This is a genomic window from Halobellus captivus, from assembly GCF_003697845.1.
Classification (GTDB): domain Archaea; phylum Halobacteriota; class Halobacteria; order Halobacteriales; family Haloferacaceae; genus Halorubrum; species Halorubrum glutamatedens.
The window spans coordinates 55,713-97,428 of record NZ_RDQE01000013.1 but is presented as its reverse complement, the minus strand read 5'-3'; the positions used below and the strand labels follow the sequence as shown (position 1 = coordinate 97,428).

Sequence of the window (41,716 nt, the reverse complement as noted above, 5' to 3'; positions counted from 1 at the left end):
AGGAGGTGCTCTTCTTCTATCTCGCTGTCTGCTTCGGTAGCTTCCACACCCTTCCCAAGCAGACACTTTCACTCAAACCCGATGTGATCGACTGAGAATCCCGTAGCGAATCACAAGCGCCTGATATGGTGAATCGTTAATCGCAGTCACCCGCGGCGGAGTGAAATCATTCAGTTCAGTCCTGAGACGTTCAGGGTCAGCAAGTGCCGGGACATACGTCTTTAGGTACTTCTCCCGGTCATCAAACCCGTCGTGCTTGAACGACTCCGGGTCAAAGTCGTCGGTTTTCGTCTTCGTGTCATCCTTCACGAAGCGCTTCCGTTCGTAACTATTCCAATCTCTATCGATGAGATCGATGAGTTCCATGGATGACGTTGCCATCACTACCGCTACACTTCAATCTGAGTGATCGTCCGGATTCACGAAATGTTGGTCTCTCCAAACACGACTCCTGATGTGGGATTTGCTCAAGACAGGCGAAGAAACGGGCGATCCGTTTTGCGGTGGCGCGCCTCCGAGTGCCCGGGAGGGCACGAGGAGCCCGCGAGGGACGTCGCGAACGAAGTGAGCGGCGAGGCTGGGGAGGCGTGAGGTGCGGGGTCGTGCGAGGTGGGACTCAAAGGGGCACTCGCGAGGGCGACGCTCGAGGAAGTAAGGACCGCAGGAGTGAACGAAGAGAGCGACGAGGACCGCAGCGAGTCGCGCGAGCCCTCGCGAGTGGGGCTTCAGAGACGGCCACCGCGCCAGCAACGATCCAGTCTCGATCAAACGATCCGTCCTACACGCAAGCGCGTTTTAATGAATAGTTCACTAGTATGTCCCAAACATTAAGTCGTTGATAAGGGCTCTACGACACCCTCTCACCCGCCTACTCGTCGACTTCCTCGACGGCCGCGCCCGGCGCGTTCGACTTCACGCTCCGGAGGCCGCCGACCGCGTTCCGCTTGGAGGCGTACCCCTGGCCGCCGTCGGCGATGATGTTGCCGTTGTCGTGGACGAGCCGCCAGCGCCGTTTCCCGTCCTTGCCCTCGAACAGCTCGAACGTGGCGTTGCTGCCGCCTTCCTCGGGCGGCTCCTCGTCGTTCTTCAGGTCGACGACGTGGCCGCCGGGCGCGTTTCGCTTCACCGACTCGATGCCGTTCTCGGCGTCCCGCCGGTCCGCGTATCCCTGGCTGCCGTCGGCGATCACGTTGCCGTTGTCGTGGACGAGCCGCCAGCGCCACTCGTCCGCGGCGTCGGCGTACACCTCGAAGGTCGCCTTGCTCGCGGCGGCGTCGAGGTCCACGTCGCCCTCCTCCTCCGTCCACTCCATCTCGAGGTCGAGACTGACCGTGTCGCCCTCGCGTTCGATCTCCACCTCCAGTTCCGGCTCGGCTGGCGGGTCGACGGTGACCGTCCCGGCGTCGTCGACGGGAACGGGTTCGCCGCGCCCCAACGCCTTCGCGATCCGTCGGAAGTAGGTTGCGAGCGCCTGTCGACTGCGTGACCGTTCGGACTCGTGGACCGTCTCTTCTGGCATACACGGTCCCGTCTCCGCGTGTACACAAAACGCTATGGCCGCGATCCGACGTGGATGCGGTGGACTCACCGTGTCATAGAACGGTTCGCATACACGCGTTGCTCCTTGAGAATCGCTCAATACAGGTGAAGCAACGATCGAGCGCGGTGGCGTCGCCAGCGTAAAGCGCCGGCCGTCGGAGGCGCGGAGCGCCTCGCTGCTGCGAGGGCGACCGGGGGGAACCCTCGACTGGCGAACGGCGAAGCCGTGAGCCGAGCGGTTGGGGCTTTGAGTCCACCCGAACCGCACTACCGGAAGACGTTCCTGCTCGCTCCGCTGCGCGGGCTGCGACTTCCGTACTCCCGCTCTCTCACGCTCGCGGGACCGCAACCGTACCTCACGCCTCCCCAGCCTCGCCGCTCGCTACGCTCGCGGCGTCCCTCGCGCGACGCTCCTCGCGCCCCTCGGGCGCTCGGAGGCGCGCGCCACCGCGAGACACGTGTCGTGCTATCGCACTGCTCGAGCCGCCGACTCGTCAGTCACGTCCGTTCCCCAATGTTCGTCCCTCACTCCCGTTCCGCGATGATCGTCTCGCCCGCGCGGACCGCGTCGCCCTCGCGCACGAGGAGGTCCTCGCGGTCGACGTCGGCCGGCAACACCACGTCGGCTCGCGAGCCGAACGAGACGTGGCCGACGCGGTCGCCCCGCTCGAGGAGGTCGCCGGCCTCGACCGCGGAATGGATCCGGCGGGCGAACCAGCCGGCGATGACGAGCAGCTCGTACTCGCCGAAGTCGATCGCGACCTGCTCGTTGCGCTCGGACTCCTTGTCGAACGCCGGGCGGTTCGCGCCGGGTCGGTGCCGGACCTCCCGCACTTCCCCGGCGATCGGCGCGCGGTTGACGTGGACGTCGGTCGCGCTCATGTACACTCCGACGCGGATCCGCGTCCCCTCCTCACGCACCACGCTCACGGTGCCGTCGGCGGGCGAGACGACCGCCCGCTCCGGGTCGGGCGGCGTCCGCTCCGGGTCGCGGTGAAACCAGAGAACGCCGAGCGCGAGCGCGACCAGCCCGAGTCCGACCGGCGGGAGGAACGGGAGGGCGACGGCCGCCGCGAGCGCCGGGACGAGCACCAGCCGCCAGGCGTCGTCGACCACGTCGAACGGGAGGACCCGAGCGAGCGGGGGGTTCCGGCTCACGCGTTCGCCTCCGCGGGGTCGGGTTCGTGGAACGCGGCGTGGAGCTCGGTCCGCCCCGCGGCCCACGCCGCGAGCAGATGGGTGAGGTGGAGCCGGTCGTCGAGCCCCTCGGTCAACGCCAGGTCCGCCTCGCCGGCGATCTTGTGGAGCCGGGCGAGGTCGTCGCCGCCGTACGCCGAGCCCGCCCGCGCGACCCGCAGCGTCTCGCGGAGCAGTCCCGGGCCGTCGTAGCCCCCCTCGTCGAGGAGGTCGTCGAGGGTGCTCCGGGCGTCCTTCAGGTCCCCCTCGCGGGCGGCCGCGAGCGCCTCGCGGATCGCGTCGTCGTCACCCACCTCGCCGAGCGTCTCGTAGGCGGTCGTCATGGTGATCTCCTCGCCCTCCACGGCGGTCGTCTGTGCCGCGAGGATCGCGCGTCTGAGGTCGCCGCCGGCCGCGCTGGCGACGAACTCCAGCCCGTCGGCGTCGTACTCGACCTCCTCCCGGTCGCAGACCGTCTCGAGCACGTCGATCGTCTCGTCGGTGGTCGGCGCGCGCAGCCGGATCGGGAAACACCGCGACCGGATCGGCGCGATGAGCTTCGAGGGCTGGCGGGTGGCGACCACGAACTGGGTCGTCCGGTGGTGTTTCTCCATCACCCGGCGCAGCGCCTGCTGGAAGTCCTCGCGGATGGACTCGGCGTTGTCGAGGAGCACCGTCTTGTACTCGCCCGACATCGGCGCGTAGGAGGCCGACTCGGTGAGGACGTGGTTTATCATGTCGCGTTTCGCCATCCGGCTCCTCCCCTGGAGGAAGCCCTCGAAGCGGGGATCGGTCCGGATCTCCTTTTTCGTCCGGCCGAAGAAGTCCGCGACGTTGATCTCGATCAGGTCGCTCTCGGGGTCGGCGTGTGACTCCCGCGCCAGCGCCCGCGTCGCGGCCGTCTTCCCGGCACCCGGCGGCCCCTGGACGACGAGGTTCATCGGCTCGTCGACCGCCCGGCGGAGCCGGTCGCGGGCATCGGTCTGACGGATCTCCGACAGCTCCGGCGCGTGCGTGTCGATCCACAGCGGTCCGTCCATTACCGTCCCCTCCGAGCCGCGCGCTCAAGAAACGGTCGGTCCGGGTGGTCTCCCGGGTTCAGATCCATCAGTTCCGCGATCGTCACTCCCGGACGCGCTCGAGTTCGCGCTCGACGGTCCCGCGGATCCGGGCGGCCACGTCGCGATCGCGGTCGGCGACCTCCGCGTCCTCGGTCTCGAGCAGGCGGTCGAGCTTCCGCTCGAACTCGCGTTCGTCGATCTCGCCGCGGGCGTAGCGCTCGCGCAACGCGTCGAGCGCGGGGTCGCCCTCGTGGCCGCGGTCGTTTCCGCTCCCGTCGTCGGGATCGGGAAGCGGCTTCGCGAGCGTGTGAAGCACGGGGAGGACGACGAACAGCCCGAGGAACCAGACGAGCGGGAGGCTCCACCAGAGGTTCGTGACGATCGGAGCGAGGACGCCGCCGCCGACGACACAGAGCGCGAACACCCGCCGCCAGCGGTACCGGAGGTTCCAGGCGGCGCGTCGGAGGGGACCGGTCATACGCGGTCGCACGCGAGGGAGGCGTGAAAGGGTTTCGTCGGGGAAGTCGGCGATTCAACGAAGGTCGAACTCGAGCGTGTCCCCGGGTTCGACGCCGTTGTCGGCGCTCCACCCTCTCGGCACTTCGAGGACGTACTGCCCCGTGCCCTCGTAGGTCGTGAGCGGGCGCGACTCGGGTTCCGCCTCCCGGATCGACGTTATCTCCCCGTCGGCATCGGCGAACACGATGTCGATGGCGAAGGCCATGTCGCGCATCACGTAGTCGTGCTCGCCGGATTCGGGATGGACGAACAACATCCCCTCGTCGGCGGCGAGTTCATCGGTCGTCGAGAGCCCGACGTAGCGTTTCATCGGGCCGTCCGCGATCCGGACCTCGGCGATCGCGAGCGTCTCGCCCGTCTCGGCGTCGGTCGCCTCCACCGTCGTCGTCTCGTAGCTCGAGATCAGGATCGACGGGGCGGTGCCGATCACGAGCGCGGCGAGGACGAAGACGACGATGAGAACGGTGAGCGGCGCGCGGAATCGGGGGTTCACGGCCGGGGTTCGCGGCCGAGACAGAAACCGTTTTCCCACGTATGAGTTTTTGTAAGAGGCCTCCATCCGGCCTGTATGACCCTGGATGACCCGGCTGGGTTTCAGGAGCGCTTCCGTCGCGAACTCGACCGCCTCGAGGAAGCCAGTGACGTCGCGGACGTAGACAGGCAGGCCATCCGCGGGTTCATCCGCGCTCGCGATGGCGGCCTCGCGATCTCCACGCTCGAGCAGTACTGTAAGCAGCTGCGGCTCGTCGCCGGCCTCTCCGAGAAGCCGATCTCCGAGATGGACATCGAGGATGCTCGCGACCTGCTGTTCCGCATCCGCCACGAGTCGGGGAACGCGAGCTCGACCCGTCGGAACAAGCAGCGCGTCTGCCGGATCTTCTGGGCGCACCACTGCGGTGAGTGGGCCGAGAACCTCGAGATCATGTCCGTCCAGAAGACGTCCATCAACCCGGACGACATGCTCTCGAGTGACGACATCGCGACGCTCGTCGACGCGGCGAGAAACCAACGCGACATCGCCCTGATCGAGTTCCTCGCGGACACCGGCGCACGACGCACCCTCACCGTCTCGCTCCGGGTCAAGGACGTCGACCTCGAGAGCGAGGCGGCGACCTATCGCCCCAACCCCGACGCGCTCGGGCTCAAGGGTGCGGACATCAAGGACTACCCGCTCGTCGACAGCGCGGCCGCACTCCGCGCCTACAAGCGATTCACTCATCCGTGTCCCAATGACCCGGAGGTGCCCTTTTTCCACAAGCTCGAGAACTACGGCGAGGGGGAGACGCGGTACATCGCTCCCGACCACCTCCACAACCATCTCCAGCGTATCTCGCGACGGACCGACCTCGAGAAGCCGTGTAACCCCCACAACTTCCGCCACTCCGCGGTCACCCGGATGGTCCGCGAGGGCTACACTCGCGAGGAGATCGAGCACCGCGTCCACTGGAAGCTCAACACCGACATGTGGGAGACGTACGTCCACATCGACGCCGAGCAGTTCAACGCGGACATCTTCCAGAAGGCCGGCGTCCTCGACGAGGAAGACGTCGACGAGCAGACACGGGATCGTCGGCCCTGTGGTATCTGCCGGGAGACGCTCGCCCCGCACCACGAGTACTGTCCCGTGTGCGGCAGCCCCGCGACTCGCGAAACGCGGGAGCTCCAGCGCTCCGCGACCCAGTCGATCGGGAAGAGCCTCGCCCAGCTCGACGACGCCGACCGCCGGGCGTTCATCTCCGAGATGCTCTCTCAGATCCAGACCGACGCGTCCCAGCTGGGTCGTCATGAATCACCCTCCTCGTCGTCTTCGTCGTCGCGCTCTTCCTGATCGGGGATCGACTCGAGGAACTGCTCGGCCACCCACGCGTGCGGCAGATCGCTGTTCGCCTCGCGCTCGAGCTCCTCTCGGTGACGCTCGGCCCAGCTCTGCGTTCCGTCCGCTGGCTCGCCGCCGTCGTCATTGTCGTCGATGTCCGAGGTCTGTATCGTGCTCATCGCTATATCAACTCCAGATTCCGCGGGTCGATCTCGGCGCAGTACTCAGTCTCGCACTGCTCGTCGACGGCCGCCGCGACCGCGACGCCGTGGATGCTGGTGATGTGCGCCGGCGAGAGGCCGTACACGGTCACGAGCATGCGCCCGCGCCGGAACACGACCGTGTCGGTCCACTCGTCGAAGACGGCTTCGTCGTGCGGCGGGACGGGCGCGCGCTGCGGGATGTCGACCGTCACACCGCGCTCGTAGGCGACGGCCGCCGAGACCAGCTCGCCACTCGTCCGGTCGACCATCCGACCGGCGCAGTGCGACGTGATCGCCTCGACCGGGTCGATGCTCACAGCGCCCCTCCGGACTCGAGCAGCATCCACGCGAGCGTGACGAGCCCGCCGACGAGCACCCACCGCGTCGCGAACGACACGGAGGATCTCACGGTCGCTCTTCCGCGGGTTCGACCCGCTCGAACACCCACTTGGTCCGGTTGTTGGTCGACCCCCATGTCGACACCACAACGTCCTCGAGGATGTCTTCGGATGTGTCTCCCGTTTGATGCGCGCCGAGCGTCTTGCCGATCTCCGTGGAGCTCGCGTCGGCGTCGACCGTAAACGCGATCGTCCGGGCCGTGGCGATCGTCCGCTCGTCGAGGCGCTCGGCGAGGTACTCCTCGAGCGCACGGAACGCGGCGTCCGTGCCGCCGTAGTGTGGGTCGCGACGCTCGCCTGCGTAGTTGACGTGGCGGGCTCCGAGCAGCTCCTCGGGGCTCTTCTCGCCGTCGCTACTCGACATCGTCCACCTCCTCGAGGACGTACGTCTCGTCGTCAGCGTGCGCGAGAATCGCATCGGTCTTCGCGAGCAGCTCGGCCGTCTCCCGCTCGACGCGGTCGACGACGCGGTACTGCGTGCTCATGCTTCCCCTCGCTTCTGGTACTTCCGCCAGGTGTCGTCGCCCTCGGGCCGGTCGTCGGACTGCTCCGCCTGCCCGACCAGCTGTGCGTACGCCGACGTCGACACACGTCCGACGACACCGACCGACTCGACAGACCAACCGGCCGCGTCGGGTTGGTGGCTCTCCACGCCGGGCGGATCGTCGATCCGGACGCCGTCGGCACCGACGACGAGGTCAAACTCGCGGGCACCTGGTCGCCGTGACGCTGACTCCGACAAACGGACACGACGCGTCCGCCAGGTGTCGCCGGCCGGCGTGTCCCACGCGGTCGGCTCCTCGGTCGCGACGACAACCCACGGCGTGGCCCATCCAGGGCGCGCCGCGAGCGTGATGCGGAGTTTCTCGCCGAGCGTCGCCTCGAGGACAGCCTCGCGTGAGCCCACGAGCGTTCGCGACTCGTCGACCTTCGTGCCCTGTCGAGAACCGGTGGTGTGGATCTCTGGGTCCTGGCACACACGGCATTCGGTGACGTCGCGATCGTCGACCCACGACCGATCGTGCTCAACGAGATGCTCGCCCTTGCCGATGACGACGGAACACGCGGTCGTGTGATAGACGTCGTTCGTCCCCGAGGCACCGCTTGTGGCCAGGACCGAGCTCCCGAACCGGACTGACAGCGGGATCGCGACGTCCACCACACTCTCGGTCGCCTCGAAGTCGACGTCGCGCGGCTCGGGCGTCGGCGTCGCGCCGCCGTCGACGGCTTCGAGGATCTCCACCGCCCGCTGGCCGCCGACGTAGGGCACCGCCTCGAGGTCGCTGACATCGGCGATCAGCAGGTCGGCCACCGTCTCGAACCCGTTATCGTCGAGCCGGTCGGCGATCGCCGTCGAGATCGCGTTCCGATCGGCGAGGTCGTGGACGTTGTCGGTCGCGCGGAGCTCCTCGTTAGACATCGGCCTCGCCCTCCGTCTCCTCGGGAACGTCCGCGAACGTGCCCTGGTACTCTTCGGGCAGGCTCGCGAACGGCAGGATCTCCGAGTTGATGAACTCCGCGTACGCCTTCGGCGCGTCCGGCCCGTCGAAGACGGCGACGTAGCCGCTCGCCGCGACCACGCCGCGGACGTACCGGTCGCCCCAGTGATACCGGAATCCGAGCATCGACGTGTCGGCCGCGTTCCGGACGTCGCCCAGCTGGGCGGCGTCGTGATAGTCGATCGTCGCCTCCTCGCTGTCGCCGTCCTGGTCGAACTCGCGCGACTGCGTCACGTTCCAGGCGTCGGCCGTCGGGTAGTCGGCGACGTACGCGCCGAACGCGTCGACGTCGATCCGGCTCCGGAGTATCTCGACGCCTTTCGCGCCGCCGAGCGCCTCGAACAGCCAGTCGCCATCCGAGGAGTCGACACCGAGCCACCCAGTATCGTCGTCAGTCGAGAGATCGCCGATCCACTCGGTGACGACCGTCTCGGTGATCAGCTCGGACTCGACGTCCTCCGTGTGGATGCCCGAGTCGGTCACGTACACCGCGGGGCGCTCGCGGTCGAGCTCCGCGGCGGCCGTGCCCGCGTAGATCGCGCCGCCGTCGAGCCCCTCGTACGCGGTCGCGTCGATCGCGGGGTACGTACTCGGTTCGAGACGCGACTCGATGTGCGGGTCCGCGACGTCGCCGTGGACGAGCGCGAGGATGGTCGCGCGCATCAGCCCGACACCTCCTGCTCGCTCACCTGGTCGATGTCGAGCACCGTGTGCGTCGACGTGATCCACGCGCCAGGGCTCGCGCTCGAGTTGATGACGTACTCGCCGCCGTAGCTATAGCCGATCGTCCGCTCTGTACTACCGTCGTCGTTGGGGCTATTACTAAGGCCCCGTTCGTCTGATTGATCCATGGGTCTTCCGTTAATCCCCTCGTGAGAGGGGCTCCAGGGGACCCGGCCGTCGGCGTCTCAGCGCCGGCGGGTTTTCCACCCGCGTAGGCCAGGTCAACTTAGGCTACTCACGCGGCCTACAAATAAGTTTCTGTGAATTCCACATACTACACAGCGAGATTGACCGGAGATTAAAGTAGTTACACATAGAACGCTTATACACCGATATTACTATGAGTTCCACAGCACGAGCCAGTACCGTGGTACGAAAGCGCGCCGATTGGATGCGGCCAATCGACGAGCGCATCCTCGAAACGATGCGCGACGAAGGGAACATGACACCGCAGGCGCTCGATGAATTCGATGTCGCCGCGGCCAACTACGCGCGCGACCGTCTCTCGGAGATGGCGAGGTACGGGCTCGTCGAGCGTCTTTCTCGCGGTCTTTACCGCCTTCGTCCCGAGGGCGAGGCCTTCCTCGACGAGGATCTCGACGCGGCCGAGCTCGACGCCACCGAGTAGCGTCACTCGAGGATCACCTGATCCCACGGGATCAACACTTCGTGTTTCTTATCGAGTATCTGGTAGTGCTCGGGTCGACGTCGTGGCCAGCCTCGGCCGCGCGTCGGCAGTTCGAGCACCACGCGTGATTATTCGTGCGGTCCCACACCGTATGGCCGAGTGGACAGGTGTAGCGCCAGCGGTCGGCCTCGCGAGAGCGGTCGATCTCGACGGTGTGGTCGTCGTCCACGACCGGGAGGTCCGACGGCGGCCTCGTGCGTGTCGCCATGCGAACCAACCCGATGCGCGAATCTGTAATAAAGGAGATTCTTGTCCGAACTGAAAGTGAAAGCGAACCGAGGGACGTCAGACGCCGGCGTAGTGGTCCATCCACCACGCGGACTTGACATCCCGCTGCGAGCACCCGCGCGAATGTGGTAGCTCGTCGACCGCAGTCTCGTGCCCGTCCGGGCCGTCGATCGGGACGGACGCCCCGCACTCGTCACACTCGAGCCGGGCGGGCTCACCCACTTGGTGGCCGTCGTGATCGCCTGGCTTCGAGACTTCGATCCGGAAGTGCGTCTCCGGAGCGGCGAACGACCGCATCTACGGCCCCTCCAGCGTGTCGACCAGCGACACGGCGGTCACCGGCTCGCCGTCGACGCGGAGCTCGCGCAGCTGCTCCGTGCCGACGTGGCGCATCCCGTCGTCGCCCGGGTGCTGCTCGCGCTCGACGAGGAGCGCGTTCCAGGGTGCGTGCGGGGCGCGCTGGAAGTCGAGCTCGCGACGGACACCGTCGACGCCGACGTACTCGAGCGTCGGGAGGTCACTCGGCATCGTCGCCCTCCTGGTCGCCGCCGGTCGCGTACTGCTCCTTGAGGAGCGCCGCGACCTCGCCGGCGACGTCCTCGTTGTCCGAGCCGATCGGCGTGATCGTCACCGACACCGCGGGCAGCCCCTCGTCGTCACGGACCATGACGTCCTGTCCGTCGCGACTACCGAACATCGTCGAGCACCTCCGTGCGGCCGTCGGCGGTCGCGATTCGCGGGCTCGCCGCGAGGTGCTGACCGAGCTGCGGGTCGATCGCCGACCGGTCGACCCAGCCCGGGATCGGAACGGCGCCGCGGGCGTAGTCGACACGCCGCTGGTGCTTACAGCGGACGCCACGGTGGAGCGCGTCCGGGCAGTCGCACGTCTCGGCGATCGCGTCGACGGTGTACGTCCCGGTCGGCGTCACGACCACGAACTCCTCGTCGCGAAGGTCGTGGTCGAGTCGGTTGTCGAGCACCGTCATCGACTCGGTGAGCGCCTTCGCCGCGCGCTCGTCGAATGTTCCCGGCCCGGTGGTCGCGTCGACGCTGTCGGCTGTACTCATAGGCCATCGACCTCGTCACCGCTCCACGCCTGCTCGACGCCGACCACCGCCAGCCGGCCTTGGGGGAAATCGTAGTCGTTCAGCTTGTGTATCTCGTCGAGGCTGTCGAGCGACAGGTCGTTGACGTAGTAGCACTCGTACGCGGCGTCGTCGACCGACACCGGTAGCCACGGATGGGGGCCGTACGTCGCGAGGTCGAACCCCTCCTGCTCGTAGTACTCGGCGAGCGTGTCGGCGACCTTCGACCGGACGAAGAGTAGCTGGCGAGTTACCAGGTCGATCGCGAGGCTGCCCGGGACGGGTTCGGTGCGGACGCCCTCGAGGGCGTCGGCGACGCGCTCTTCGTACGAGAGCTCGGCGTCGTCGAAGTCGGCGTCGATCGCGCCCTGCTCAGACATCGGCGGGCACCTCGGTGTCCGTGGCCGCCGCCGCATCGTCGCCGTCGACCAGCTGGTCGAGTATCTTGTCGCGCGCGCCGACATCGTACGTCTCGTCGACGTTGAGTGCCGCGTAGAGCGGCCGATCACTGTCAGCACGATCGTGGAGCTGGAGGAGGATGTTTATCCCGAGCTTAGCTCGAGAGCTCTCTCCGTTCTTCTTTTCTTTTGCCGCCAGCAGCGCGACCTTCTGCCAGTCATCAAGTGAGCCCGAGACGGTAATGTCCCACTCCCCTCTGTTGGCCAGCGTCCCACCGAGCTCAGTACAGACAACACAGGCGACATCCGATAGAGGGATCACCACCCCATTCGAGTGTGTCGTCGCGATGTCGCTGTTGTAGAGGCGGTCAGCGTCGAGGTCGATGTCGGCGGTCACCTCGCGGAGCTCTGACTGCTCGATTGTCATACCCTCGGTCTCGGTCGTGGTCACGACACGCATCGGGCCGCTCGCCGTTAGCCTGAGCTCGTACTCGGACATCACGCCGTCACCTCCTCGCCGCCATCCAGACTCGCCCGGCCGGCCGCCCCGACGACGTGCGTTCGGCGGACGTCGTGTTCACGACCCAGGTCCATGTCGACGATCGCGTCGTTGACCTCGAGCCGCTGGCGCACCTGGTCGTCCTCGTCGTAGTACGGCGTCCGGTCGAGTTGGTGCGTGAGCACGACCTCGCGAGCGCCCGGCCAGTGCCCCTCGAGGCGGACCATCGGGACGCGGACCTCCTCGTCGATGCGGTTGTCGCCCTTGACCCGCGTGCCGAGCTCGACGACGGTCAGCGGCCGGCGGCGCTCGTCGATGCGCACGCGGTCGCCGACGTCGAGGTCGGCGAGGTCGTCGATGGGCTGCGGTTCGTCTAGTTCGATCGCTTCAAGTTCGTGTAGGTTGATGTCGTTCATGCTCCTGTTAGTGAGGAGCGCGGTCGGGCGTGGTCCAAACACGCCCCGACCAGATCGTTTCTGACCGGAGTCCCGCGCTTCCTATCTACCCATACAACACCCTCTGATGTAAAGGTTACGGAGTAATTGTCTTTGTATATTCTTGGGTAAGATACTTGGTACTGGACGCAGTAGGAAGATTTGTGAGTGATGGATGAGTACGACACCACAACCGATGGACTACGAACCCGACGAGACCGAGCAGGCCGTCCTCGACGTCGTCCGCCAGGAAGGTCGCGTGAACCCGATGCGGGTGCGTGAACAAACCGAGATCAGGAAACAGTACGTCAACGACGCCCTCCGACAGCTCCAGAAGGCTGGTGTGATCCGGAAGGTCAATCGCGGGCTGTACGAGCACGTTCCTGAGAACGATGATGAGTACGGTGACGCCGCCGACCAGGACGTCGCCGCCCTCGAGGAGCGCGTCGCGGAGCTCGAGGCGCAACTGGAGTCGGCCCGCGAGTGGCTCGACGTCGCCGTCGAGGCGATCGACCGGGGCGACCCCGAGGAACTGAAGAAGAACACACTAGCGGCGCTCGCAGCGCTGGAGGGCGAGGATGACTGACAGCAGCCGCGAGGACGAGCGCAAACACAACGCGACGACCAGGGAGATCGTCTCCGACTGGCTCTGGGAGACGCACGGGATCGGCCTCGACGGGCTCGAGGAGGAACTTACAGACGATCCTGGTGAGTACTCGCCGCGAGTAGTACTACAGCACACGCGGGAGGCAGTCGAGTCGCGTCGCGATGCTGCTCAGACGATGGTCGGCACCGAAAGCCAGATGCCGAAAGCGGCTGAGCAGTACCTCCGTGGCTACGGAGACGCCCTCGATCTCGTCGTTGCCGAGATGCGTCAGGATGAGGATCGGAAGATTATGAGGGGTGAGGATGAGCGCACAGACTGAACTCGCGGACGGCGGCGAGACCTCTGACTCCACGGTCACGCTCGGCGACGCCGTCTTCGACCCGGTCGCGACGCAGGACTTCCGCCTGTCCGTCGAGGGGACCTCCGGAACCGGTAAGTCCAACACCCTTGCCGTCATCCTCGAGGACCTCGCCGATGTCGCCATCCCGACGCTGGTGATCGAACGCCTCGGCGCGCTGACGCCGGCGCGGCTCGTCGACGAGGACCTCGTCGTGGTCGGCGCTCGCGAAGAGGAGGGCGTCGACCTCGCAGTCGCGCTCGAGGACCTCGACCAACTCGGGAGCTGGGTCCTCGACCGCGGGATGAAGATCGTCCTCGACATCAGCACCTACGCCGACTACGAGGACGAGAAGAGCCGCGTCCACCTCGCGGCCGCGAAGGCACTCCGCTCGCTCAACGACCGCGCCCACGAGAAGTACCGCGCGGGCGACCGCACCAAGAGCCTGCTCGTCGTCGACGAGGCGCACATCCTCGCGCCAAAGGACTCCGCGCCCGAGCCCGAGCTCGACGAGTACGTCAAACGCTGCCGAGGGCAGCTGATCAAGGCCTCGACCGAGGGCGGCAACAAGGGGATCTCCATCGTCGTCGGCTACCAGCGTCGGGCGTTCCTCCACAACGGCGTCATCCAACTCGCCCAGGACTTCGTCGCGCACAAGCCCGGCGACGAGGACATCGGCCGAACGGCGGACGCGCTCCGCTGCTCGGAGGACCTGCTCGCCGACCTCACCACGGGCGAGATCGTGGCTCGCGGCGAGTCGATCACCGGCGGCGACCTCGTCGGTCCGACCACCGTCCGGAAGCGCCGGTCGCCCGACCCTCGCGAGGAGACGTTCGATCTCCCGGAGACGCCGGACGAACTGACGGACGTCCTCGACGAGCTCCAGGCGGAGGTCGCCGCGGAGCAGGAGCGTCGCGACGAACGCGAGGACGAACTGGAACGGCTCCGCGAGGAGAACGAGCGCCTCCAGGACCGCGTCGACGAACTGAATCAGGAGCTCGCCGACACCGACCGGCTCGCGAGCGCGCTCGACAACCTCGGTTCGAACGGCGGTGGGGCTGCGAAGGACGTCGGCGAAGGGGTCGCGGACCTCCGGGAGCGCGTCGACGAGCTAAAGGCCGAACGGGACTCCGCCCTCGAGGACGTCGAGTCAGCGGAGTCGGAGATCGAGGACCTCCGCGCCTCGCGGGACGCGCTCGAGGAGGATGTCGCCGACCTGGAGGCGGAGGTCCAAGAGCTCCGGTCGGCGTTTGAGCAGGCAGCCGACACGGTCGACACGCTCGCCGGCGTGTTCGAGACTGATGTCGACATCGCCCCGGTCGCGAACGAGAGCCACGCAGCCGAAGTCGAGTCCCTCCAGGAGCGCATCGACGAGCTCGAAGCAGAGAACGAGCGGCTGCGCGACCGAGCCGCCGGCGATGAATCACTCCAGCCGCTAGAGGGCTACGAGGCGTTCCTCAACGACGACGCCGTTCGCGAGGCCATCGAGGAGGCGAAGCAGGTGGATCGCACCTCGCCACGGTACGTAAAAGGTGTCGTCGCGTCGATCGTCGATGAGGGTGGTGCCGTCCACTACGAGGATGTCGCCCAGCGGCTCGACCTCTCGACGACGGGCGAGGTATCGAAGGCGGCGAGCGTCCTCGAGGCGCGGAAGATCATCGAGAAGGACCAGCGCGACGACGGCATGTACGTTGACCTGAATACTGACGGACTCAACGAAGTTCGTGAAGCGGCCGCGCGACGAGAGATGACCGAGCAGCTGATGGACGAATTGTAGCCATGTCAGAGTGTAGTGACTGCGGCGTCGGCTCGAACGGCGCCGTTCTCGTCGACGTCGACGAGACGCTGTGTACGAGCTGCGCCGATGGCCACTGTGAGCGTTGCGGGACGGCGACCGAGCACACGACGATCGCCGGCGACTTCCTCTGCGAGAGCTGTCAGGAACTCCGCCGCGGGCAGGACACCACGCGGGGCGAGGGGCAGGGCGCGCTCGGCGACTTCGCGTAGCTGTGTTGTTGTATATTGTACCACTAAATAAAGAGGTTGTTTGAGTTATCGGTCTGCGACACCACGCCGGACGTTTCGAGCCACTGTTGACCTATCCCTTCCTGTGAGGTCGGCCCAGCCCGCGGCGGAGATGCCACACTTCTCGACGGCGAACACGTCGACGCCACGGGCAGCAGTCGTCTGCTTAACTAACATCGCAAGCTCTCGATGTCGATATCGTTGGTTGCGTCGTTGTTTGACACAGTGTCGTAATGTTCTCGGTTGTGACACGCTCCGCACAGCAATTCCAAGTTGTCAAGATCTGAGTTGCTGCTGTCACCGTCCTTGTGGTGAATCTCCAATCCATTTTCCTGCCCACACTCTTCACACCTCTCACCGAGAGCCTCCTGAAGTGGTTTTCTATACCGTTCTGACGGGGTCGGCTGCTCAGACATCGTAGCCCCCTTCTTTGCACATATGCCGGATGGCCTCACCAATTGATGGATACCCGTACTCCTGCTTGACTTCGTTGGCGCTCTGGTACACGCTGCGCGGGACTCGGACGTGTTCTGTATCCCCCATGCGACACCATACACAATCCGGAAACAAATAGTTTACTCTTTGTTAACACAACGTTAACTATAAGTATATGGGGTACATTGTACCACATAGAGGGAGATACGATATGTCCGACACAATCACCGCGGCAGAACTGACGACAGGCGACACGTTCCGCGACGTTGAGGGCCACGGTCAGACGAACTCACACGGCCCGTCCGTCACTGACGAGGTCGTGGTGAAGAAGCCGTGGAGCGGAGATTCATGGCTGCTCGCGCCGGTGCTCGAAAATGGACGAACTGCCAAGGGTACGAGTTTTGCGCTCTCTCACGAAGAGATTGATGCGCGCTTCGAGGCTGGTCGCTACCTCCCCACCGATCTCGAAGTCAACCGCACGCTCGATGCTGATGCGCTCCCGGTCGACACCAGTACGGACGTATACATCCGCTTCGGCGACATCCCAGACGACGAGCGGTCCTACAACCATACTGACGACTGCTACGAAGACGGCGTCAGCGTCTACGCTGCCGAGATCGAGTCAGTCCCGCCGGCGTCCGAAGCGCCTGCGATGTTCGTTCCTATCGGATCCAAAACCCTCCAGATCCTGATGCTCGCCCAGCGTGACACATACCTCGTCACTGGCGAGCGCGTCGGGACTGGCGTCGACGGTGAACCACTTCTCCGCAATGTCGAGATCGTGTCCGAACTCGGACGTGGTGACGAGGCGAGCGGCTGGGTCATCGTTGGGGATGACGATGAGTGATCGTGAGCTTGAGCAGCTCGCCGAGTTGATCAGCGAGACGACTGCCGCGCGCGGCGTCGACGTGTACGCCGTCGATGTCTGCGGCCTCTCGGCCTCGGAGTGGGCCGAGATGACTGGCCGCGACCGCTCGACCGTGTCGCGCAACATCCGGCGGACACGAGACTGATCCGCCTTTATAAATGGAGTCTACCCGGGGGCGACGTCGCCGACCACGTCGATTGCCCGGTCACTCGGACGGTACCGCTCGTCGCTCGCGAACACCGATGCCGCCCACCGCACGCCCTCGTCGGCGTCCCACCCCACACCGCGGTAGTGCTGGACGGGATGCCTCCAGGCAGATCGCTCGTAGTGCGCCCACAGCCGCGTCTTCGTGCCGCCCTCGCGCGGCGTGAGTCGGACGTGATACTGCCACGAACCAAGGAACCCCTCCGGACGGAAGGCGTAGCTCCCGACCTCCCACACGCGCTCGCCGTCGACGATGTCGAACTGGATGCTCGCGAGCGTGTTGGGGTAGACGCGCTCCATCGACCGGAGCTCCTCGCGGACCACAGCGGGCGTCGCGTCCACCGTCCCGGCGTACTCCTGCGCCTGGAGCGGCATCCCAGTCTTCTCGGGGAGCTCCTCCGCGAGGTCCTCGAGGTCGACGTCGACGCCGGCGTCGCCGAGGCGATCGTCGACGACGTCGAGCTCCGCGTCGTACCCGCCGTCCGCGAGACGGTCGACCACGGGAAGCGCGGCTCGCCGGAAGCGCCACAGGTCGGGCCACCGACCGAGCCAGCGCTGGGCAGCGAGCAGCAGGAGGGCCGCGAGCGCCGGCGCGATCAGCTGGGCGTGTTCGAGAGCGATGCGACTGGCCGTGTCGATGAGCTGGTGCTCGAGCATGAATGGATGGACGCGACCGCAGTCCTCACGCCCGCCGCGCCCAGCGGGCGATCATCGGTCCGTACTCCCGTCGGTCAGGCGTTCCGCGCGACCTCGGTCAGCCGGTCGTTGAGCTCGCCGATGACCTCGCGCGCCCCCTCCCGACTGCCGAGCGTCAGCGACACTTCGCGCGCCGAACTCGACACGTCCCGAACTTTGAGCGGGCCCTCGAAGGGGAGCTGGTCGGCGGGGATCGCGGCGACGAGCGACCGGTCAGGATCCGTCTCGCGGATGGTCACGGTCGCCTCCTCGAGCGGCGCGGCGAGCTCGCGGACGGCCGCGAGCGCCACCTGCTCGCACTCGCGGTTCGAGGCCGCGCCAGGGAACTGCTCGCGGAGCGTATCCGGATCGTCGACGCCGGGCTGTGAGTACTCACCCTGGAAGCGCCACTCGTAATCGATCTCGTACTCGGTATCGGGATCCATCGCCCCGCCCTCGAGGATGGTGAGCGCCCCCTCGGCGTGGTCGAGCTCGTAGTCGATGAGCCGCTCGTACTGCGTCGAGCGGTCGCCGACGTCGTACACCGTCTCCGACCCCGTTTCGAGCGGGGCGTTCCCGAGGCCGATCCCGAGTCCGTAGTCGGACGCCGTCGTGAACGTCTGCCCCTCGACGCGCGTGGTCTTCCCCTCGGCGATCACCCGTTGGTACGAGCCGCCGACCGTCCGCTTGCCGTTGTAAGAGACCAGCGTGGGCTCCGCGTCGGCGACGCGCTGGCCGGGCTGGCACCACTCGATCCGGTACGGCTCGGGCGCGTCGGGCGCCCACCGGAGCTCCCAGATGGAGTCGCCGGCGTCCGCGATCCGGTTGAGGAGTTCCTCGTAGGTGCCCGAGTGGACGAAGTCGATGAGGACGGGCGTGTTGACCAGGTCGGCGAAGATCTCCGTCCGGTCGAGGCGGTGCGGCGTGTCGCCGAAGCTCCCTGACGTCGACCCGGAGTCCTCGCGACCGAGGGTGACGCGGGCCTGGATGAGCTGGGTGGCGTCGGCGAAGTCCACCGTGTGGCTCGTCACGTCGGTCGCCTCGTCCCACGCGTCAGTCTGGTCGTTCCGCAACCCGAGCGCCACCGGCGCACCGCCGCCCGTCAGCTCGACGTCGACCCGCCCGGCGACCACCTGCTCGACCGAGGTGATCGGCGCGACCGTGACGTCGATCGCCGCGGGGTACTGCTGCCACCCAGTCACCACGTCGTCAACCGGCGTGACGTCGCCGAGGTCGTACTGGTAGCGATCGTCCCGCAGGTGCGCGAAGTCGAGGTAGATCTCTCCACCCGAGCCGGAGTCGACCTCGATCTCGACGTCGTGCGAGCCGGCCGGGAGGTCGCCCACCGACCCAGGGTTGAGCGTGGTCCCGAACGCACGCAAATCGAACTGGTCGGCGTCACTCGACAGCGCGCCCTCGCCGAACGACTCCAGGACCTCGGTCCCGCCGCCGTCGATGTCGATCCGGATCTCGAGGCCCGGCGTCGGATCCGTGGGTGCGGCGAAGACGAACGTCGCGTTCGCCTCGCCCGCTGGGACGACGTAGTCGGTGTCGTAGTCGAACGATCGTGTCTCGCCCGGCCCGAGGCGGATGGTCTCGTTGCCCGACCACGCGCCGTCGTTGCCCTCCGAGTCGGCGAAGAACGTCGTGCCGTCGCCGCTGGCGTCCTCGGCCTCGGTGAAGTGTGCCGTCCGCCGGGCGAACACCTCGCCGTTGAGCACGGTCAGCGGCGACGTGTCCGGGAAGGGCCGCTCCTCGATGGCGTCCGCGTCGTAGTCGCCGGTCGCGTCCGCTTGGAACAGCCGGACGTCCTCCCGGGCGTCCGTCGACGGATCGTCAACGTTCGCGAGCCAGCCCAGCTCCTCGGTGATCACCTCGGTCGCGGCGACGTGCGCGTCCGCCTCGGGGTACTCGATGCCGGGCACGTCCTCGTCGAGTTTGGTGCCGCCGATCGCGACGATGACGTTCCGGTTCCCGTCCGAACTCTCCTCGCGCTCGACGTCTCGGATCTCCTCGATCGGCAGGCGCGTGCCGTCCTTCCAGACGCGGATCGGCTCGCCCTCGATGGGCGCGTCCTCCCACGTCGCCGAACGGGGTACGGGGATCCGAACCATGGGCTTGGCGTTGAGCCGCGGGTTCCACTGCGCGCCGTCGAGCACCGTCGGCTCGAGCGGCTGGTCGGCGTCGGGATGGTCGATCTCGACGTGCCACCCCTGCGGCCGGATCCGCCGGTCGCGGACGCCGTCGAGCGCTGGTGTGGTGGTTGTCTCGAGGTTGGAGTCGGCACTCGTGTGCTCGGTGAACGGCCGGATCCGGTAGCGGTACTCGCGGCCGGGTTGGGCCGTATCGTCCGTGTACGCCTCCGTGTTCGCGCCCGCGTCGTCGATGGCGCGCTGGCGACCCCAGCCGCCGCCCGGGCGCTGCCGCTCGCGGACGACGCGTTGACCGTCCTCGTTGTCGGCGTTGTCTGTCCACGCGAGCTCGACCGTGGTCGCGTCGACGACAGTCACGTCGAGGGCGGTCGCGCCGGGGAACTGCGTCGTGATGGCGACGGGCGCGGTCCACGTGCCGGTGACGTACTCAGTCTCCGTCCTCGCACGGACTTCATACTCTTCGCCGTCTTCTCTGTCGACGAACTCCATCGTGAGCGTGTCGAACGCGCCGACGAACTCGCCGAAGCCCGTGGCGCCCGAGTCCCACGACGACTGCCCAGTCTCGCGGATCTGGATGCGGACCGAGCCGTTGTTCGTCGTCGCGTCCTGGCGGTCGACGGCGACCTCGTCCTCGACGCCGTTGCCGAGCACCGGCGGGTCCTCGTCCGGGAGCGTGGTCGTGAAGTCGGTCACTGGTCGCGCACCTCGTTGTCGTCGGTGAGGGCGTGGACGAACGCCTCGTAGCGCTCGCCGTTGAGCAGGCCGTCGACGGTGGTCGATTCAGCGGACCCCGATAGCGCGCCGCTAACGTCCTCGACGGTCGGGCCGGTAAGTGTCGGGCCACCGCCCCCATCATTCCCGTCGAAGAGGATTGCGTCCCACCACATAGCTAAATCACCACCCCCCCACCCAGCAGAATCGTTGTAGTTCCACAATTCTACTCGCGAAACGTCGGCTCCGTGGTAGAGGTCGTGGGTGGACGAGTGCGTATCGCCGCTAGTCAGCGCTTCCCACAAGACGGTCACTTGGCTGTTTGACCAATCGAAGTCCCACTCTACGGACACCCACTCGTCGGAACCCCCTGGCCCACCCGCCACTTGTCCTGTTGTGTCGGCGAAGTCAACGTCCCACTCCGGGTTGTCGGCTGCCGTCCCGCCCTCGTAGTCGCCGTTCGAGTTGACCAGCCGTATTCCACCGCCGAAACTATTCGATGTCTCTTGATAGACGTAACTGAACGTGTCGGGTTGGTATGCGGTACTGAGATCCTGCGCCGCCTGTACGCCGGTATTATCCGCGTCGCTGAAGAATGAGTTTTCGCCGGCATATACCCGGCCGGAGGCTAACCCTCCATGGGATACATCCCACTTATAGAGCGAGTCAAACGACCCATTAGCAATCTTCAACCCGTTTTCATACCCGTCGTTCGCGTACTCCGAGAGGTCGGGCGTGACGCCGTCTTGGTTGAGATCGAGGGGCCAGTAGCCGGTTAATCCGTCCCCAACAACTTCGCCAGTCGCGACGGCGGATATTTCCGACGCCGATAGGATGCGGTCATGTGTCTGTACGCCATACAGATTTCCGTCGAATCCCAAAAAATACTTGTTCGGCTGCAACGACGAAAATACCGGGACGACGCCGGAGTCTAAACCGCTTAGGGGGTCGCCCCCCGTGTCGACACCGACCTGCGACCCGTCCAAATATGCCGTCTTCGTCCCATCACTTTCGAAGGTGATTGTCGCCGCGTGTACGTCACCGTCAGTGAACGAATTTGTTTCGAACGTTACAGCCGATGCCCGCTCGTTAATGTCATCGTATATCTGAAATTCGCCGTCTCGTATCCTGAACAGGATTCTATTACCACCGGTTTCGACCAGCGCGAAGACGTATTCGTTTGACGACCCGCCACCAGTTCGTTGTACGATGGCTGTCCATGTTGCTTCAGGTGTTCGAAGATGTTCGGTGTCGGTGTCGCCGGCGATATACGTTTCATCCGCGTTTGAAAACTCCATCCCCGCCCGCTGGCGCTCCGTCCCGTTTTCGCCCCACCGCTTGAGATACACGCGCTGCTCGTCAACGCCAGAGGCGTTTGTGGTCCACGACAGGTCCGCCTCCGTGTCGCGCACGTCGTCGACGGTCAGCCCGGTCGGCGCGGGCAACGGCGTCAGCCCGTCGGCCTCGGACGAGTCGGCCCCGCGCTCGCCGTCGCGGACCGCCACGACGCGCCAGTGGTACTCCGTCCCGTCGGCGAGCCCGGCGTCCTGGTAGGACTCCGCGTCCGCGGCCGTGGTCGCGACGGGCGATCCCGAGGTGTCCACGCCCGCCGACTGCGAGCGGTGGACCTCGTAGCCGTCCTCGTCGTCGTTCGTGTCGGTCCACGAGAGCGTCGCGTCCGCGCCGTCGATCGACACCGACAGACCGCCGGGCGCGTCGCCGCCGGTGGTTCCACTGACCGTGTTCGACGGGTTGCTTTCAGCTCCCCTCTCGACGCTGGTGACGTGCCAGTCGTACGCCGTCGTCGGTGAGACTCCCGTGTCCGTGTATGACGTGTTCGTCGTCGTCCCGACCTGGTTGCCGTCGCGGTAGACGCGGTACTTGTCGGCTCCCGACACGGCGTCCCACGAGAGATCGGCCGAGCGGTAGCCGACGTCATTCGCGGTCAGGTTCTCCGGCGGGGTCGTGTACGAGATTGTGGCAAGCGCGCCCGCGCTGTTCGACCGTGATGACCCGCCGCGTTCGTTCGCAAAGACGGTGTCGAATCCGTCGACGTAATTCGAGCCACCCGCGCCACTCCCGGTGTTGTCGGCCGTCGAGTCACTCGACGCCCCACCGCCGCCACCGTACCAGCCCGCGCCACCACCACCCCCAGCGCCGGCCGATTCACTCTCGCCATCCCCACCCGTGCCGAACGAGCCGTCAGAGCCATCGCCGTTGCCGTACGTTGAGTCGTCGGTACCACCCGATCCACCGGATGACTGTGTCCCGCCGGTGGCCGCGGTAACGAGCGTGGCGCTCCCGCCGTCCTCACCCTGCGAGGGGCCGCCGTCGCCTCCGGGCACCCCATCCTCTCCGTCCGAGCCGCCACCGGCCGCGACGGCGATCCGGTCGGAGAGTGCCGTCCCGTCCATCCGGACGTCGATCGAGTTCCCCCCGCGTACCGAGTCGAATCCGTCGAGTCCGCCCAGCGACTCTCGGATGTACAGTGTCTCCCCGCCCGACGTGGCCAGTTCGCCGACGACGCGGCCGCCGTCACCAGCGGGGCCAGAGCCGTTTTGGCCACCCTTCTGGCCCTCCAGTTCGATGGTGATCAGTTCGACGCCGCTTGGGACCATGAAGTTGTCGCCGGCGGTGAGCGTCTCGGATGGCATCTACGGTCGCACCTCCTCGCGAGCCGCCAGCGTCTGCTCGACACCAGGGTCAAGGACGCTCTCCGAAGCGATCGGCTCGAGCAGCGCCTGGAGGTCAGCCGGGAGCTCGCCGTCGCTCGTCTCCGTCACGAACGCCCGGTCATGGCCACGATCCAGCTGGACGTCGGCCGCGTACACGTCGCCCGCGTTCGCCCCCGCTACGGCCTCGAACTCCACCTGCGCGGCGATCCGTGCCTGCCCGATATGCGTGAGGTCGACGTCCGCGGGCTGCCAGTCCGTGTCCAGATCCGCGTCGTACTCCGGCAGCGAGATCGTGGTCCACGCGCCGTCGCCGCCCGCGGCGCTGGGGTCCCACGCCTCGGCCTCGAGCAGTGCCGTCTCGTCGGCGTTCGTTGGCTCGTCGATGGTGAGGCGCAGCAGGCCGTTCTCGAGGACGAGCGCCGACTCGTCGAACTCGTGGCCCGTGTCGAAGACCCGTGCCCAGGCGACGACGCCGTCCGCATCGCGGATGGTATCGTGGCCATAGGTGTCCCAGACGCCGACGTCAACGTCGCCCTGCAGGTCGTACTCGAGGTCGTAGAGGTAGATCGGATCGTCGATGGACTCGCCCGCTGGGTCGTACTGGGCGACCGAGCCGTGTTCCGCCTCGACCGTCGCGACCGGATCAGGTCGGGAACGCTGGGTCGGCTCCGACGTCGCGTCGACGATCCGGACGCGCCGCGCGTCTGCCGGGAGGCCGACCGTGACGTCGATGTCGTTGCCGAACGGATGCCCCGGTTCGGGCTGACTGACAGTCGTGTCGACAGCCAGCCAGTGTGTGTTTCGGGTTCCGGCCTTTGAGAGATCAGCACCGACCGACACCGCACCAGGAGCCTGGACCTGCGCCGGCTGGCTGTCGACGAGCTCGGCAGCGTAGTACGCGTCCGTCTCCTGGCTCGCGCCGACCGTCGCGTACGGCGGCTTCACGATGTCGCTCGACGCGATCACCTCGCGGAGTTCCTGGGCGATCCGCTCGGCATACCGGCCGCGGTAGTCGACGTCGAGCCGGATGTCGTCCGGGTCTCCTGTGACTCGTTCGACGCGGCCGCCGCCACCGATCGCCCCTTGCCGGGCGAGTTGGGCGCGCGACCCGTCGAGTTGGTTGGACGCGAGGCTGCTCTCCGGGATCTCACTGCGATAGTAGCGTCTCATCGTGTGTCCCTCGCGGTGGCGTCGATCGGGTCGCCTAGCGACAGCGCTTCGATACAGGTGATCGAACCCGTGAACGTCGACGGGCTGGATCCGGGGTAGTCAGTGCCCGGGTTCTCCAACACGACCGGGATCGGATCGTAGACGCCGCCCTCGCGATGCTGGCCATAGCGGAGAACTGCAGGCCCGTCGCCGACGATCCCTGCGCCGGGGAAGAGCTCGCCCTCGATCGAGGATATACGCGTGTTTCGGAGCCACCACATCAGGCAGGCGATCTGCCGAGTCGGGTGCTCGCCCGTCGCGTCACTCTTCGTGAAGGTGTCCGGGTCACCCGTGTCGCCCCACTGGAGTGGATCGCCTTCGGGCCCGGTCGCCCCCTTCCACGAGTTGAAGTTGATAGCAACCGCGAACTGCGAGCTCCCGAGATTGATGAAGAGGTCCTTGTTGATCGGGACGTCGATCTGATCACCGACGACGCCATCGACCAGTGCGAGGAAGCCCGCTCCAGGTGTCGCCCGAATCTGTGTGCGTTGTTCCGGAGCGATACTGAGCCCCTCCTCGCCGCCAGTATACATTTCGAAGACGGCCGTCCGACGACCGCCGCCGTCAGGATCGGCCTCGATCGAGAGGGACGCTACACGGTCTTCTGGTGGTAGGTCTGTCATGTCGTATGAATGGTGTTGACGTCGTGGGTTGCCCGAACCTCTTTACTCGCGGCCGTCGACGTCGCCGGTATGAGCATCGGCCTCGACCCTCGAGAGTGGATTGTTGAACTGATGGGGGCGATTGGATTCACCGTTTTAATCGCCACTGCGTACGTTCGTGAGGACACCATGATCGGGATCGCAGCCGTGTTCATTTTGATCCTCACGCTGTACTTGTGGCGGCTCCGTGTTTCTCTAGACATCAGCGTCCGGGGTGGATAGGGCGTCACCGTGGCCCCCGCCCGCCACTCCGGATGGCACGGTCGAACTCACGGAGCGCATCTTCCTTTGCCTGCTCCGCCGCACGTTCTACCTCACGGCGGCTCGCCCCATCGACGTTAACGCTCGCCTCGAGGGAGACGTCCGTCCGTTGTGTGCTCTCCTCTGGGGCGAGATTCTGGATCGCGTTCTCGATCCGCGTCGCGATCTCGCCCATACCCTCAGCTTGTGCCTGCCGGCCCTCCGCGGAGAACACTGATCCAGGGTGCTCGTTCTCCTCGTCGAGCTGCCGGAGGCGGAACTGATCGGGTGCTCCGGCGTCATCGAGGAACTGATTGGCGCGTCGACGGCGTCGGTTCACATCCGAGAAGTCTGTCATTCCCAATCCTTCAGGTGTCATGAACGCACCGCCGGATGCCGCACTTCCTGCCCCAGCCGAACCGATGTTTCTGAGTGCTGTGAAGCCAGCAGCGCCGGCCGTCGCAGCTGCTCCTCCGAGAAGAATCTCCGGTAGGCCGACCCCCGATCCGCCTTCCTCGGCAGCACTAGTCGACGACGACTGTGGGGAGTCTGTCGGGTCGCCCGTCCCACCAACACGCTGAGACGCCTGTTGATCGGCTTGGAAGTCGTTCGACGTCGACTCGGTCGAGACCTCCGAGGACGTCCGCGACGCCTCAGCCCGTTCGACTTGGATAGGGTCGGGCTGCTCGACGGGATACTCCGCGGGATCGGGGTCACCGACCGGATACTCACCGGGCTCCTCGAGTGGATACTCGCCCGGCTCTTCGATCGGGACAGGGTCTGGCTCGACGACGTTCAGCGGATGCCAGTCTGGCTCGGGGAGTGGCGGCGGATCAAGGTCGGGCATCTCGGGCCAGGTGAACTCCGGGAGCGACGGCCACGAGAAGTTCGACAACACTGACGAGAGCGCACCCACGCCGAGGATCGCGCCGGCACCGAGGAGGGCCGCCCCACCGCCGATCAGCCCGCCACCGGAACGGGCGGCGCGGTCGAAGTTCCCTTCGTCGATCCCGTCGGCGATCTGCTCGAGGAGGCGGTTCCGCTCGCGGGAGAGCTGGTGTTGTTCTTGCCACTCGCTGCTGGCACCACCAGCTCCGCCGCCCCCTCCACTCGCCTCGACGGCGACGTCGATCGGGACCGACGAGAGCTCGTCTTCAAGCTCGGCTTTGGCTTCCGTCAGCGACCGGTCGTCGAGGACGACGTCGATGGTATTCTGGGTTTCAAACTCAGTCATCGGTCACCTCGACGGGTGGGTGCTGGAGCGAAGGGAACGCAGTCAGGAGCAGCTCCACATCTCGCCAGGTGAACTCGTCGAAGTCCGCCGGCGAGTGGCCGCAGTACATCAGGACTGCCTGCCCGAGGAGGGTGCGGCCGACTGGTCCGACTGCTTGGCCGCGACTCGCTCGGTGTAGCTGCTCCGTTTCCCATTTTTTAGGGTGTTCTCGTCAGTGACGCGGGTCGCGATGAACTGGACGAGGTACGGGTTCGGCTCGTCCCGCACCGTCATGATCCGCTCCTGGAGCCCCGCACCGCCCTCGAGGAACGGCGCGTCGACGAGCCCCGCGCCAGCCCAGTAGTTGTCGAGCATCGCCTCGACGTCGACGTCGTCGCCGGTGCGGTCGGCCTGCTCTTTGGCCCGTCGGATCAGGCCGGTGAGCTCGGCCTTCTCCCCGGGAGTGAACGCACGGACTGACCACGTCGCGTCGGCGTCGTATTCCTCGAGCGCCTCCTCGAGCGCCCACATCTGCTGTTCGACGTCGCCGGCGAGGTGGGCGGCCTCTTGTGACGGGATCTCACCATCCACCTGCCGCTCGGCGATCGTGTCGAGACGGTCGGCCAGCTGGTCGGCCTCCTCCTCGAGGTCGAGTTCGATGACGTCGCGAGGCATCACTGCGCCTCCGCGGACGCCGTCTCGGCGACCGCAGTCAGCCGGTCGATCGTGAGTGCGTTGTCGTCGGTGAGGTCTTCCCCGGCGTTCCCGATGTTGTTCCACGCGTACGTCGAGTGCGTGATACCCTCCATCGGGAAGCGGAGCGCGTTCGCCCCGGGCGACTCGAACGCGAGTTCGCCGTCGGCTGCGCCGTCGACGCTCGTGGCTGGGCCGTCCGCCGACCCGAGCCCGAGCTCGAGCAAGTCCGTGTCGAGGACGATCGACTCGAGGTTGAGCGTCGGGTTGATGTTGCCGGTGACGGCGGCCACGGGCTCACGTGCCCACTCACGCTGTGGGCGGGCACCGTTCGAGATGGAGAGCGTCCCGGACTTCGGCCGGACGATCTCGGTCGACGTCGGGATGTTGATCGATCCACCGTGGAAGATGAGCGGCGTCCCGTCGGTCTTCGGCTGCGAACCTGGTGTGAACGACGTGTTCGGTGTTTCGCTACCGTAGAACCCAGTGAGCGACACACTCACCGGGTCACCGATGGAGATGTTCACCTCCATCTCGCTGAAGACAACACCTTCGAGCTGGCGCTCGGCGAAGCCGTTGATCAGGTCGGCACCGAGGTACCACCGACTCGACTGCATCTCGCCGTTGACGATCTCCCACGTATAGGAGTACGGTGCCTCGGCCTCGCCGCCGGCAGTCGGTGGCGCGCCGAACACGTGGTTGAGGAACCACGGGTCGACGAGGTCAAAGGAGAGCGAGAACGCACCCTCGAACGTTCCCTCGACAGTCTCCTCGGTCTCGTTGCCCCAGTTGCGCTGGCGCGTCTCGTCGTTGTCGAACTCCTGAGTGGTGATCTCGCCGTTCCGTCCTGGCGTCTTGTACTGCGTGTCGTCTGGTGAGCCGGCGTAGTCGCCCACCGGTTCGTGGACGAACGCGACGTCGACGTTACTGCCGCCAGTCATCTGTACCTCCACCTCCGTCGGTCGTGTTGGTCGTTGGGATCATGAGTGTGAAATCGCTAGTCGTAGCCCGCGAACCGGCAGTCGAGCCGGTAGTCGTAGAAGTCCTCGTAGTCGCCGCTGCGGTTGGTACCGTTCTCGAGAAAGAGCGTGTGGTACGTCTGCCCGGAGACGTCAGGGTGCTCGTCCTGCTCGCGCAGCGCGTCTCGAACGCGCCGGTAGAGGGTCGTGAACGGGATGCCGTTCTCGCCGTCCGGGTGAACGTGTCCGAACTCATCGCCGCGGAGCAGCCCCTCGACGCGGAGCGAGACGATCGCCTCGGTATCGTAGTCGTCTCCCCAACCGCCGTGACTCGAGTCGTCGTCGACGATCTCAGCAGTCACGAAGTTCGACTTCGTGAGCTCGCCCCTCCGCGACTGGATGTTCCCGTCGGCGATCTCCGAGTCGTTGCGGTCGATGCGCCGGACCGGGACGGCACCGTCGGCGACGTCGGACGCAGTGCCCCACGCGAGCGCCGTGTCGGTCGTGATGACATCGAGGGTGTCGAACACCCACTGGACTTCGGGAGCCGTCACGACGCCACCTCGCGCCGCAGCCAGTTGAGCGCGTGCCTCGCGAAGCGCGTCTCGCGAACGCCGGCGACCTCGACCTCCGGGAGGAAGACGCGGTAGCCGCCGCCCTCGCGTTTGTACTCCTCGGCGACCCAGCCGGGTGGGTCGTGTCGGTCTTCCCAGATGAACGAGAGGACCGGGTCGCCCTCGATCGTGTGGTCGGACGTCCCCCACTCGAGGTACGGCGCGGCCTCGTGGTCCCAGCCGAACCGGAGCCGAAAGTGGCGGTCGGACTGCTCGATGATCTCCGGGCCCTGAAACGAGGCGATCACCGACTCGATGCGGTAGTCGAACTCGCGAGCGTACTCGCGGAGGCGCTCGTGCGCCGCCTCGATCGCATTCGGGATGAACCCGTCTGCACCGAGGTACTGGGCGGCGGCCTCGTCGAGCGCGGCCTCGGCCGCCGCGTCTTCCCAGCTCATAGCCGGTACTCCTCGAGGAGCTCGTCAGCCTTCTCGCGCATCGAGTCGGCCTTCGTCTCGACGTTGTACACGGTCGCGTTGTCCGGGATCTGGATCGTCGCTTCTTCCGCGAACTCCGCGCCGGCACGCAGGGCGACGGCCCGGCGCACGGAGCGCGGGATGCCCTCGTGGCCGTAGTCGATGTCGACGTAGACGGCGTTCGACAGCGACGCGATGTCGTCATCGAGCGCGTGGACGTCGATGTATAGCTCCGAGACGCCGTCGTTGTTGATACGGACGTAGTAGTCCTCGCCGCGGTGGAGCTTCCCGACGCCACCATCGTACTCGTCGCTCGCGACCCAGTCGGTGTACGTGCCGTCCTCGCCGATCACGTGGAGCTCGTTGACGGCGTCGACATCGCGCCGGTCCATCGAGATCCGCGTGTACGCCGGTCGGTCGTCGTGGTAGCCGTCGTGGTACTCGCCGGTCGCGATGCGGATCTCTCGCTTCACGTCTCGTCGGTGGTCGCGACGCTGGCGGTCGTACCGCGGGCCGGACTCCATGAGCGCGTCGCTGTTCTCGCGGTAGCGGTGTCGGTCGCGCTCGCTCGCGCCGTGGACCAGCGCCGCACTCCGCGGGATGTCATGTTCGTCGTCTCGCGTCTTCGGCGCCGTTGGGATCGTGATCGCGTCGGCCCCGTCGATGCCGCTGGGATCGTACCAGTGTCGCGAGAGCGACTTCTCGAGCGGCTCGGTCTCGGCGAGGACTGCGTCGACGGCGATCTGCTCGTCCTGCGAGACGTCGCCGGGGAGGTCGGCCTTCCGCAGCGCGCGGCGGACGTCCTCCAGCGTACAGTAGCCGACCTCGTTCATCGGTTAGCCCTCCAGCTCGGCGCGCCGCTCGCCGATGGCGTCCTGGACCGTAGTCGACGTCTCCTCCTCGGCGATCGTGTCCAGGTGCGCGTCGACGTCGCCCTCGAGGACGCGGTCGGCCCGCTCCTGGTAGGGATTGTCGAGCCACTCGTCGACCGCAATCAGGTCCGACCCGTCGGCGTTGCTCTCGTCCGTGCTGTCCGTCTCGTCCGTCTCGTCATCGTTCTCGCCCGTGCTGTCCGACTCGTCGGTGTCGTCGTCCACCTCGCGGAAGTCGGCGTCCTGGACGTCGACCGGGCGGAAGTCGCCACGGCTCTCCAGGTACGCCGCGAAGTCGTCGTCGACGTCGACGCGGTCGCCGGCCGACACGCGCTCGTCGATCCCGCGGAGGAGCACCTCGCCGCCAGTGGTTTTCTCGTGGACAGGCATGGTCAAGCGTCGGCCGTGAAGCCGATCTCCCCGAAGCTCGAACCGTCGTAGCCTCGGTAGGTGTTGGTCGACGTGTCGAACCAGACCTCGCCGCCGTCGAGATCCTCCTCCGGTGGGTCGCCGTCGACCCGCCCGAGGTAGGTCTGCCGCAGCATCGCGTTGGTGGTTTCAGTCATCACTCACCTCACGCACTCGGCGTCTGGAGGTCGGTGACGAGCACACCGGCCTGCATCTCCTTGATCTGGAAGTCGAACTGTGCCTCCATCCAGTTGCGGGAGTGGAGCTTCTGCTCGTGGACCTTGTCCGTGTCCGTGGTCTGCTCGAGCTCCATCTCCTCGAACAGCCCGAACGCGAAGTTGTCCGGGTCGGTGAACATCATGTACTCGTCGGGGAAGCCGTTGACCCCGACGAGGTCGTAGCTGAACGGCGTGATGTCTGAGTCGCCGAAGATGACGGCACTCCCGAGCGGGTCCTCACGCTCCGTGAGCGACATGGCGTAGTTTTGGACTTGGTTCGGAGACGTCATCAGCACCGGGTCGTAGGCGTCGGTTTCCCGGTAGCGCGGGTCGAGCGTCTGGATCGTCTGGTTGAACAGCGCCGTGTCGATCGCCTGTGGGTTGCCCGAGCCGTCGGTGTTGGCGATCGCCGGCATCGAACCCGCGTCCGCAGTGGCGGTGTCTTCCAGACCGACCCGCGTGGAGTCGCCCTGGTCGTCGACGGACTGGGTGTCGCCCTCAGCACGGGCGATCCAGCCGGTGAACGTGTTGTCGAGCGAGGCGGCGCCACCGATGGACTGGAGGTTCGCATCGGAGCAGGCCGCGCGGAGCGCGATCAGCCCGAGGTCGTTCCCGTAGCGCTCGATGAACTCGTCGATGATGTACTGCCCGAACTCGTCGGGGCCGTAGTGCGTGTTCTTCAGCGCGTCACGGTTCGGCTCGACGAGGATGTAGTACTGCTGGTCGGTCGCGTTGAAGCGGACCGCGCCAGACTCCGCCGCGGAGTTCTCGGTGCGCGAGCCCTCTTCGTCGCGGGTGTGGCCCGACAGCTGCGGGACGCCGAACTGCGGGACGTCCATCTCCAGCCGTTCGAGGACCATCGTGTCGGCCATGCCGAGGATCTCGATGCCCTCCTGCATCCGGTCGAGAAACTCCTCGGTGAGGTCCCGCGGCAGCTGGAAGCCGTCCAGCTCCGCGAGACCGATGTCCTTGCTCGTTGCGCCTGCCAGCTCGTTCTGCCGCCGCACGGCGGCGATGGTGTCGTTGGTTGCCATGTCGAATCACTCAGCTGAGGGCCTTGCCCAGGTCGTCCAGCCGGTCGCCGTTCTCGCCGTTGGCAGCCGCGTCGAGTTGCGTGCTGCCACCTCCCTGTCGAGCGATGGTGTCGACGCGCTGCTCGAGCTCGTCGACGCGGCCGGCCTTCTCGTTCAGCCGCTCGATCGCCTCGCCGACGTCGTCGTCGTCGCCGATCCCGAGGACAGCCTTCGCGGCGTCCTCGCGAACTTCGTGCGTCTCGCCGTCGATCTGGATCTCAGCAGTCTTCGGTTCCGGCCCGGTCAGCGCCTCAGTGAGGCCCTTGACCGACTCGGTGAGTTCGGTGATCTGTTCTGCGTTCTGCTCGGCGAGGCTCTTGTTGTCCCCGCCACCGTTGTTGTCGTTGGTGTTGTCTCCCATATCAGAGTCGGCGGACTTCGAACCGCCATCGTCGTCCGGCGTGTCGCCGCCGGTGGCGTCTTTGGTTGCCAGTTCCTCGGGATCCACGTTGAACATCGCCTTCGCGGCGCTCGCGTCCAGTGTGTCCAGCTGCTCGGTGTCGTTGCCGGTGGCCTGATCCAGATCGGCGATACTGCCGTAGACGCTGACGTGCGGGTCCTCTAGCTCGTCCGGGAAGACCTCGTTTCGCCAGTCCACGTACACATCGCTTTTCGGGAAGTCGACGCCGATCGCGAGGACGTCATCCTCGTAGTCGTCGGCATCCTCCTCCGGCGCAGTGACTCGGAAAACAGTCGCCTGGAAGTCGTCGGCATCCTTCTCTGAGCCACGCGAGCCAGCATCGAGATCGTCGATGTCCGTATCGGGCTCGCCCAGGAACGCGTCGAGGGCGGCCTTCCCGATTCGGTGGAAGACGCTCTTCTCGCCGGGGTCGCCGGCCCCCTCCTCCTCGGCCGCCTCGGTGAGCACGTCCCAGAGCTGCTCGGCCTCGTCTTCTGAGTGGCCGCGCTCCTGCGCCTCCTCGACGAAGCCGTTCGGGTCGCCGAGGTAGTCGCCGAGTCGCTTCTCAGCGGCGGCCTTCGTGTCGAGGATCTCCGCGTCGGGGACCGCCGGGATGTCCACAGCAGACACCTCGCGGATGATCCCTTCGACGAGCTCCCAGACGAGTTCGTCGCCGAGCTCTTCGGGGACGTCGACGTCGTCGAGCTCGTCCTGCTCGAACGGCCCGTTCCAGGCGACCTGGATCGCGCCGATCGAGTAGCCCGAGATGACGTCCTCGAGGATCAGCTCCCAGAGATCGTCGTGGTTGATGGCCCACTCCTGGACCCACGCCCCAGCGTCGACCTCCTGGCCGCCGATCTCTTCGCTCTCGTCGAGGACCTCGTTGCGTTCGAGATCCATCCAGCCATCCGGGAAGACGGCATGCATGATGCCGCCGCCGGCCTCGCCCGCGTCGACGAACGCCTCGAACTGATCCGCGAACGAGCGGATCGTCTCCTCGCGAGCGAAGTCGTTCTGGAGGTCGGCTTTGTCCGGGACCATCACGATCCCGGCGGCGACCTGCTCGTCGTCGTCCTCGTCGTCCTTCGTGACGAACTCGACGCCCTTGCGGAACTGCGGGCCGCCCGCCTTGGTCACCGGGGGCATCGGTCAGTCCCCGTTCGATTCATCGTTGTCGGCGTCCGCGTCGGCGTCCTTGGTCTTGTCGAGCTTCTTGGCACGACCGGTGTCCAGGACGCCGCGCTTCTCGCCGCGCTTCTTCTTGCTGTTGCTCATGGTCTGTCAGTGCCCGGTCGTGCCTCGCGCGGGGAGCCGGGGACTCCCGCGGTCATCGGCGATCGCTGTTACTCGACGCCTGTCTGCGGAGTGATGTCACCTTCACCGAGCTTCGGGTCGCGGTCGACTGCCTCGGTGAGCAGTTCGTCAAAGTGTTCTCGGACGTCGTCGAGTGTTTCCTCGGGCCCTCCCTCAACGCCCAGGTTTAGGTCGTAGTGGTCTATCCAGATCTTCGGCTTTCGTTGGTCACTCATGTCTAGATATCGGACGGAACGTCGTCGGGGACGTCCTCGGGATCGGGCGACGGCCCCTCCGGCAGTCGCGAGTGGAAGTTCGTGATCTCGATGTACGGATACTCGAGACGGATGTTGTCGTAGTGGTAGCTGCCGTGGCTGCCGGCGTTGGCCAGTGCGCTCCACTCGCTCGTCGGGATGTCGACGTACACGTAGAGCGACGACTCGCCGTCGCCGCGGAGGAACGAGAGGTAGAGTTCGTTCTCGCCGAAGTCGTAGAGCCCCTCGTCGAGGTTCGAGCTCGAGAACTGCATCTGCTCGATCGGATCCTTCGTTAGGAGATCGGACTTGACCGCCGGCCAGTCACGCTCACCCACCTTGTTTTCCTGGGGCGGCGCGTGTGCGGCAGCCGCCTCGGTGGACCCGTCGTCGCCCTCGTCTTCGCCGCCCCCGCCACCCTGCTGCGTCTCGGCTTCGAACTCCGCGAGCGTCATGTCGCCCCGTGGGTCGTCGTTCGGGAACGGCTCGAGTCCGAGCTCGACGCGCGCCTCGTTGACGGTCCCGACGCCGGCGAGACGCATCGCCCGGACTTTCTGCTCGGCCAGCTGTGCCTCCTCCTTTTCGTTGTCTGCGCCGCGGAGCTCGTACTCGATCGTCCAGTCGCTAACGCCCAGCGCCACCTGGTGGATCGTCTGGTAGAGCCGCTCGCTGAACTTGTGCTGCTCCGGTTGGACCACTTCGGTCGCGAAGTCTTGCACCTGCTCTTTCGAGTTCGAGCGGTTCGACGTCGAGGTCACCCCGATGAGGATCGGCGGCACTTCGTGGACCTTGGCTATCTCATGCTCGTTCTTCTCGCGGAACTGCCGGAAGTCCATCTCCTCGCTGATCCCCTGGCCGATGGGCTCGATCTCGATCTGGACGTCTTCGTCGAGGTTCTGTGAGAACTCCTCGGTCTCGAGGATGACGGCGCGGTGTGACTCCTCGCGAAGGCCGTCGAGCATCTTCTGGAGATCGCTCCTCGACTTCTCGGAAAGCGTCCCACCAGTGACCTTGATGGCCATCCGCGGGATCGTGTCGTTCTGGAAAAACTCTCGGTTGTAGTCCTTCGCAGCCTCGTCGGCAGACATCGTTCGAATGGCGCTCACCCAGTCAGGGATCCCGTAGTCCTGCTCGGTCGGGAAGGGGTTGCGAACGAAGATGAGCTCGTTCGCTGGCTCGTTGTCGAGCTCCGCAGCGGAGCCGGTCGCGACGTCGCCCGTCTCGCGGTCGACGAAGATGGGTTGCTCGTCCGCACTCTCCCCGGGCATGTCGTACCGCACTTTCGGATCGTCACCTTCGCCACCGACGATCTCGACGTCCACACCTCGGTAGCGGTCGCCGAACTCACCGAAGTAGCGTCGCTTTCCATCGCGCTTTTGAACGTAGCCCCGACTCGCGAGATGCGCGCCCTCGCCACCGACGAACGTTCCGTCCTCGGGGTGCCGAGGCTGGTCGTATCGGGACTGCGGCCGGCGGACGCGGACAGTGGGTGCCGGCACGTGCGCGAGACCGACGGGCCGCCCCTCGATGTCGGTGAGGACCTCGAGCGCGAGCCACCCTTCGCTGTGGTAGTCCTGTCGGGCGAGCTCCATCACCTCCTCGGGCGTCGTCGGCTCGGCCGACTGATTCGGCCCGGTGAGCCACTTCGAATCGCGACCGCGCCAGAACGCTTCGGCGACCGCGCGCTCCTGGTCGTCAGCCTCGTCGGCGTCGAGGCCCTGCGCCGGGACGATATCGAAGCCGAAGCCGACCTCCCACCGTGACTTCTTGCGGATGGACACCGCATGCGTCTCGTTTTTCTCGAGGAACGACGCGAGATAGTGTGGGTTGTACGGCGGCTTGACGCCGACGTTGAGCGACCGGACGCGTCGCGACGGCAGTTGCGTGCTCGTGTCCGCCTTCGAGAGCGCGTTGTTGCCGCCGACACCCTCAATCGATAGCTCGATCTCCTCTTCGACGTCGTCAGTGGTGTCAGAACTCATAGGTAGCTTACCCCGCTGGAGTCGTCATCGTCAGTCCGACGTGGCGTGTGCGTGAACAGCGCGTACCGGGTAGCGTCGAGTGCGTGATCCTTTGCGCCGTTCTTGCCGACGTGCTCCTCTTTGTACGAGAGGAACTCTTGGATGAGGTCGGTACAGCGCTCGGTGACCAACAGCCCCGGCCGCCCCTCACCGTCAGTGGTGAGACGATCGCGGACGTGGTCGATGCCGCCGTCGAGGCTTTTCTCAGCTTTCACCGCTGACCAGCCGGCCTTCCGGAACTGCTGGATGTGCGACGGCTCGTGCTCCGAGTAGATCGGCCCTTTCGGCCGGCCGATCATCCATGGCCGACGGCCCTCGAGGACGTCGTCGGGGTCGACAACCTCGGCGAGCCGCGACTCCGTCTCGTAGTAGTGATCCCAGACGACCCACTGGCCGGCGTGCGTCTGGCGGACGTCGACGACGACTCGTGGGTCGTCCCACCCAGCGTCGTAGCCGTAGATCGCGCGGTCCTCGACGAGCTGTCTAGCGACATCGCCGGCGTCGACGACGTGAGTGTTGCGCGTGAAGTCGTCGTACACCAGCCCCTCAGCAGCCGCGAAGCCGCCGTGGAGGCCCTGGTCCTCCCGGGCAGTCCCTTTGAACTGCCGGCGGATCTTCTCGAGGCCGTCCGGTGGGAGCAGCGTGTTGTGCTCGGTCGACGCGACGACGACGTCCATCTGGTCAGCCCACGGGAGTGGCTCGTCGTCGCCGTTGACCTGCCGCTCGGTGATGTCGTAGAACTGGTTGAACCCGTTCCCCGTCGACGTCCACAGCGTCGTGTTCGGGCCGACCTCCGTCCGCTGGCGCGTGATGAGCATCTCATGGAGCTCGTAGAGGTCGGTGTTCGGTGGGTAGTGACCGACCTCGTCACACCAGATGCGACAGTACTCTCCGCCGGCGAAGCGGTTCCACTTGTCCGCGCCGCCGAGCCACGCGACGTGGCCCGTAACGTACACGAGGCGCTTGTCGTTCGAGTGCCAGGTGTCGACGATTGGGCTGTTCTCCGGGTCGCCGTCCTTGAACGGGTTCGTCTCCTCGCCGGGCAGGATCTTGAAGAAGACCGAGTACGTCGTCGACTTCCCCTTCTGGTAGTCCTGCGCGAGGACGAGGCTCTCGCCCATGCCTTGGGTGTCGGCGATCGCCCCGCGGTGGATCCACTGCCCGCCGCAGCGGGACTTCCCGCCACCGTAGCCTGTCCGGAGCGCGACCAAGTCGACGTCGCCCGCCTCGAGCGTGTCGCGGACGTGGGCCTGATAGTTCGTCCACTTGTACTCGACGGTGGTCGCTGTCGCTGCGCTCATTCGCCCCCCTCGTCAGGTTCCCACGGCGTCTCGACGACCTCCTCCTCGAAGGTGACCTGTACCGGACCACCGCCGTCGCCGGTGACCTCGCGCTTCTCGGTCTTCTTGTAGTCGTACGAGCTCGCGAGCATGAACTTCGCGAACGACGAGTCGCCGTCCTCGTCGCGGCCCTGGTGGATCCAGTCGTCCTCACCCCGGCCTCGCGCGCGCCTGAGAGCGCGGGAAAACTGACGCTGCTCGCCATCCTCGTCGACGAACGTGAACTCCTGATCGATCCAGCCGTCGTCGCCGAAGATGGTCCGGTCGCCGACACCGACCTCGCGCTCGATACCAGCCTGACTCTTTCCCTTCTCGGCAGCGCTGATCGCGCGCCGTGCGAGCTCGTCCGTGAACGTCGAGTCTCGGCCGCCATGTGGCTCGTCGTTGCCTTCGAGGATCGCTTCGGCCGAGGACTCACCCAGCATGTGGACGTCGGCGAGCTCGTCGACGGTCGCGCCCTCGACGTCGGCGACGGTCTCGAAGCCGGCCTCGCGCAGCTGCTCCGCTATCGCCGGGCCGACGCCGTCGATGCTGGTGAGGTCTTCAGTCATGGCGGATCAGTCGTCCTGGTCGTTCGCTTCCGTCTGGATCTCGTTGTAGGCCTGGACGAGTGCGAGGTAGTCGCCGAGTTCGAGCCCGTTGTACGCCCCCACCACGGCGAGTGCGAACACCGTGATGATCGTCGGGTCGCCGCCGAGGTATAGTGCGTAGAGCCAGCCGGCGAAGAGCCCGACGTTGACGATGATCGCCCGGATGATCTTCAGCGTCTTGATCATCGGGAGCTGCTCACCGTCCTCCGCGAGCGTCTGTTTGTACTCGTCGACGACGTCGTCCCGGCAGTACCACGGCCGGGAAGGTGCTGAAATGCTCATGATACATCCGCGTAGGGTTGACAGTCGCACGGGACTGCGGAGGTGGACGGACACCCACACTCCGAGCAACGGTCCGGGCGATACCGCGACGGGATCGGCGGCTTGTCTGTAGATCGAGACATCTTCGAGAGCGACGCCGGGGATCGAACCCGGCACGGGGTAGGCCCGTCTCAGGCTTTGGTTTCGCCCGAGCCCATAGGACCGTCCGTGACCACACCAGTGGCGTCGCAAGGTGGCCGGACTTGTGAATTGGTCAGCACAGGAGACGTGGAATGGAACACGATCGTCGTCCCTCGCGAGAGGCACTGCCGGCCACTCGTGTGTCTCAACACTCCCCTCGGGCGCTGACCTGGCCTGGCGTCGAAAAGACTTCGAGACCACGCCCTCGGGGAAAGCCACTCGCGGGAGTCGAACCCGCGATCGGGGTCTACCTCAGTGGCTCGGCATCCGATTCTGCGACCCGGTAGCGAGCGCCGTCGACGTCGACGACCAGGAGCCCGTCCGGCCCGGAGACATCGCCGGCGGCGAGGTAGTCGGCCACGGTACCGACGAGATCGCGACCGGCGAAGTCGAACGCGACGCGGTTGTACTGCGACGTGCTCATCGCTGGGCCCTCCGGACGGCGATCTTCGTGGCGCGCTCGTAGATCTCCGTGTCGAGCGCCTCCAGCTCCGGCTTCGACTTGAGCGTCCGAACTGCTCGACGGAGCGCTGGCCGGTCGACAGCGATGTCCTGCTCCTCGAGGCGATCGCCGATACGTCGCGCTCGTTTCGTCACTTGATTTTTGGAATCGGATTCCGGTGTTGCGGAGCCGTTCGTTCCGCACACCGAGCAATCAGATCTGCCGTCCAACCGGGAAAAGCAGTTGTTGCAGGCGCTACTGTTGTGCCAGACGGCAGTTGTGAACGCGGATTCTGGGGAGAGCCGCACCCAGTTTCGATCGACCCAATCCATCACGAGTCCTTCTACGACATCGGCCAGATGCGCTCCAGCAGACGGTGACAAGAGAACCGGCCCCCCGTCTCGGCCCTCCCACTTCGGATGGCAGTATTTACAAAGCGTCACCAGGTTCTCGAGGTAGTGCGCCTCCTTCGAGTCTGCGAAATCTCGGACCGGGTCGATGTGATGGACATGGAGATCTTCACGAGCACCGCAGTCCTGACACCGGCGGTTGTCCCTCGCTAGAGCAGCCGATCGATTCATTCTCCACCGTTCGCCTGTGTACGTTGTGCTCACCGGTTGATCACCTGCTTATCGGGCGGTTCTTGGATGCCCTCTCCGACGGCTTGTTTGAGGATTGCGTCGATCTCGAGGATATCGTCAGGCTGGTGTGGACCGATCCCGCGACCGGGAATGCCTGCTGGTGGCATCTTGTGATACGCCTCATCAGCACCGCGAGCCAGCTGGCGCACGTCGACATCGTACCCCTTCGCCGTGAGTGCCTCGTAAAGGTTCTTCAAGAACTCTCGGAGGCGTGGCGCATCTATCTCGTGGTCTTCCCAGATACGGACGTACGCCGATGGCGCGCCACACTCGCAAAAGAGCGTCCGCGACTCCGAGGTAGGCACGTCAGGGATGTCGTCGACGACCGTGTTCCAGCGTACCCGCTCGTGATAGGTCGTCGAGCCTTCCCAGCGGAGAGTCTTCTCTACTGCCCGGCGCCGAAGCGCGAAGCAGTTCCGACAGATGTGGCTGTCGTTCAGAACGTCTTCCTGAAAATCGATCATCGGTGGTTCTCTATACGTAGCCTCCCCCACGGCCCCACTCTCGGGTGGTCATGAACTTGTAGCGCCTTGGCACCTTGTGGCGATGCGTCGTCATCTCCTCGTTGCTTGGCCCAACGGTTAAGTCGTCGCATGAATCCCATAATGGGAGTCACCCGTCAACACTCCACTCCGACGACGGCGGATCGGTGTGGCGAGGGTCACACGAGACGAGCCCCTCGTCGTGAAGCTGCCGGAGGGCGCGGTGGATCGACGTCTCCGGGCGAGCCATCCGGTACGTGAGCTGGCGAAGCGTCCGCGGGCCGTCGGCGGCGTAGAGTTCGAGGTAGACGAGCGACGCCGTCGGCGGGAGGTCGGCGAGCTGCTCGCGGGTGGGTCGGTCGAGGTCGCCGAGGGCGGCGTCAGTCATAGGTTTCGCCACCCCGGCCCACCGAAGCGCGCTGCTTTCGAGAGCGTCCCGTACATATCTATCAACTCTTCGGAGACGGCTATCTTACAGTCATGACGGCCGCAGATTGGCTCCAGATCTTCTTCTTCTCGGTCATAGTTCACTTCAGCAACGGTTAGTTCTCCGATCAGGACTGCCTGTATGAACTCCTCTCGTGGCGCTCCACAGACCACACAACACTCTGTATCGCTCATCAGTGCACCTCACCAAGAGCCCGGGCCGTCATCTCGCCGTCGACGGCAATGTAGTTCTTCGCGGTGGACAGATCGCTCCAGCCGAACATCGACTGAAGTGGCCCGGAGTCGAGTCCACGACCGGCGTGATAAGAGGCGGCCGTCCCACGGAGCCCATGAAGGCTGGTGTCCTCTGGTTCGAGGTCATCGGCTTTTTCAAGCGCCATCTCAAGTCGGCGCTGGAGCGTCGAGAACGAGTACGGCCACCCGCCGTGCGTGTCGATCAGCCACTCGATCGCGACTGAGATGCGCTGATCCCAGCCGAACGGGACATCCCGAACCGCGGCGTCGGTCTTCGGGTTCCAATAGGTGTCGACGACGTCTTCGAACTCTTTGCTGTCGTCGTGTTTGACCTGCTGGCGAGCCGCCTGACGGCAGTATCCACAGGGCTGGTCGTCGCGGCCTTTTGAGCAGGAGTCGTGACCCGGGATCGACAACATCTCTCGGCGGCGGTTGACCCACGAGGCGTCGAGATGGGTGACCTCGCCTGGGCGGAGGCCGAGTCGACCACCGATGAGCAGCATCGCCCTCGTCTCCATCGCCTGTTCGGGATTCTCTATCCGCATCGCGCCGATGAGCAGCCGCTCGAACTGCCGTTCTGTGAGTGCCTTTTCGCGAGTTTGTTGTCTCATGATTGATCGGCCTCCGACGCAGCAGCGACGAGCGCGTTGTAGTGCGAGACATCCTGCGAATCCGGTCGGTCGATACCTTCGGTGCAGACCTTACACCAGCCCGGCTCCGATGCAAAGGTGTCTCGAGGACGTTCGAGAACTGTATTCGCCTGTTTGAGCATCGGACACTGATCGGTTGTGTGAGCCTTACGCGACCCGCCACCGCCGTTCTGCCGCCCAGCGACGTACAGTATCTCCGCCTCTGTATCATCACTCATCGTCGACCACCCACGAGATGCCGACGACGCCGGCCGGGTCGATGACCTCGTTCGCGTAGGTGACGCAGCTCGGATCCATCACGAGCCCGAACCGTGTCTGACTCCCTTCGGTGAGAACCATCGTCTCGCCACCCAGCGCCTGCTCGATCCGCTTCGGAACGAGATAGACGTGCTCTCGGAGGGCATGCGGAGTCTCGACCGTCACATGGACGTCGTCTCCGAGGTGCTCGCTGATCGTTGCGGCCGACTGCCGGTCGAGGATGACGACCGCGTCGTCGCGATGCTGCGGCGTCACCTCCTGGAGCGCCTCGACGAGCGTGTCGACCTCACACGGCCCGGAGACGTGGTCGCGGTAGGTGGCCGCCTGGTAGTGAGCCTCGACGACGTCCTCGAAGAGGCTCACGCATCCACCTCCATGTCGCTCGTCGCGAGCAGGCGGCGTGCCTCGGGCTTGGGGATGCGCCAGCGCTTCGCAACCGCCTCGACGACCTCTTCAGGGTAGCGCTCGCTCATCGCTGGTCCTCAGCTTTGATCGCGCCGCAGTCCGGGCAGTACCGGCGGCCGTGTGGTGTTCGGGCGTACCGCTTGATCGTGCGATGGCAGTAGCCGCACTGGACGAGGTCGGTGGTGCTCATCGCTCACCTCCGTCGGACTGGTCGGAATTGCGTTCGGTTCCGTCTCCGGATCGATCACTCGTCATGGTTTGTAC

63 protein-coding genes (1 of these 63 running past the window's edge) are annotated in these 41,716 nt (G+C 65.9%); 9 read left to right on the top strand and 54 right to left on the bottom strand.

Annotated elements, in window-relative coordinates; all coding sequences use genetic code 11:
• Positions 1 to 72 precede the first annotated feature (72 nt).
• From EAO78_RS14885 to EAO78_RS14860, 6 genes are all read right to left on the bottom strand, one after another.
• Entirely contained in the window at positions 73 to 366 is a 294-nt protein-coding gene (locus EAO78_RS14885; RefSeq protein ID WP_203227903.1) for a hypothetical protein, read from the bottom strand.
• A gap of 502 nt (positions 367 to 868) precedes the next feature.
• On the bottom strand, positions 869 to 1,519 hold the full coding sequence (locus EAO78_RS14880; protein ID WP_122106624.1) for an HVO_2922 family protein: 651 nt from the start codon (positions 1,517 to 1,519) through the stop codon (positions 869 to 871).
• A 545-nt stretch (positions 1,520 to 2,064) separates the two neighbouring features.
• The gene (locus EAO78_RS14875; protein ID WP_122106623.1) at positions 2,065 to 2,697 is read right to left on the bottom strand and encodes a protein sorting system archaetidylserine decarboxylase; all 633 of its coding nucleotides are present in this window, start codon (positions 2,695 to 2,697) and stop codon (positions 2,065 to 2,067) included.
• The gene (locus EAO78_RS14870) at positions 2,694 to 3,755 is read right to left on the bottom strand and encodes an AAA family ATPase (protein WP_122106622.1); all 1,062 of its coding nucleotides are present in this window, start codon (positions 3,753 to 3,755) and stop codon (positions 2,694 to 2,696) included. Before EAO78_RS14870 ends, EAO78_RS14875 begins: the two co-directional genes overlap by 4 nt.
• A gap of 82 nt (positions 3,756 to 3,837) precedes the next feature.
• Positions 3,838 to 4,254 carry an SHOCT domain-containing protein gene (locus EAO78_RS14865; RefSeq protein ID WP_122106621.1) on the bottom strand — a complete coding sequence of 139 codons (417 nt, stop codon included), beginning with the start codon at positions 4,252 to 4,254 and terminating at the stop codon, positions 3,838 to 3,840.
• Between the two features lie 54 nt (positions 4,255 to 4,308).
• Entirely contained in the window at positions 4,309 to 4,788 is a 480-nt protein-coding gene (locus EAO78_RS14860) for a DUF192 domain-containing protein (RefSeq protein WP_238987717.1), read from the bottom strand.
• A gap of 75 nt (positions 4,789 to 4,863) precedes the next feature.
• Between EAO78_RS14860 and EAO78_RS14855 the strand changes: the two genes are divergently transcribed.
• On the top strand, positions 4,864 to 6,123 hold the full coding sequence (locus tag EAO78_RS14855) for a tyrosine-type recombinase/integrase (RefSeq protein WP_122106619.1): 1,260 nt from the start codon (positions 4,864 to 4,866) through the stop codon (positions 6,121 to 6,123).
• Here EAO78_RS14855 and EAO78_RS14850 read toward each other — a convergent pair.
• The 7 genes from EAO78_RS14850 to EAO78_RS14825 form a co-directional block, all read right to left on the bottom strand.
• The gene (locus EAO78_RS14850) at positions 6,078 to 6,290 is read right to left on the bottom strand and encodes a hypothetical protein (protein WP_122106618.1); all 213 of its coding nucleotides are present in this window, start codon (positions 6,288 to 6,290) and stop codon (positions 6,078 to 6,080) included. The genes EAO78_RS14855 and EAO78_RS14850 overlap by 46 nt on opposite strands.
• A 2-nt stretch (positions 6,291 to 6,292) precedes the next feature.
• Positions 6,293 to 6,631 (bottom strand): hypothetical protein, encoded by a 339-nt coding sequence (locus EAO78_RS14845; protein WP_122106617.1) that lies wholly within the window; start codon positions 6,629 to 6,631, stop codon positions 6,293 to 6,295.
• 88 nt (positions 6,632 to 6,719) lie between these two features.
• Positions 6,720 to 7,076, bottom strand: a complete 357-nt coding sequence (locus EAO78_RS14840; protein ID WP_122106616.1) for a hypothetical protein — start codon at positions 7,074 to 7,076, stop codon at positions 6,720 to 6,722.
• Positions 7,066 to 7,197, bottom strand: coding sequence for a hypothetical protein (locus tag EAO78_RS18645; RefSeq protein WP_275263230.1), 132 nt, complete (start codon positions 7,195 to 7,197; stop codon positions 7,066 to 7,068). The genes EAO78_RS14840 and EAO78_RS18645 overlap by 11 nt, the downstream gene beginning before the upstream one ends.
• Positions 7,194 to 8,132 (bottom strand): helix-hairpin-helix domain-containing protein, encoded by a 939-nt coding sequence (locus EAO78_RS14835; RefSeq protein ID WP_122106615.1) that lies wholly within the window; start codon positions 8,130 to 8,132, stop codon positions 7,194 to 7,196. Before EAO78_RS14835 ends, EAO78_RS18645 begins: the two co-directional genes overlap by 4 nt.
• Positions 8,125 to 8,874 (bottom strand): hypothetical protein, encoded by a 750-nt coding sequence (locus EAO78_RS14830; RefSeq protein WP_122106614.1) that lies wholly within the window; start codon positions 8,872 to 8,874, stop codon positions 8,125 to 8,127. Before EAO78_RS14830 ends, EAO78_RS14835 begins: the two co-directional genes overlap by 8 nt.
• Entirely contained in the window at positions 8,874 to 9,062 is a 189-nt protein-coding gene (locus EAO78_RS14825) for a hypothetical protein (RefSeq protein ID WP_122106613.1), read from the bottom strand. Before EAO78_RS14825 ends, EAO78_RS14830 begins: the two co-directional genes overlap by 1 nt.
• 263 nt (positions 9,063 to 9,325) lie before the next feature.
• Between EAO78_RS14825 and EAO78_RS14820 the strand changes: the two genes are divergently transcribed.
• The gene (locus tag EAO78_RS14820; protein ID WP_122106612.1) at positions 9,326 to 9,562 is read left to right on the top strand and encodes a type IV toxin-antitoxin system AbiEi family antitoxin domain-containing protein; all 237 of its coding nucleotides are present in this window, start codon (positions 9,326 to 9,328) and stop codon (positions 9,560 to 9,562) included.
• A 31-nt stretch (positions 9,563 to 9,593) separates the two neighbouring features.
• Here the strand turns inward: EAO78_RS14820 and EAO78_RS14815 are convergent, their stop codons facing one another.
• The 8 genes from EAO78_RS14815 to EAO78_RS14785 form a co-directional block, all read right to left on the bottom strand.
• The gene (locus EAO78_RS14815) at positions 9,594 to 9,830 is read right to left on the bottom strand and encodes a hypothetical protein (protein ID WP_122106611.1); all 237 of its coding nucleotides are present in this window, start codon (positions 9,828 to 9,830) and stop codon (positions 9,594 to 9,596) included.
• 77 nt (positions 9,831 to 9,907) lie between these two features.
• Entirely contained in the window at positions 9,908 to 10,147 is a 240-nt protein-coding gene (locus EAO78_RS14810; protein WP_122106610.1) for a hypothetical protein, read from the bottom strand.
• The gene (locus tag EAO78_RS14805; protein ID WP_122106609.1) at positions 10,148 to 10,378 is read right to left on the bottom strand and encodes a hypothetical protein; all 231 of its coding nucleotides are present in this window, start codon (positions 10,376 to 10,378) and stop codon (positions 10,148 to 10,150) included.
• Complete coding sequence (locus tag EAO78_RS17755; protein ID WP_136516521.1) at positions 10,368 to 10,547, bottom strand: hypothetical protein; 180 nt, start codon at positions 10,545 to 10,547, stop codon at positions 10,368 to 10,370. The genes EAO78_RS14805 and EAO78_RS17755 overlap by 11 nt, the downstream gene beginning before the upstream one ends.
• Complete coding sequence (locus tag EAO78_RS14800) at positions 10,537 to 10,917, bottom strand: hypothetical protein (protein ID WP_122106608.1); 381 nt, start codon at positions 10,915 to 10,917, stop codon at positions 10,537 to 10,539. Before EAO78_RS14800 ends, EAO78_RS17755 begins: the two co-directional genes overlap by 11 nt.
• Complete coding sequence (locus tag EAO78_RS14795; RefSeq protein ID WP_122106607.1) at positions 10,914 to 11,315, bottom strand: hypothetical protein; 402 nt, start codon at positions 11,313 to 11,315, stop codon at positions 10,914 to 10,916. The genes EAO78_RS14800 and EAO78_RS14795 overlap by 4 nt, the downstream gene beginning before the upstream one ends.
• A complete protein-coding gene (locus tag EAO78_RS14790) occupies positions 11,308 to 11,832 on the bottom strand; it encodes a hypothetical protein (protein ID WP_122106606.1) in 525 nt (174 codons plus the stop codon). The genes EAO78_RS14795 and EAO78_RS14790 overlap by 8 nt, the downstream gene beginning before the upstream one ends.
• On the bottom strand, positions 11,832 to 12,248 hold the full coding sequence (locus EAO78_RS14785) for a hypothetical protein (RefSeq protein WP_122106605.1): 417 nt from the start codon (positions 12,246 to 12,248) through the stop codon (positions 11,832 to 11,834). Before EAO78_RS14785 ends, EAO78_RS14790 begins: the two co-directional genes overlap by 1 nt.
• Positions 12,249 to 12,462: 214 nt before the next feature.
• Here EAO78_RS14785 and EAO78_RS18260 point away from each other — a divergent pair, with 214 nt between their 5' ends.
• From EAO78_RS18260 to EAO78_RS14765, 4 genes are read left to right on the top strand one after another with little or no spacing between them, the layout of a single operon-like run.
• Positions 12,463 to 12,852: a hypothetical protein gene (locus EAO78_RS18260; protein ID WP_203227902.1), complete on the top strand. Its 390-nt coding sequence runs from the start codon at positions 12,463 to 12,465 to the stop codon at positions 12,850 to 12,852.
• Positions 12,845 to 13,192, top strand: coding sequence for a hypothetical protein (locus tag EAO78_RS14775; RefSeq protein WP_122106604.1), 348 nt, complete (start codon positions 12,845 to 12,847; stop codon positions 13,190 to 13,192). Before EAO78_RS18260 ends, EAO78_RS14775 begins: the two co-directional genes overlap by 8 nt.
• Positions 13,176 to 14,987 (top strand): hypothetical protein, encoded by a 1,812-nt coding sequence (locus EAO78_RS14770; RefSeq protein ID WP_122106603.1) that lies wholly within the window; start codon positions 13,176 to 13,178, stop codon positions 14,985 to 14,987. The genes EAO78_RS14775 and EAO78_RS14770 overlap by 17 nt, the downstream gene beginning before the upstream one ends.
• A 2-nt stretch (positions 14,988 to 14,989) precedes the next feature.
• The gene (locus EAO78_RS14765; protein WP_122106602.1) at positions 14,990 to 15,217 is read left to right on the top strand and encodes a hypothetical protein; all 228 of its coding nucleotides are present in this window, start codon (positions 14,990 to 14,992) and stop codon (positions 15,215 to 15,217) included.
• A gap of 188 nt (positions 15,218 to 15,405) precedes the next feature.
• Here EAO78_RS14765 and EAO78_RS18755 read toward each other — a convergent pair whose 3' ends face one another.
• Positions 15,406 to 15,651, bottom strand: a complete 246-nt coding sequence (locus EAO78_RS18755) for an HNH endonuclease signature motif containing protein (RefSeq protein WP_122106601.1) — start codon at positions 15,649 to 15,651, stop codon at positions 15,406 to 15,408.
• The gene (locus EAO78_RS18640) at positions 15,644 to 15,778 is read right to left on the bottom strand and encodes a hypothetical protein (RefSeq protein ID WP_275263228.1); all 135 of its coding nucleotides are present in this window, start codon (positions 15,776 to 15,778) and stop codon (positions 15,644 to 15,646) included. Before EAO78_RS18640 ends, EAO78_RS18755 begins: the two co-directional genes overlap by 8 nt.
• Positions 15,779 to 15,881: 103 nt before the next feature.
• On the opposite strand from EAO78_RS18640, the gene EAO78_RS14755 reads away from it, so the two are divergent.
• Both EAO78_RS14755 and EAO78_RS17945 read left to right on the top strand, forming a co-directional pair.
• Positions 15,882 to 16,517: a hypothetical protein gene (locus tag EAO78_RS14755; protein WP_136516520.1), complete on the top strand. Its 636-nt coding sequence runs from the start codon at positions 15,882 to 15,884 to the stop codon at positions 16,515 to 16,517.
• On the top strand, positions 16,510 to 16,683 hold the full coding sequence (locus EAO78_RS17945) for a hypothetical protein (protein ID WP_162498081.1): 174 nt from the start codon (positions 16,510 to 16,512) through the stop codon (positions 16,681 to 16,683). The genes EAO78_RS14755 and EAO78_RS17945 overlap by 8 nt, the downstream gene beginning before the upstream one ends.
• Positions 16,684 to 16,703: 20 nt before the next feature.
• Here EAO78_RS17945 and EAO78_RS14745 read toward each other — a convergent pair whose 3' ends face one another.
• From EAO78_RS14745 to EAO78_RS14725, 5 genes are all read right to left on the bottom strand, one after another.
• Complete coding sequence (locus tag EAO78_RS14745; protein ID WP_122106598.1) at positions 16,704 to 17,399, bottom strand: hypothetical protein; 696 nt, start codon at positions 17,397 to 17,399, stop codon at positions 16,704 to 16,706.
• A gap of 74 nt (positions 17,400 to 17,473) precedes the next feature.
• A complete protein-coding gene (locus EAO78_RS14740) occupies positions 17,474 to 20,263 on the bottom strand; it encodes a fibronectin type III domain-containing protein (RefSeq protein ID WP_122106597.1) in 2,790 nt (929 codons plus the stop codon).
• A complete protein-coding gene (locus EAO78_RS14735) occupies positions 20,260 to 22,899 on the bottom strand; it encodes a fibronectin type III domain-containing protein (RefSeq protein WP_238987719.1) in 2,640 nt (879 codons plus the stop codon). The genes EAO78_RS14740 and EAO78_RS14735 overlap by 4 nt, the downstream gene beginning before the upstream one ends.
• A 36-nt stretch (positions 22,900 to 22,935) precedes the next feature.
• Complete coding sequence (locus EAO78_RS14730) at positions 22,936 to 24,126, bottom strand: hypothetical protein (protein ID WP_122106595.1); 1,191 nt, start codon at positions 24,124 to 24,126, stop codon at positions 22,936 to 22,938.
• A complete protein-coding gene (locus EAO78_RS14725) occupies positions 24,123 to 24,788 on the bottom strand; it encodes a hypothetical protein (protein ID WP_122106594.1) in 666 nt (221 codons plus the stop codon). The genes EAO78_RS14730 and EAO78_RS14725 overlap by 4 nt, the downstream gene beginning before the upstream one ends.
• A 69-nt stretch (positions 24,789 to 24,857) precedes the next feature.
• On the opposite strand from EAO78_RS14725, the gene EAO78_RS14720 reads away from it, so the two are divergent.
• Complete coding sequence (locus EAO78_RS14720; protein ID WP_136516519.1) at positions 24,858 to 25,049, top strand: hypothetical protein; 192 nt, start codon at positions 24,858 to 24,860, stop codon at positions 25,047 to 25,049.
• A gap of 4 nt (positions 25,050 to 25,053) precedes the next feature.
• On the opposite strand, the gene EAO78_RS14715 is transcribed toward EAO78_RS14720, so the two are convergent.
• The 26 genes from EAO78_RS14715 to EAO78_RS17940 form a co-directional block, all read right to left on the bottom strand.
• Positions 25,054 to 26,301, bottom strand: coding sequence for a hypothetical protein (locus EAO78_RS14715; protein WP_122106592.1), 1,248 nt, complete (start codon positions 26,299 to 26,301; stop codon positions 25,054 to 25,056).
• 108 nt (positions 26,302 to 26,409) lie between these two features.
• Positions 26,410 to 26,955, bottom strand: a complete 546-nt coding sequence (locus tag EAO78_RS14710) for a hypothetical protein (RefSeq protein ID WP_122106591.1) — start codon at positions 26,953 to 26,955, stop codon at positions 26,410 to 26,412.
• Positions 26,955 to 27,914 (bottom strand): phage tail tube protein, encoded by a 960-nt coding sequence (locus EAO78_RS14705; RefSeq protein ID WP_136516518.1) that lies wholly within the window; start codon positions 27,912 to 27,914, stop codon positions 26,955 to 26,957. Before EAO78_RS14705 ends, EAO78_RS14710 begins: the two co-directional genes overlap by 1 nt.
• Positions 27,915 to 27,970: 56 nt before the next feature.
• Positions 27,971 to 28,486 carry a hypothetical protein gene (locus EAO78_RS14700; protein ID WP_122106589.1) on the bottom strand — a complete coding sequence of 172 codons (516 nt, stop codon included), beginning with the start codon at positions 28,484 to 28,486 and terminating at the stop codon, positions 27,971 to 27,973.
• On the bottom strand, positions 28,483 to 28,944 hold the full coding sequence (locus EAO78_RS14695) for a hypothetical protein (RefSeq protein ID WP_122106588.1): 462 nt from the start codon (positions 28,942 to 28,944) through the stop codon (positions 28,483 to 28,485). The genes EAO78_RS14700 and EAO78_RS14695 overlap by 4 nt, the downstream gene beginning before the upstream one ends.
• Complete coding sequence (locus tag EAO78_RS14690; RefSeq protein ID WP_122106587.1) at positions 28,941 to 29,795, bottom strand: hypothetical protein; 855 nt, start codon at positions 29,793 to 29,795, stop codon at positions 28,941 to 28,943. Before EAO78_RS14690 ends, EAO78_RS14695 begins: the two co-directional genes overlap by 4 nt.
• Before the next feature lie 3 nt (positions 29,796 to 29,798).
• Complete coding sequence (locus EAO78_RS14685; protein ID WP_122106586.1) at positions 29,799 to 30,224, bottom strand: hypothetical protein; 426 nt, start codon at positions 30,222 to 30,224, stop codon at positions 29,799 to 29,801.
• Positions 30,225 to 30,226: 2 nt separating this feature from the next.
• Positions 30,227 to 30,400, bottom strand: a complete 174-nt coding sequence (locus tag EAO78_RS18255) for a hypothetical protein (RefSeq protein ID WP_203227901.1) — start codon at positions 30,398 to 30,400, stop codon at positions 30,227 to 30,229.
• Between the two features lie 8 nt (positions 30,401 to 30,408).
• A complete protein-coding gene (locus tag EAO78_RS14680) occupies positions 30,409 to 31,494 on the bottom strand; it encodes a hypothetical protein (RefSeq protein ID WP_122106585.1) in 1,086 nt (361 codons plus the stop codon).
• 10 nt (positions 31,495 to 31,504) lie between these two features.
• The gene (locus tag EAO78_RS14675) at positions 31,505 to 33,079 is read right to left on the bottom strand and encodes an XkdF-like putative serine protease domain-containing protein (protein ID WP_122106584.1); all 1,575 of its coding nucleotides are present in this window, start codon (positions 33,077 to 33,079) and stop codon (positions 31,505 to 31,507) included.
• Between the two features lie 3 nt (positions 33,080 to 33,082).
• Complete coding sequence (locus EAO78_RS18635; protein WP_275263226.1) at positions 33,083 to 33,208, bottom strand: hypothetical protein; 126 nt, start codon at positions 33,206 to 33,208, stop codon at positions 33,083 to 33,085.
• A 68-nt stretch (positions 33,209 to 33,276) separates the two neighbouring features.
• A complete protein-coding gene (locus tag EAO78_RS14670; protein ID WP_122106583.1) occupies positions 33,277 to 33,462 on the bottom strand; it encodes a hypothetical protein in 186 nt (61 codons plus the stop codon).
• Positions 33,463 to 33,464: 2 nt separating this feature from the next.
• Complete coding sequence (locus tag EAO78_RS14665) at positions 33,465 to 35,462, bottom strand: phage portal protein (RefSeq protein WP_122106582.1); 1,998 nt, start codon at positions 35,460 to 35,462, stop codon at positions 33,465 to 33,467.
• Positions 35,459 to 36,802, bottom strand: coding sequence for a hypothetical protein (locus EAO78_RS14660; RefSeq protein WP_122106581.1), 1,344 nt, complete (start codon positions 36,800 to 36,802; stop codon positions 35,459 to 35,461). Before EAO78_RS14660 ends, EAO78_RS14665 begins: the two co-directional genes overlap by 4 nt.
• Positions 36,799 to 37,392 (bottom strand): helix-hairpin-helix domain-containing protein, encoded by a 594-nt coding sequence (locus tag EAO78_RS14655; protein ID WP_122106580.1) that lies wholly within the window; start codon positions 37,390 to 37,392, stop codon positions 36,799 to 36,801. Before EAO78_RS14655 ends, EAO78_RS14660 begins: the two co-directional genes overlap by 4 nt.
• Before the next feature lie 6 nt (positions 37,393 to 37,398).
• Entirely contained in the window at positions 37,399 to 37,713 is a 315-nt protein-coding gene (locus EAO78_RS14650; protein WP_122106579.1) for a hypothetical protein, read from the bottom strand.
• Positions 37,714 to 38,140: 427 nt separating this feature from the next.
• Positions 38,141 to 38,317 carry a hypothetical protein gene (locus EAO78_RS18250; protein ID WP_203227900.1) on the bottom strand — a complete coding sequence of 59 codons (177 nt, stop codon included), beginning with the start codon at positions 38,315 to 38,317 and terminating at the stop codon, positions 38,141 to 38,143.
• Positions 38,314 to 38,949, bottom strand: a complete 636-nt coding sequence (locus tag EAO78_RS18505) for an HNH endonuclease (protein ID WP_122106578.1) — start codon at positions 38,947 to 38,949, stop codon at positions 38,314 to 38,316. Before EAO78_RS18505 ends, EAO78_RS18250 begins: the two co-directional genes overlap by 4 nt.
• Positions 38,946 to 39,470: a hypothetical protein gene (locus tag EAO78_RS14640; RefSeq protein WP_136516517.1), complete on the bottom strand. Its 525-nt coding sequence runs from the start codon at positions 39,468 to 39,470 to the stop codon at positions 38,946 to 38,948. Before EAO78_RS14640 ends, EAO78_RS18505 begins: the two co-directional genes overlap by 4 nt.
• A gap of 118 nt (positions 39,471 to 39,588) precedes the next feature.
• Positions 39,589 to 39,846, bottom strand: a complete 258-nt coding sequence (locus tag EAO78_RS14635; protein WP_122106576.1) for a MarR family transcriptional regulator — start codon at positions 39,844 to 39,846, stop codon at positions 39,589 to 39,591.
• A complete protein-coding gene (locus tag EAO78_RS17750) occupies positions 39,843 to 40,079 on the bottom strand; it encodes a hypothetical protein (protein ID WP_136516516.1) in 237 nt (78 codons plus the stop codon). The genes EAO78_RS14635 and EAO78_RS17750 overlap by 4 nt, the downstream gene beginning before the upstream one ends.
• Positions 40,079 to 40,750, bottom strand: a complete 672-nt coding sequence (locus EAO78_RS14630) for a tyrosine-type recombinase/integrase (protein ID WP_122106575.1) — start codon at positions 40,748 to 40,750, stop codon at positions 40,079 to 40,081. The genes EAO78_RS17750 and EAO78_RS14630 overlap by 1 nt, the downstream gene beginning before the upstream one ends.
• Positions 40,747 to 41,007, bottom strand: coding sequence for a hypothetical protein (locus EAO78_RS17745; protein WP_136516515.1), 261 nt, complete (start codon positions 41,005 to 41,007; stop codon positions 40,747 to 40,749). Before EAO78_RS17745 ends, EAO78_RS14630 begins: the two co-directional genes overlap by 4 nt.
• Positions 41,000 to 41,410, bottom strand: coding sequence for a hypothetical protein (locus EAO78_RS14625; RefSeq protein WP_122106574.1), 411 nt, complete (start codon positions 41,408 to 41,410; stop codon positions 41,000 to 41,002). Before EAO78_RS14625 ends, EAO78_RS17745 begins: the two co-directional genes overlap by 8 nt.
• Before the next feature lie 106 nt (positions 41,411 to 41,516).
• Entirely contained in the window at positions 41,517 to 41,642 is a 126-nt protein-coding gene (locus tag EAO78_RS18630) for a hypothetical protein (RefSeq protein WP_275263225.1), read from the bottom strand.
• A 61-nt stretch (positions 41,643 to 41,703) separates the two neighbouring features.
• Positions 41,704 to 41,716, bottom strand: the final stretch of a protein-coding gene (locus EAO78_RS17940; RefSeq protein WP_162498080.1) for a hypothetical protein. 149 nt of this gene lie beyond the right edge of the window; 13 of the gene's 162 nt are visible here — the last part of the coding sequence; its start codon lies beyond the right edge, outside the window; its stop codon occupies positions 41,704 to 41,706.

Coding starts and splice junctions, on each gene's coding strand:
- EAO78_RS14885 (WP_203227903.1), bottom strand. CDS start 366: ATGGAACTCATCGATCTCATCGATAGAGATTGGAATAGTTACGAACGG.
- EAO78_RS14880 (WP_122106624.1), bottom strand. CDS start 1,519: ATGCCAGAAGAGACGGTCCACGAGTCCGAACGGTCACGCAGTCGACAG.
- EAO78_RS14870 (WP_122106622.1), bottom strand. CDS start 3,755: ATGGACGGACCGCTGTGGATCGACACGCACGCGCCGGAGCTGTCGGAG.
- EAO78_RS14865 (WP_122106621.1), bottom strand. CDS start 4,254: ATGACCGGTCCCCTCCGACGCGCCGCCTGGAACCTCCGGTACCGCTGG.
- EAO78_RS14855 (WP_122106619.1), top strand. CDS start 4,864: ATGACCCTGGATGACCCGGCTGGGTTTCAGGAGCGCTTCCGTCGCGAA.
- EAO78_RS14850 (WP_122106618.1), bottom strand. CDS start 6,290: ATGAGCACGATACAGACCTCGGACATCGACGACAATGACGACGGCGGC.
- EAO78_RS14840 (WP_122106616.1), bottom strand. CDS start 7,076: ATGTCGAGTAGCGACGGCGAGAAGAGCCCCGAGGAGCTGCTCGGAGCC.
- EAO78_RS18645 (WP_275263230.1), bottom strand. CDS start 7,197: ATGAGCACGCAGTACCGCGTCGTCGACCGCGTCGAGCGGGAGACGGCC.
- EAO78_RS14835 (WP_122106615.1), bottom strand. CDS start 8,132: ATGTCTAACGAGGAGCTCCGCGCGACCGACAACGTCCACGACCTCGCC.
- EAO78_RS14830 (WP_122106614.1), bottom strand. CDS start 8,874: ATGCGCGCGACCATCCTCGCGCTCGTCCACGGCGACGTCGCGGACCCG.
- EAO78_RS14825 (WP_122106613.1), bottom strand. CDS start 9,062: ATGGATCAATCAGACGAACGGGGCCTTAGTAATAGCCCCAACGACGAC.
- EAO78_RS14820 (WP_122106612.1), top strand. CDS start 9,326: ATGCGGCCAATCGACGAGCGCATCCTCGAAACGATGCGCGACGAAGGG.
- EAO78_RS14815 (WP_122106611.1), bottom strand. CDS start 9,830: ATGGCGACACGCACGAGGCCGCCGTCGGACCTCCCGGTCGTGGACGAC.
- EAO78_RS14810 (WP_122106610.1), bottom strand. CDS start 10,147: ATGCGGTCGTTCGCCGCTCCGGAGACGCACTTCCGGATCGAAGTCTCG.
- EAO78_RS14805 (WP_122106609.1), bottom strand. CDS start 10,378: ATGCCGAGTGACCTCCCGACGCTCGAGTACGTCGGCGTCGACGGTGTC.
- EAO78_RS17755 (WP_136516521.1), bottom strand. CDS start 10,547: ATGTTCGGTAGTCGCGACGGACAGGACGTCATGGTCCGTGACGACGAG.
- EAO78_RS14800 (WP_122106608.1), bottom strand. CDS start 10,917: ATGAGTACAGCCGACAGCGTCGACGCGACCACCGGGCCGGGAACATTC.
- EAO78_RS14795 (WP_122106607.1), bottom strand. CDS start 11,315: ATGTCTGAGCAGGGCGCGATCGACGCCGACTTCGACGACGCCGAGCTC.
- EAO78_RS14790 (WP_122106606.1), bottom strand. CDS start 11,832: ATGTCCGAGTACGAGCTCAGGCTAACGGCGAGCGGCCCGATGCGTGTC.
- EAO78_RS14785 (WP_122106605.1), bottom strand. CDS start 12,248: ATGAACGACATCAACCTACACGAACTTGAAGCGATCGAACTAGACGAA.
- EAO78_RS18260 (WP_203227902.1), top strand. CDS start 12,463: ATGGACTACGAACCCGACGAGACCGAGCAGGCCGTCCTCGACGTCGTC.
- EAO78_RS14775 (WP_122106604.1), top strand. CDS start 12,845: ATGACTGACAGCAGCCGCGAGGACGAGCGCAAACACAACGCGACGACC.
- EAO78_RS14770 (WP_122106603.1), top strand. CDS start 13,176: ATGAGCGCACAGACTGAACTCGCGGACGGCGGCGAGACCTCTGACTCC.
- EAO78_RS14765 (WP_122106602.1), top strand. CDS start 14,990: ATGTCAGAGTGTAGTGACTGCGGCGTCGGCTCGAACGGCGCCGTTCTC.
- EAO78_RS18755 (WP_122106601.1), bottom strand. CDS start 15,651: ATGTCTGAGCAGCCGACCCCGTCAGAACGGTATAGAAAACCACTTCAG.
- EAO78_RS18640 (WP_275263228.1), bottom strand. CDS start 15,778: ATGGGGGATACAGAACACGTCCGAGTCCCGCGCAGCGTGTACCAGAGC.
- EAO78_RS14755 (WP_136516520.1), top strand. CDS start 15,882: ATGTCCGACACAATCACCGCGGCAGAACTGACGACAGGCGACACGTTC.
- EAO78_RS17945 (WP_162498081.1), top strand. CDS start 16,510: ATGAGTGATCGTGAGCTTGAGCAGCTCGCCGAGTTGATCAGCGAGACG.
- EAO78_RS14745 (WP_122106598.1), bottom strand. CDS start 17,399: ATGCTCGAGCACCAGCTCATCGACACGGCCAGTCGCATCGCTCTCGAA.
- EAO78_RS14735 (WP_238987719.1), bottom strand. CDS start 22,899: ATGGTCCCAAGCGGCGTCGAACTGATCACCATCGAACTGGAGGGCCAG.
- EAO78_RS14730 (WP_122106595.1), bottom strand. CDS start 24,126: ATGAGACGCTACTATCGCAGTGAGATCCCGGAGAGCAGCCTCGCGTCC.
- EAO78_RS14725 (WP_122106594.1), bottom strand. CDS start 24,788: ATGACAGACCTACCACCAGAAGACCGTGTAGCGTCCCTCTCGATCGAG.
- EAO78_RS14720 (WP_136516519.1), top strand. CDS start 24,858: ATGAGCATCGGCCTCGACCCTCGAGAGTGGATTGTTGAACTGATGGGG.
- EAO78_RS14715 (WP_122106592.1), bottom strand. CDS start 26,301: ATGACTGAGTTTGAAACCCAGAATACCATCGACGTCGTCCTCGACGAC.
- EAO78_RS14710 (WP_122106591.1), bottom strand. CDS start 26,955: ATGCCTCGCGACGTCATCGAACTCGACCTCGAGGAGGAGGCCGACCAG.
- EAO78_RS14705 (WP_136516518.1), bottom strand. CDS start 27,914: ATGACTGGCGGCAGTAACGTCGACGTCGCGTTCGTCCACGAACCGGTG.
- EAO78_RS14695 (WP_122106588.1), bottom strand. CDS start 28,944: ATGAGCTGGGAAGACGCGGCGGCCGAGGCCGCGCTCGACGAGGCCGCC.
- EAO78_RS14690 (WP_122106587.1), bottom strand. CDS start 29,795: ATGAACGAGGTCGGCTACTGTACGCTGGAGGACGTCCGCCGCGCGCTG.
- EAO78_RS14685 (WP_122106586.1), bottom strand. CDS start 30,224: ATGCCTGTCCACGAGAAAACCACTGGCGGCGAGGTGCTCCTCCGCGGG.
- EAO78_RS18255 (WP_203227901.1), bottom strand. CDS start 30,400: ATGACTGAAACCACCAACGCGATGCTGCGGCAGACCTACCTCGGGCGG.
- EAO78_RS14680 (WP_122106585.1), bottom strand. CDS start 31,494: ATGGCAACCAACGACACCATCGCCGCCGTGCGGCGGCAGAACGAGCTG.
- EAO78_RS14675 (WP_122106584.1), bottom strand. CDS start 33,079: ATGCCCCCGGTGACCAAGGCGGGCGGCCCGCAGTTCCGCAAGGGCGTC.
- EAO78_RS18635 (WP_275263226.1), bottom strand. CDS start 33,208: ATGAGCAACAGCAAGAAGAAGCGCGGCGAGAAGCGCGGCGTCCTGGAC.
- EAO78_RS14670 (WP_122106583.1), bottom strand. CDS start 33,462: ATGAGTGACCAACGAAAGCCGAAGATCTGGATAGACCACTACGACCTA.
- EAO78_RS14665 (WP_122106582.1), bottom strand. CDS start 35,462: ATGAGTTCTGACACCACTGACGACGTCGAAGAGGAGATCGAGCTATCG.
- EAO78_RS14660 (WP_122106581.1), bottom strand. CDS start 36,802: ATGAGCGCAGCGACAGCGACCACCGTCGAGTACAAGTGGACGAACTAT.
- EAO78_RS14655 (WP_122106580.1), bottom strand. CDS start 37,392: ATGACTGAAGACCTCACCAGCATCGACGGCGTCGGCCCGGCGATAGCG.
- EAO78_RS14650 (WP_122106579.1), bottom strand. CDS start 37,713: ATGAGCATTTCAGCACCTTCCCGGCCGTGGTACTGCCGGGACGACGTC.
- EAO78_RS18250 (WP_203227900.1), bottom strand. CDS start 38,317: ATGAGCACGTCGCAGTACAACCGCGTCGCGTTCGACTTCGCCGGTCGC.
- EAO78_RS14635 (WP_122106576.1), bottom strand. CDS start 39,846: ATGACTGACGCCGCCCTCGGCGACCTCGACCGACCCACCCGCGAGCAG.
- EAO78_RS17750 (WP_136516516.1), bottom strand. CDS start 40,079: ATGAGCGATACAGAGTGTTGTGTGGTCTGTGGAGCGCCACGAGAGGAG.
- EAO78_RS14630 (WP_122106575.1), bottom strand. CDS start 40,750: ATGAGACAACAAACTCGCGAAAAGGCACTCACAGAACGGCAGTTCGAG.
- EAO78_RS17745 (WP_136516515.1), bottom strand. CDS start 41,007: ATGAGTGATGATACAGAGGCGGAGATACTGTACGTCGCTGGGCGGCAG.
- EAO78_RS18630 (WP_275263225.1), bottom strand. CDS start 41,642: ATGAGCACCACCGACCTCGTCCAGTGCGGCTACTGCCATCGCACGATC.